This is a genomic window from Streptomyces sp. NPDC048442 (assembly GCF_040651475.1).
GTDB lineage: Bacteria > Actinomycetota > Actinomycetes > Streptomycetales > Streptomycetaceae > Streptomyces.
The window spans coordinates 1-57,671 of the sequence record NZ_JBEZKB010000020.1 but is presented as its reverse complement, the minus strand read 5'-3'; the positions used below and the strand labels follow the sequence as shown (position 1 = coordinate 57,671).

Annotated in this window: 37 protein-coding genes (1 of these 37 running past the window's edge); 25 read left to right on the top strand and 12 right to left on the bottom strand. The window is 72.5% G+C overall.

Features of this window, described 5'->3' with window-relative positions; genetic code table 11:
- The 5 genes in view from AB0D18_RS27040 to AB0D18_RS27020 are tightly spaced (at most 57 nt apart) and all read left to right on the top strand, a layout consistent with a single transcriptional unit that may run on beyond the window.
- Positions 1-295, top strand: partial view of a pyridoxal-phosphate dependent enzyme gene (locus AB0D18_RS27040; RefSeq protein ID WP_362423716.1) — the 3' portion only. It extends 848 nt beyond the left edge of the window; only the last 295 of its 1,143 coding nucleotides appear in the window; its start codon lies beyond the left edge, outside the window; its stop codon occupies positions 293-295.
- Positions 292-1,530, top strand: coding sequence for an ATP-grasp domain-containing protein (locus AB0D18_RS27035; RefSeq protein ID WP_362423713.1), 1,239 nt, complete (start codon positions 292-294; stop codon positions 1,528-1,530). The genes AB0D18_RS27040 and AB0D18_RS27035 overlap by 4 nt, the downstream gene beginning before the upstream one ends.
- Entirely contained in the window at positions 1,527-3,023 is a 1,497-nt protein-coding gene (locus AB0D18_RS27030; RefSeq protein ID WP_362423710.1) for an argininosuccinate lyase, read from the top strand. Before AB0D18_RS27035 ends, AB0D18_RS27030 begins: the two co-directional genes overlap by 4 nt.
- 57 nt (positions 3,024-3,080) lie before the next feature.
- Positions 3,081-4,151, top strand: coding sequence for a low-specificity L-threonine aldolase (gene ltaE / locus AB0D18_RS27025; RefSeq protein ID WP_362423707.1), 1,071 nt, complete (start codon positions 3,081-3,083; stop codon positions 4,149-4,151).
- The gene (locus AB0D18_RS27020; protein ID WP_362423704.1) at positions 4,145-5,434 is read left to right on the top strand and encodes an MFS transporter; all 1,290 of its coding nucleotides are present in this window, start codon (positions 4,145-4,147) and stop codon (positions 5,432-5,434) included. The genes ltaE and AB0D18_RS27020 overlap by 7 nt, the downstream gene beginning before the upstream one ends.
- 112 nt (positions 5,435-5,546) lie before the next feature.
- On the opposite strand, the gene AB0D18_RS27015 is transcribed toward AB0D18_RS27020, so the two are convergent.
- Both AB0D18_RS27015 and AB0D18_RS27010 read right to left on the bottom strand, forming a co-directional pair.
- On the bottom strand, positions 5,547-6,341 hold the full coding sequence (locus AB0D18_RS27015) for a ribosome-inactivating family protein (RefSeq protein ID WP_362423702.1): 795 nt from the start codon (positions 6,339-6,341) through the stop codon (positions 5,547-5,549).
- 217 nt (positions 6,342-6,558) lie between these two features.
- Positions 6,559-7,239 (bottom strand): NAD(P)H oxidoreductase, encoded by a 681-nt coding sequence (locus AB0D18_RS27010; RefSeq protein ID WP_362423700.1) that lies wholly within the window; start codon positions 7,237-7,239, stop codon positions 6,559-6,561.
- A 104-nt stretch (positions 7,240-7,343) separates the two neighbouring features.
- Here AB0D18_RS27010 and AB0D18_RS27005 point away from each other — a divergent pair, with 104 nt between their 5' ends.
- The 5 genes from AB0D18_RS27005 to AB0D18_RS26985 all read left to right on the top strand — a co-directional run bounded on the left by AB0D18_RS27005 (position 7,344) and on the right by AB0D18_RS26985 (position 16,248).
- A complete protein-coding gene (locus tag AB0D18_RS27005) occupies positions 7,344-8,282 on the top strand; it encodes an AraC family transcriptional regulator (RefSeq protein ID WP_362423697.1) in 939 nt (312 codons plus the stop codon).
- Between the two features lie 378 nt (positions 8,283-8,660).
- Positions 8,661-10,568, top strand: coding sequence for a hypothetical protein (locus tag AB0D18_RS27000; protein WP_362423694.1), 1,908 nt, complete (start codon positions 8,661-8,663; stop codon positions 10,566-10,568).
- 192 nt (positions 10,569-10,760) lie between these two features.
- Entirely contained in the window at positions 10,761-13,697 is a 2,937-nt protein-coding gene (locus AB0D18_RS26995) for a BTAD domain-containing putative transcriptional regulator (RefSeq protein ID WP_362423692.1), read from the top strand.
- Positions 13,698-13,866: 169 nt separating this feature from the next.
- Positions 13,867-14,016, top strand: a complete 150-nt coding sequence (locus AB0D18_RS26990) for a hypothetical protein (protein ID WP_362423689.1) — start codon at positions 13,867-13,869, stop codon at positions 14,014-14,016.
- Positions 14,017-14,094: 78 nt separating this feature from the next.
- A complete protein-coding gene (locus AB0D18_RS26985) occupies positions 14,095-16,248 on the top strand; it encodes a BTAD domain-containing putative transcriptional regulator (protein ID WP_362423686.1) in 2,154 nt (717 codons plus the stop codon).
- Between the two features lie 38 nt (positions 16,249-16,286).
- Here the strand turns inward: AB0D18_RS26985 and AB0D18_RS26980 are convergent, their stop codons facing one another.
- Positions 16,287-17,108, bottom strand: coding sequence for an ABC transporter permease (locus AB0D18_RS26980; protein ID WP_362423683.1), 822 nt, complete (start codon positions 17,106-17,108; stop codon positions 16,287-16,289).
- Between the two features lie 188 nt (positions 17,109-17,296).
- On the opposite strand from AB0D18_RS26980, the gene AB0D18_RS26975 reads away from it, so the two are divergent.
- A complete protein-coding gene (locus AB0D18_RS26975; RefSeq protein ID WP_362423680.1) occupies positions 17,297-18,529 on the top strand; it encodes a histidine kinase in 1,233 nt (410 codons plus the stop codon).
- 1 nt (position 18,530) lies between these two features.
- Positions 18,531-19,181, top strand: coding sequence for a response regulator transcription factor (locus tag AB0D18_RS26970; RefSeq protein ID WP_362423677.1), 651 nt, complete (start codon positions 18,531-18,533; stop codon positions 19,179-19,181).
- An 81-nt stretch (positions 19,182-19,262) separates the two neighbouring features.
- Here AB0D18_RS26970 and AB0D18_RS26965 read toward each other — a convergent pair whose 3' ends face one another.
- Both AB0D18_RS26965 and AB0D18_RS26960 read right to left on the bottom strand, forming a co-directional pair.
- Positions 19,263-20,306 carry an LLM class F420-dependent oxidoreductase gene (locus tag AB0D18_RS26965; protein ID WP_362423674.1) on the bottom strand — a complete coding sequence of 348 codons (1,044 nt, stop codon included), beginning with the start codon at positions 20,304-20,306 and terminating at the stop codon, positions 19,263-19,265.
- A gap of 115 nt (positions 20,307-20,421) precedes the next feature.
- Positions 20,422-22,191, bottom strand: coding sequence for an AMP-binding protein (locus AB0D18_RS26960; RefSeq protein ID WP_362423671.1), 1,770 nt, complete (start codon positions 22,189-22,191; stop codon positions 20,422-20,424).
- Between AB0D18_RS26960 and AB0D18_RS26955 the strand changes: the two genes are divergently transcribed.
- From AB0D18_RS26955 to AB0D18_RS26945, 3 genes are all read left to right on the top strand, one after another.
- On the top strand, positions 22,178-22,336 hold the full coding sequence (locus tag AB0D18_RS26955) for a hypothetical protein (protein WP_362423668.1): 159 nt from the start codon (positions 22,178-22,180) through the stop codon (positions 22,334-22,336). The two genes, AB0D18_RS26960 and AB0D18_RS26955, sit on opposite strands and share 14 nt — an antisense overlap.
- A gap of 191 nt (positions 22,337-22,527) precedes the next feature.
- The gene (locus tag AB0D18_RS26950) at positions 22,528-23,667 is read left to right on the top strand and encodes a CaiB/BaiF CoA-transferase family protein (RefSeq protein ID WP_362423969.1); all 1,140 of its coding nucleotides are present in this window, start codon (positions 22,528-22,530) and stop codon (positions 23,665-23,667) included.
- Complete coding sequence (locus AB0D18_RS26945) at positions 23,664-24,836, top strand: acyl-CoA dehydrogenase family protein (protein WP_362423666.1); 1,173 nt, start codon at positions 23,664-23,666, stop codon at positions 24,834-24,836. The genes AB0D18_RS26950 and AB0D18_RS26945 overlap by 4 nt, the downstream gene beginning before the upstream one ends.
- A gap of 101 nt (positions 24,837-24,937) precedes the next feature.
- Here the strand turns inward: AB0D18_RS26945 and AB0D18_RS26940 are convergent, their stop codons facing one another.
- The 5 genes from AB0D18_RS26940 to AB0D18_RS26920 all read right to left on the bottom strand — a co-directional run bounded on the left by AB0D18_RS26940 (position 24,938) and on the right by AB0D18_RS26920 (position 30,552).
- Positions 24,938-26,008 carry an ornithine cyclodeaminase gene (locus tag AB0D18_RS26940; RefSeq protein WP_362423663.1) on the bottom strand — a complete coding sequence of 357 codons (1,071 nt, stop codon included), beginning with the start codon at positions 26,006-26,008 and terminating at the stop codon, positions 24,938-24,940.
- Positions 26,005-27,033 (bottom strand): cysteine synthase family protein, encoded by a 1,029-nt coding sequence (locus AB0D18_RS26935; RefSeq protein ID WP_362423661.1) that lies wholly within the window; start codon positions 27,031-27,033, stop codon positions 26,005-26,007. The genes AB0D18_RS26940 and AB0D18_RS26935 overlap by 4 nt, the downstream gene beginning before the upstream one ends.
- Positions 27,034-27,038: 5 nt before the next feature.
- Positions 27,039-27,941, bottom strand: coding sequence for a DUF2236 domain-containing protein (locus tag AB0D18_RS26930; protein ID WP_362423659.1), 903 nt, complete (start codon positions 27,939-27,941; stop codon positions 27,039-27,041).
- Between the two features lie 28 nt (positions 27,942-27,969).
- Positions 27,970-29,016: a hypothetical protein gene (locus tag AB0D18_RS26925; protein ID WP_362423656.1), complete on the bottom strand. Its 1,047-nt coding sequence runs from the start codon at positions 29,014-29,016 to the stop codon at positions 27,970-27,972.
- A 105-nt stretch (positions 29,017-29,121) separates the two neighbouring features.
- Positions 29,122-30,552 (bottom strand): aldehyde dehydrogenase family protein, encoded by a 1,431-nt coding sequence (locus tag AB0D18_RS26920; protein ID WP_362423653.1) that lies wholly within the window; start codon positions 30,550-30,552, stop codon positions 29,122-29,124.
- A gap of 266 nt (positions 30,553-30,818) precedes the next feature.
- Between AB0D18_RS26920 and AB0D18_RS26915 the strand changes: the two genes are divergently transcribed.
- The 8 genes from AB0D18_RS26915 (at position 30,819) to AB0D18_RS26880 (ending at position 39,064) form a co-directional block, all read left to right on the top strand.
- Positions 30,819-31,592 (top strand): alpha/beta fold hydrolase, encoded by a 774-nt coding sequence (locus AB0D18_RS26915; protein ID WP_362423650.1) that lies wholly within the window; start codon positions 30,819-30,821, stop codon positions 31,590-31,592.
- Positions 31,593-31,779: 187 nt separating this feature from the next.
- Complete coding sequence (locus tag AB0D18_RS26910) at positions 31,780-32,064, top strand: phosphopantetheine-binding protein (RefSeq protein WP_362423647.1); 285 nt, start codon at positions 31,780-31,782, stop codon at positions 32,062-32,064.
- On the top strand, positions 32,061-33,449 hold the full coding sequence (locus AB0D18_RS26905; protein WP_362423645.1) for a TrpB-like pyridoxal phosphate-dependent enzyme: 1,389 nt from the start codon (positions 32,061-32,063) through the stop codon (positions 33,447-33,449). The genes AB0D18_RS26910 and AB0D18_RS26905 overlap by 4 nt, the downstream gene beginning before the upstream one ends.
- The gene (locus AB0D18_RS26900) at positions 33,446-34,693 is read left to right on the top strand and encodes an acyl-CoA dehydrogenase family protein (protein WP_362423642.1); all 1,248 of its coding nucleotides are present in this window, start codon (positions 33,446-33,448) and stop codon (positions 34,691-34,693) included. Before AB0D18_RS26905 ends, AB0D18_RS26900 begins: the two co-directional genes overlap by 4 nt.
- Positions 34,677-36,335 (top strand): amino acid adenylation domain-containing protein, encoded by a 1,659-nt coding sequence (locus AB0D18_RS26895; RefSeq protein ID WP_362423639.1) that lies wholly within the window; start codon positions 34,677-34,679, stop codon positions 36,333-36,335. The genes AB0D18_RS26900 and AB0D18_RS26895 overlap by 17 nt, the downstream gene beginning before the upstream one ends.
- The gene (locus AB0D18_RS26890) at positions 36,332-37,171 is read left to right on the top strand and encodes an alpha/beta hydrolase family protein (protein WP_362423636.1); all 840 of its coding nucleotides are present in this window, start codon (positions 36,332-36,334) and stop codon (positions 37,169-37,171) included. Before AB0D18_RS26895 ends, AB0D18_RS26890 begins: the two co-directional genes overlap by 4 nt.
- Positions 37,158-38,090: an enoyl-CoA hydratase-related protein gene (locus AB0D18_RS26885; RefSeq protein ID WP_362423633.1), complete on the top strand. Its 933-nt coding sequence runs from the start codon at positions 37,158-37,160 to the stop codon at positions 38,088-38,090. The genes AB0D18_RS26890 and AB0D18_RS26885 overlap by 14 nt, the downstream gene beginning before the upstream one ends.
- Positions 38,087-39,064, top strand: coding sequence for a TauD/TfdA family dioxygenase (locus AB0D18_RS26880; protein WP_362423630.1), 978 nt, complete (start codon positions 38,087-38,089; stop codon positions 39,062-39,064). Before AB0D18_RS26885 ends, AB0D18_RS26880 begins: the two co-directional genes overlap by 4 nt.
- Before the next feature lie 142 nt (positions 39,065-39,206).
- Here AB0D18_RS26880 and AB0D18_RS26875 read toward each other — a convergent pair whose 3' ends face one another.
- Positions 39,207-40,331 carry a hypothetical protein gene (locus AB0D18_RS26875; protein ID WP_362423627.1) on the bottom strand — a complete coding sequence of 375 codons (1,125 nt, stop codon included), beginning with the start codon at positions 40,329-40,331 and terminating at the stop codon, positions 39,207-39,209.
- Entirely contained in the window at positions 40,321-41,388 is a 1,068-nt protein-coding gene (locus tag AB0D18_RS26870; protein ID WP_362423624.1) for a polyprenyl synthetase family protein, read from the bottom strand. Before AB0D18_RS26870 ends, AB0D18_RS26875 begins: the two co-directional genes overlap by 11 nt.
- 232 nt (positions 41,389-41,620) lie before the next feature.
- On the opposite strand from AB0D18_RS26870, the gene AB0D18_RS26865 reads away from it, so the two are divergent.
- The gene (locus AB0D18_RS26865) at positions 41,621-56,164 is read left to right on the top strand and encodes an amino acid adenylation domain-containing protein (RefSeq protein WP_362423621.1); all 14,544 of its coding nucleotides are present in this window, start codon (positions 41,621-41,623) and stop codon (positions 56,162-56,164) included.
- The coding region (locus tag AB0D18_RS26860) for a condensation domain-containing protein (protein ID WP_362423619.1) at positions 56,161-57,671 on the top strand (1,511 nt) is incomplete at its 3' end. The genes AB0D18_RS26865 and AB0D18_RS26860, both read left to right, overlap by 4 nt.

Sequence of the window (57,671 nt, the reverse complement as noted above, 5' to 3'; positions counted from 1 at the left end):
CCTGCTCCCCGACGAAGGGCACCGCTACCAGGACTCGGTGTACCGGGACGAATGGCTGGCCGAGCAGGGCGTACTGGACACCCCGGCCGCCACCGCACCGCGCACGGTCACCGACCCCCGCGACGCCATAGGCGGCTGGGCCCGCATGGACTGGCACCGCCGCACCCTGGACGCGGCCCTGCGAGACACCGCCGCGGTGCGTGGCACCGACGCCCTGCGCGCCGTCGACGCCCCGCGCCACACCCACGTCCGACCCGCCACCACCCCCACCCCCATCCCCACGGAGAGCCGATGACCGAGCCGACGCTGGTCCTGGTCGAGTCCAACACCTCAGGAACCGGCCGCCTGTTCGTCCGCCGTGCTCGTGAACTCGGCACCCGGCCGGTCCTGTTGGCCGAAGACCCCGGTCGCTACGACTACGCCCGCGCCGAGGACGTCACCGTGGTCCGCGCCGACACCTCCAGCGTCGCGGGGGTACTCGAAGCGGTCGCCGCACTCGGCAACGGCACGCCGGCCGGCCTGACCACCAGCTCCGACTACTTCGTGCCCGTCGCCGCCGAGGCGGCAGCCGCGCTCGGACTGCCCGGCCCGGACCCGCGGGCCGTGACGCTCTGCCGCCACAAGGGCAGCCAGCACACGGCACTCGCCGCGGCGGGCGTCCCCGTCGCCGGTCACGCCAGGGTGAACAGCACCGACGCGGCCCTCGAGGCCGCCGACCGGATCGGCCTGCCGGTCGTCCTCAAGCCCGCCGACGGCTCGGGCAGCACCGGCGTCCGCCTGTGCCGCAGCCGCGAGGAGATCACCGCCCAGGCCGCCCGCCTGCTGGCCCGTACCCACAACGAACGCGGCATCCCCACCGCCCCCGGGTTCCTCGTCGAGAGTTACGTCGAAGGACCCGAGTTCTCGGTCGAGGTGTTCGAGCACACCGCCGTCACCGTCGTCGGCAAGCACCTCGGCTCCGCGCCCCACTTCGTGGAAATCGGCCACGACGTGCCCGCCCCCGTGCCGGCCGCCACGGCGGAGGCCCTCGCCGACACCGCCGTGGCGGCGGTCAAAGCACTCGGACTCGGCTTCGGGGCGGCCCACGTCGAACTGCGGCTGACTTCCCACGGCCCCGTGCTGATCGAGGTCAACCCGCGCCTCGGCGGCGGCATGATCCCCGAACTGATCCGCTCCGCCCTCTCCGTCGACCTGGTCCGCGCCCAGGTGGCCGCCGCGCTCGGCCGCCCGGCCGACCTCGAACCCCGTACCGCGCACCACGCCGCACTGCGCTTCCTCGTCGTGGAGGAGCCCGCGATCCTCGACGAGTCCGTCACCGCCCCTGCCGCGCTGCCGCTCCACGTCACCGCCATGACACTCACCGGCCGCGGTGGCGTCCCGCTCGCCCCGCAGCACGACCACCGCGACCGCGTCGGTCACGCCACCGCCACCGCGGCCACCGCCCGGGACGCGGCCCGTGCGGCCGACGGCGCACTGACACTGCTGCGTACCGCACTGCGCCCCCGGCCCACCGAGGAGAGCCAGGTATGACCACTACCCCCACCACTACCCCCACCCCCACCGGACGGCTGACCTCCGCCGTGGCCCCCGCCGCCGCGGAAATCCTCTTCGAGAAGCACCTGCGCGCCCCCGCGGACCCGGTCGCCGCCGAACTGCGGCCCACCAGCGACGTCGACCGCGCCCACGTCGTGATGCTCACCGAACAGGGCATCGTCCGGCGTGAGACCGCCGCCCGGCTGCTGACGGGCATCGACGCCCTGCGCTCCGCCGACTTCGCCCCGCTGCGCCGGCGGCCCGCCCCGCGCGGCCGCTACCTCGCCTACGAGGGACACCTCGTGGAGGTCCTGGGCGAGGAGACCGGGGGAGTACTGCACAGCGGCCGCTCCCGCAACGACCTCAACGCCACCGTCCTCAGGCTTCAGTTGCGGCGCCCCTACGACCGGCTGCTCACCGAGACCGACGCCCTGGGCCGCGCCCTCGTCGTCCAGGGCCGGCGCTGGCACACCACCGTCATGCCCGCCTACACCCACCACCAGCCGGCCGTCCCCACCACCTACGGCCACTACCTCGCCGGGGTCGCCGCCGCTCTCGTACGAGACCTGGACCAGCTCGAACACGCCGGGCGCGAGCTCGACGAGAACCCCCTGGGCGCCGGCGCGGTCGGCGGAACCACCCTGCCCATCGACCCGGCACGCACCACCGAACTGCTCGGATTCACCGTGCCCCTGGGCAACTCCCTGCACGCCGTCGCGTCGCGGGACGTCGTCCTGCGGCTGCTGTGCGCCGCCACCGTCCTCGGCGTGCTCCTCACCCGGACCGCGCACGACCTCCAGTCCTGGACCAGCACCGAGAACGCCCTGCTGCGACTGCCCGACGACCTGGTCGGCAGCAGCTCGATGATGCCTCAGAAGCGCAACGCCTTCCTGTTGGAGAACATCCAGGGCAAGGCGGCCGGCGCACTCGGAGCGCTCACCTCGGCGGCTGCCGCGATGTCGACGGCCCGCTTCACCAACGCCATCGCCGTGGGCACCGAGGCGGTCGGGCACCTGTGGTCCGCCCTGGAGACCACGACCGACGCCGTGGTCCTGCTGCGGCTGATGATCGAGGGCGCGGAACCGGACGCCGCGCTCATGGACCGACGCGCCGCGGACGGCCACACCGCCGCCACCGCCCTCGCCGAACGCCTCGTCGCCTCCGGAGTTCCCTTCCGTACGGCCCACCACCAGGTCGGGGACATCAGCAGAGTGGCCCACGCCACCGGCCGCCGCTTCGAGGACGTCGCCGCAGACCGGCTGGGTGAGCGCTCCGGCACACTCCTGGCCCACCTCGATCCGGCCTCGGTCGTCGAGGCCGCCGGAGCGGGCGGCGGCCCCGCCCCGGCCTCCGTGCTCGCCTCCCTCGACGGCAGCGCCGCCACCCTCGGCGAGCTGAGCGCCGCCGCCACCGTACGGCGGGAACGCTGGACAGCCGCGGAACAGAAGCTCACCGACGCCGTATCGGCCCTGACCCACCCCCCTGCCTGACCCCAGCGCCCACCCCCCACCCACACTCCGACCCACAACCGTGAGGAATCCCGGCCCGTGAACCACGTCATCGAACTGCGCAGCGACACCTTCACCCTGCCCACCCCCCGCATGCTCCGCGCCGCCGCCGAGGCTCCGCTCGGCGACGACGTCTACGGCGAGGACCCGACCGTCACCCAGCTGGAGGAGACGGCGGCCAAGATGCTGGGCAAGCCCGCCGCGGTCCTGATGCCCAGCGGCACCATGGCGAACCTGACGGCGCTGCTCACCCACAGCCCGCGCGGCGGCAAGGCCGTCGTCGGCGCCGAGTCCGACATCTACGTGTACGAGGCGGGCGGCGCCTCCGTCGTGGGTGGCATCGTCTACGAGCCCGTCAGCGCGGCCGAGGACGGGACCCTGCCCCTGGACGCGGTCGCCGCGGCCTGCACGGTCGACGCGGACGACCCGCAGTTCGCGCTGCCCGCCGTACTGAGCCTGGAGACGCCGCACAACCGCCGCGGCGGCATCCCCCTTTCCCCCGACTATCTGGCGGCCGCCGGAGCCCTCGCCCGCGAGCACAAGGTCGCCTTCCACCTGGACGGCGCCCGCATCTTCAACGCCGCCCTCGCGCTCGGCGTGCCGGCCGCCACCCTGGCCGCCCCGGCGGACACGGTCCAGTTCTGCCTGTCCAAGGGCCTGTCCGCCCCGATCGGATCGGTGCTCGCCGGTGACGAGGCGTCCATCGCCACCGCACGCCGCTACCGCAAGATGCTGGGCGGCGGCATGCGGCAGGCCGGCATCATCGCCGCCTGCGGCATCGTCGCCCTGGAGGAGATGGACGACCGCCTGGCCACCGACCACGCCCACGCCGCCCGGCTGGCCGAGGGCCTGGCGGGCGTGTCAGGACTGCGGCTCGACCCGGAGCCCCCGCGTACGAACATGGTCTTCTTCACCGTGGACACCGACGCCACCCGACACACCACCGAGTCCCTCATCGAAGGAGCCAGGTCCCGCGGCGTGCACCTCGCGGAACTGGGCCCCGGCCGGCTCCGCGCGGTCACCCACTCCGGTGTGACGGCCGACGACATCGACCGGGCCGTCGAGACCCTCGCTGCGGTCCTGGCCGCCGCACCCATCCCCGCATGGTGAGCAGAACGACCGAGGCCCGCACGCCACCACCCCCGTCCCTCTGGCACCACCGGGCGTTCCGGCTGTTCTGGGCCGCCGACTCCGTCAGCCAGTTCGGTACGTACATCGGCAACACCATCCTCCCGCTGGTGGCCGCCACGACACTGGCGGCCACCCCCTTCGAGATGGGCCTGCTCAGCGCCGCCGAGACGGCCGGCTACCTCCTGATCGGCCTGCCCGCCGGGGTGTGGGTCTCCCGCGTACGCCAGCGGCGCCTGATGAGGCACGCCAACACCGTGAGAGCACTCCTGCTCTGCACCGTTCCGGTGGCCTGGTGGTACGGCCTGCTGACCGCGCCGCAGATGATCGTCGTCGCCCTGCTGTGCAGCGTCTGCGCGGTCCTCTTCGACGTCGCCTACCAGTCCCACCTGCCCGTCCTGGTCGGCCGCGACCAGCTCCTCGAAGGCAACGCCCGCCTCCAGTCCAGCCAGTCCCTGGCCCAGATCACCGGACCCGGGGCGGGCGGCACCCTGGTCCAACTGGCCGGACCCGCCTACCCCGTGCTCGGCACCGCCCTCGGCTACCTCACGGCCGCGCTGCTGCTGCGCCGCATACGCGACCCGGACCCGCCGGCCCCGGCCGACAGCCCCCGCGTCCCCCTGCTCACCGAGATCCGCGAGGGCCTGCGGTACACGGCACGCACCCGCACCCTGCGGGCGATCACGGCCTGCACCGCCACCGCCAACTTCTTCAACGGCGTACTCAGTGCGGTGCAGGTGCTCTTCCTGACCTCCACGCTCGCCCTCACGGACGCCGCGGTCGGCGCCGTCCTGGGCGTCCTGGGCATGGGCGGCCTGGTGGGCGCGGTGTGCGCCCACCGGGTCGTACGGCGGCTGGGGCAGGCGCGGGCGGTGTGGCTGGTACCGCTGGCGACGTTCCCCTCCCTGCTGCTCGTCCCGCTCGCGGGCAGGGGGGTGCTGCTCGCCCCGGCCCTGGCCGGCCTGTTCATCACCGGCTTCGGCACCGTCGTCTACAACGTCGCCCAGGTGAGCTACCGACAGGTGATCTGCCCCGAGGCCATGCTGGCCCGGGTCAACGCGACCGTCCGCTTCCTCGGTTTCGGCGCGCTGACCCTGGGAGCACTCCTCGGCGGCGGGCTCGGCGAACTCGTCGGCATCCGGCCGACGTTGTGGATCGCGGCTGCCGGCACGTCCCTGGCGGCGCTGTGGGTCGTGGGCTCGCCGCTGCGCGGGATGCGGGACTTCGGGTGTAGGGCGGGGGGAGCCGACCGACCATGGTCGTGATCCGCCCCGCCCCCTGCGTCCGGCACGGTCACCGGGAACGCTCGACCTCCTTGTGCCGGCCGTTCTCAGCGGCAGCGGAGCTGCGCTTTACCCGCGCCCGCCCAGAAACAATTCAGCTTCTGCCTTTTGCCCACAGTACGGAGAGCCTGCGCTCGGGGGAATTGGTAGGTCCGTAACGGAAGTCGTTGAGGCTGTAATAAGTGGAACCGTCGACCTCGACCTCCTCCCCGGACCCGTTCTTCAGGAGGTCGTTGGCCAGCACGGAAAGTTTGCCCCATTCCTGCTCCAGAGCGGCTCCGAATGACCCGATGTAGTCAAAGCCGTTCTCCGAGCCGCCCCTGATGGTGTTGGATATCCGGTTCTGAATCCATCCGAAACGCACCGCTTCCGAAGTGGCTCCGATAATCTTCGCCATGTGCTTCCCGTACTTGTCGGAACTGGGCTTGGAGCTTCCGAGACCGGCCAGTGCGGCGAGGTGGCCGTTCAGCGTGGCCCCCTGGAAGTTCTGGTCCTTGTGGCCCCGCCAGGACTGACTCGCCTTCAGATCGCCGTACTGCCCGGTGTAGCCGAGGGTGGTGAACCCGCGGCCGCCATTACTGGGGTAGTGGGTCTGCACCACGGACTCGAGCTGCGTCGAAGTGGACTCGTTGAAGCGGTAGTTGTAGCCCTTCGACGTGAACCCGACCATGTAAAGATCATGCGCCGAGAAGTACAGCGTCAAGTCGTGCGTGGACCCCTTCCACACCTCGACGGCGATGAACTGATTCTTCGTCGTCGTCGTGGTTCCCACACCGTCGACGACCTTCTTCCCCGATATGTCGCGGAGCCGGTGAACCATCTGGTCATAGCTGCCCGCGGCAACCGGGTTCGGGGAGCTTTCAAGCCCTGAAATGTTCCACTGGAACATGGTGAAAGGACCCGTGGGAGTGGCGTGAGCGGCAGGCGACGAGGTGACCTGAGTGAGGCCGCAGACGGTCAGCACCGCACAAATCCACACCGCGACTCTGCGCCTCATCTGCCCGTGTCTCCATGTCATTCGATGCACCTTTCGGATAGAGCTGTCGGATGCCTATCATCGATGCAAGTCCTAACGTTCCACGTGCGTTTGACTAACGCGCCGCCGGTCAGGCCGCGAGGAGTTCCTCGGCGACGAACCCTGCCACGAACTCTTCCGTACGCCGGTCGAAGTCGGCGTACTGTGCCTCTCGTTCGGCGCCCGCGACCGCTTCGCCGACCAGGAGGTTGCCCTCGGCGTCGACATGCTGCGGGCGCTCCTCCGCGTCGGTGAGCAGGCCGACGGTGGACCGGGAGAAGCCGCAGTAGGAGGCGATGCCGTCGTTCAGGTTGGTTTCGAGGACGGTCTGCATCCCCTCCACGAGGGGATCCTCGGCAGTGGCGCCGGCCAGGCCCAGCCACAGCATGCGCTTGCCGGCGAGGCGGGGCTTGCTGCGGCCGTAGGCGAACCCGTAGTTCCATACGCGGTCGATCCAGCCCTTGAGCAGGGCGGGCACGCTCTGCCAGTAGACCGGGAAGACGGCGACGACGACATCGGCGTCGAGGATGCGCTGCATATGGGCCTGCACCTCGTCCGAGTACACCTTGTCCCTGTTGCCCCAGTCCGGCTCGTCCGACGTGTTCATCCCCGGGTCGAACCCCTCTGCGTGCAGGTCGAGCAGGTCGATGCGGTACCCGGCGGCTTCGAGCCGGGCGGCGGCACGGCGGGCCGTGTGCGCGGTGAGGGAATCGGTGCGGTGGTGTGCGACGACGACGAGGGCTGTCCTGGCATGGCTGTCGTGCTGTGTCACGGTGTCTCCCGGCTGGTCTCGGTCGGTTCGATGGATCCAGTACAGCCGCGGTGACGTAGATGATCCATGGGAGAAACGCTACGGAACATAGGAGATCGTCTACGATGCGTTCCGTGGATCCTTTGAGTTCGCTACTGAGTGGCATCCGGGCCGAGGGCTCGGTCGTCAGTCACGCCGTACTGACAGCGCCCTGGACCATCCGCTTCGCCGACGACGCACCCCTCATCATGATCAGCGTGCTGCGCGGCGGGGGCACCCTGCTGCTGCCCGACGGCACCGAGCGAGCGGTCGGCGTGGGTGACACGGCCCTCGTGCGCGGCCCTGCACCGTTCCACCTCGCGGACCGTCCCGCCACCGTCCACCGCTCCCATGTCGCGTACGAGATCGCCTGCTTCACCACGGACGCCGAGTGCACCGCCCAGGAACTCAGCGGTATCCGGTGGGGTACCGACTCGGAGGAGGCGACCGCGCTGATCGTGGGCGCCTACCGCGCCTCGGGCCACCGCCACGAGCGGCTTCTGCGTGCCCTGCCGCCCGTCCTGGTGGTCACGGAGGACGTAGAGGTCTGTGCCTGGCTGGAGCAGGCCGCCGCCGACGCCGCCCAACTCTCTGCCGGTTCCCAGGCGTTGATGGACCGGCTTCTCGACTGGGCCCTGGTGTGCACGTTGCGCAGCTGGTTCGACCAGGCCGGCGCCGACGCGCCGAGCTGGTACCGGGGCATGGCCGACGGAGTTCTCGCCCCCGCCCTGCAGGCCTTCCACGACCGGCCCGCCGACGCCTGGACAGTGGCTTCGCTGGCCGGCCGAGCCGGCGTCTCCCGAGCGCTTTTCGCCCGGCGCTTCACCGAGTTGATGGGCCGCCCGCCCCTCGCCTACCTCACGGAATGCCGTATGGACGAGGCCGAGACGCTGTTGACCGACACGGACCTCAGCATCGCCCAGATCGGCAGGTCCGTGGGCTATGCCGACGCTTTCGGCTTCAGCGCGGCGTTCAAACGCCACAAGGGCCTGAGCCCCCGTACGTTCCGCGCCGCGGCGGCCTGAGCTCCGCTCCGGCGATCGGGCCGAGCGGAGCGAATCCGCCGTATTTGTACGCGCGGGCGCACAGCAGTGGGGCCCCTGAGCGACCCGCCGGATGCAGAACGACACCGGTGCGGCGTCCTTGCGGACCCGCGTGCGCAGTGTCTCCCCGGTGATCCCGAGCTCTGCGGCTACAGCCGCGTACGTACGAAGGTTGGCGCCGCCCGCGCGAAACAGCGCGACGGCACCCCTCGGGAACTCCTCCGGGCAAGCAGCATCGGTGGGCACGTAGAGGCGCTCCCATACCGGACGTCGATCGGCCGACTATCTCCTCCTTCTTTCATGGGCACGGGAGGCTCGCTGAGCCTTCAGAAGCATGACTACAGGAGCAGGGGTCGGCACGTGCGTCGATGGGCGAATGGTGACTTCTGGGCGCACGACGCGCGGCTGTCGGCGGAGGCCGAGGACGAGGCCCGGAACGCCTACCTCGTGCCGGGGTGGCTCGGGCCCGAGGCAGGTGGGCACCTGACCGCCGACGTCCGGCGCGAGTACGCAGCCGAGATCGAAGCGCTCGCGTCCACAGGCGCCGCCGAACGGTGCTTCCAGCGCTACCGGGACGGCCGGCTGCTGCTCGTGGGTGCCGGCTCCGCCCTCTCGGACCTGGTGGGCGGAGCCCTTCGGACCGGCTGCCGCGACCTCCTGGTCGGCCACTCGAACCCGTCGGACGCCCCGGACGCAGCCGTCCTCTCCGGGCTCGTCGAGCGCTCCCGCCGGGACGATGAGCAGCGGGTACGCCTGGCGGACGACGACGGGGCGCTGACCACAACGGACATCGTGCTGCAGGCATCCCGTTCGGTCGCGGAACTCATCGCGACGGCCGACCGGTGCGCGGAGGCAGAAGTACTTCTCGGGCAAGTCCTTTTCAATGAAGAGGAGTTGTGGGCCGGCCCGGTGGGGCCCGCCCACCGCACGGCTGCCGCCTCCGGCTGGCGCAGGCTTCGGGGCAACTCGCCGGCCGGGCCCCAGAGCCGGCAGAACCCGCACGACGTGCCGCCGGACCTCGTCACCCACCAGCTGCTCCGCGCGTGGCTGCGGTGTGCGACCGCGACCGGTGTCGCCACGACCGGTGCGACCACGATGGGTGTCACCACGGCCAGTGCCACCACGACCGGTGTCGCCACGACCTCGGGGACCCACGGCAGCCCGTACCTGCTGCGAACCGATCTGCGGACGCGGATGACGAGCCGGCACCCCTACCGGCCCTTCTCCGCCGTCCCGGGCGTCCCCGCCGCTCCCGCCGCCCCCGCCGTCCCCGCCACGAAGGCGGTCAGCGAAGCCGAAGCCAGGTCGGCCTTCCTGGGGCGGCTCGGCGGAGCCGGCGTCGACGAGGGCGCGCTGCAGGAGGGGACCGCCTCCGTGGTCGATCCGTGGACCGGGCCGGTGCGGGCGGGGGAGGCGAGCGCGGTCGAAGTGGGGCCCTATTCCCTCTGGGAGTACGAAATGGGCGTGGCCGATCCGTTCGCGGTGCGTCCTGCCGGAACACCCGCCCTCATCGTGACGGGACACGGCCGCGCGCGCGAGACGGCGCACCTGGCGGCACTCCTCGCCGCTCTTGCGTCCTACGCCGCCCTCGTCGCCTGCGCGCTCGCCGAAGGAGCCGCCGACCCCTGGGGGCTCGACCTCGTCACGGGAGGCCTGCGCCGGGTTCCCGTACGGGACGCCCACCCCGCCCCGACGGCCGACGCCGGCGCACCCTTCCGGCCCCCGGTGGGCGCGGCCGCCGGGCTGACCTGGGCGCATGCGCTGGAAGCCGGACTGGCCCAGCACTGTGACGACCTGCTGGCGCGAAGGCTCGCCGAGCCAGGCACGCGCGTTCCCCGGCTCGTCCTTCCGATCCACGAAGCCGCGGAGACCGCCGGACTCACCGATGTCCTGGGGCCCCTCCATCTGCTGGGTGACCCGGTCGCCCACGATCTTTCCGCACTGCTGGGCGTGCCGGCCTGTGCGCTCAGATCCGGCCAGAACACGGTCCTCGCGAGCGGTGTCACCCCGGCCGAGGCCGTACGGAACGCGGCGGAGCGCGCCCTGGCCGCCCGCCGGTCCCGTGCGGGCACCGTCGCGGGGGTCGGGCCGCAGCAGGAGGAACAGCTCTCCCGGCCCGCCGGTGCTGGTACGACGCCCGGCCGGGCGCGGTTTGTCGAGGCGTTGCAGGCCTCGGGCCGAACTCCCGTCGCGGTACTGCTGGATCACGACCCGCAGGTCGTGGAGACCTTGCCGTTCGTCGTCCAGGTGGTGCTGATCGAGGAGTGACACACGCAATCCGATCGGCGATTTTCGGCCAGTGCGCGTGACCGGGAAGTCACAGGACGCTCACGCTGCGCCCATGTATCGTGCAGATTCGATCCTGGGGGGCGATCGTTGAACGGGGAGTCGGGGTTCGTGGGGGGAAGCGTTCAATTCAGCGTGCTAGGAGCGGTACGCGCACACCGTGACGGTCTTGCTGTGGCGTTGGGATCCCCGCAGCAGCAGGCCCTGCTCGTGGCCATGGTGCTCCGGCCCGACCGGGTGATCGCCACGCACGAACTCATTGCTTCCGTCTGGGGGGAAGAGCCGCCCAACTCGGCCATCGCGAGCCTGCGCACCTATGTCTGGCGGTTGCGGCACGCCCTGGAAGTGCACGCCGGTACACCCGAGTTGCTCGTCTCGCAGCGCGACGGGTACCGCCTGGTGATCCCGCCGCTCGCCGTCGACATCCACCGTGCGGAGCGGCTGGCGGCGGACGCCGCGCGGGCCCGTGCTCAGGGCGACGACGACGCGTGCGGCCGGCTGCTGACCGAGGCCGTGCAGCTCTGGCAGGGCGCCCCGCTGGCCGGCATCCCGGGACCGTTCGCACAGCAATACCGGGTCAGGTGCGAGGAGTTGCGGCTCGGTCTGCTGGAGGAACTCTTCGAATGCGACCTGCGTGCGGGCCGGTACTCGGTCCTCGTCCCGGATCTGACGGTCTATACGCACGAACAGCCGCTGCGGGAGAGACCCTACGGCTTTCTGATGCGGGCACTGGTGGCCGGCGGCCGTCAGGCGGACGCCCTCGCCGTCTTCACCCGGGCCCGTCAGGTCCTGGCCGAGGAACTGGGCATCGACCCCGGCGCCGAACTCTCCCTGCTGCACCAGCAGATACTCGACGGTGACCCCCGGCTCAGCCCGCCGCCCCAAGAGCGTGCGGTGGTCCCAAGGTCACCGAGTGCGCAGGTTCCGGTACCCGAGGACGCCGAGCCCGCCCCGGCCGACGATCCGGCCACCGCGCTCGCCCGGCCCGCCCAACTCCCCGCGGACACCTCCGACTTCATCGGACGCGCCGGGCACGTGGAGGACCTGTGCCGGGCACTCACCGATCCGGCGCGCGCCTCGCTTCCGGTGGCCCTGGTCAGTGGCATGGGAGGTATCGGCAAGACCACGCTGGCGCTGCGGGTCGCCCACAAGGTCAAAACGAGCTACCCGGACGGACAGCTCCACGCCGACCTGCGCGGCAGCGGACTGGACCCCGCCGACCCCGGGACGGTCCTCGGCAGCCTGCTGTGCGCGCTGGGTGTGACCGTCCACGCACTGCCCTCCACCACCGAGGACCGCGCACGGCTGTTCCGCACCATGCTCGACGGCCGGCGGATGCTGCTCCTGCTGGACGACGCCAGGGACACCGCCCAGGTCAGGCCCTTGCTGCCGGGCTCCGCCGACTGCGGTGTGATCGTCACCAGCCGCACCCGGGCGGTGGGCATTCCGACCCCCGCCGCGGTGGCCCTGGACGCCTTCGGCACAGCGGAGGCCACCGGCCTGCTCGCGGCGATCGTCGGCGTCGGCCGGGTCGCCGCCGAACCCGAATCGGCCGTCGAACTGGTCACCGCCTGCGGCCACTTGCCCCTGGCCGTACGGATCGTGGCCGCCCGGCTCGCCGCCAGGCCGCACTGGCAGATCGCGACCATGACCCGCCGCCTCACCGACGAGCGGCGCCGCATCGGCGAGCTGCGCGCCGGAGACATGGCGATGGCCGCCGTCTTCGAACTCGGCTACCACCAGCTGCCCGACGACCAGGCGCACGCCTTCCGGCTGCTCGCCCTCGTCGCCCGCCTCGGCATCGGGCTCGAAGCGGCCGCCGCGGCCCTCGGCCTCGACGAGTACGCCGCGGAGGACCTGCTGGAGTCGCTGGTGGACGCCGCGCTGCTGGAGGCCCCGCAGCCGGGCCGCTACCGCTACCACGACCTGGTCCGGGCGTACGCCCTCCAGCTCCAGGCAACCCCGGGCGAAGGCGGCTCCGAGAGCGGTCCTCCCGCCCTGGCCCCGCTCCTGGACCACCTGCTGGCCGGGGCCCGTGCGGCCTTCCAGCTCATGGTGCCGGGCGATCCGGCCGAGGCGTTCCTCACGGTCGGCCCCGGACCGGGGCCGGTCTTCGCCGACCTCGTCCAGGCCAGGGCCTGGGTGACGGCCGAATTCGAGTGCCTCACCAACGCGGTGACGCTGGCGGCCCAGAGCCCCGCCGCCGCAGGCACCCGGATCCTGCGGGTGGCCGCGGACGTGCTGGTGGCTCTCACTCCGTTCGGCAAGGACATCCCGTACGCGGAACTCGCAACGGCCGCAGCGCAGTTGGCCGAGACCGCCGCACGGCGCGGCGACGACCACGCCGCGGGCCGGGCCCTCTTCGTGTGCGGCAACGCCGCCCTGCAGAACGCGCAGCTGGAGGCGGCCGCGACGCTCACCCACCGTGCGGCGCAGGCGTGCGAGCGGGCCGGAGACCTGGTCATCCTCCGCCAGACCCTCAACGACCAGGGGCTGATCGCGCAGCTCCTGCACCGGTACGAGACCGCGGCCCGCTCCTACGACCAGGCCGTCGAACTGGCGCGCCGCCTCGGCCAGTTGTCCGGTGAACTCGTGAGTTCGCTGAACGCCGCACAGGCCAGACTCCGTACCGGCCGGGCCGAAGAAGCACTGCTCGCCTGCGAGAGCGCACTCGACGCACTGCACGCGGTCGGGGACCAGCACGGTGTCTCCTACGCGCTGTACGTGCGGGCGATGGCCCTGCACGAGCTGGGGCGGTACGCCGAGGCGGTCTCGGGTTACCAGCGGTGCGTGGACATCTGCGAGACCCGGCAGATCCGCGGCCAGGAGGCGCAGGCCCGGTTCCGGCTCGCGGAGACGCTGCGGGTCACGGGCCGCCACGCCGAGGCGGTACGGGAGGCCGGCCGCGCCCTGGACCTCAGCGAACTGCGCGGGGCCGAGCGCGACCAGGGGCTGTCGCTGCTCGTCCTGGCGCGGGCGCTGGCCGATCTGGGGAAGGGCGAGGAATCGCTGGTCCGGGCGAGCCAGGCGTACACGCTGTTCGCCCGGCTGGGGCTGCCCGACGCCGACCATGCGGCGGCGCTGGTCGCCTCGGTCGAATCGATGGCGTGAGGGCTTCATATACACGCTCGGAAAGTGCGCTGTTTTCGCAGGTCAGGGCGCATATCCAGCGTCTATGTGGCGTAGAGGGGAGCTTGGAAGTGTCGCACTCGACAGCAAGTACGACGAGTGAACGGCAGAACTTACGATGCGAACCGTCAGATCCCTTGCTCTGCGTCCCTTGCTCCTCGTCGCAGCGCTCGCCCTGCCCCTTACCGCTGCGGCCCTGGAGTGCGAACCGGCCGCCGTGCCGATGAACGTCCTCGCCGGCGATGTCGCCGGAGACCCCCCGCCCGAGGTCGTTCCGCTGGAGTGGAACAGCAGGGGCTGAACGAGCCGGAGCGGTCCGTCACCGGAGGCTTCCGGCGGCCCGCCGTGCCACAACAGGTCTGAAACCGGGGGGGAGTTCATGATGGGTGGCAGTTCGTCCGCGCCGAGACAGCCGGACGTCGCGGAAATGGTCCGCAGCGCGCGGACACGGTGCGGGGTGAGCCAGCGCGACCTTGCCGAAAGGTCCGGCATCGGTCTGCGCACGCTGCGCGAGATCGAGCGGGGCCGGGTTCTCGCCCCCCGGTCGGGCTCGCTGCACAGGCTTGCCGAGGCGCTGCACGACCCGGCGCTGGTCGCGCAGGTGGCAGAGGCGGCGGGCGGCGGAGGCGGCGCGTACCGGGAGAACGACCCGCTGGTCCTGCGCATCCTGGGCCGGTTCTCGGTGTCCCGGGGAACGGCGGCCGTGGCCGCGGGCACGCCCAAACAGCAGTACCTGCTGGGCCTGTTGGCGCTCCGGGCCAATGCGGCGGTCGAGCGGGAAGAGATCATCGAGGTGCTGTGGGGCGAGGAACCCCCCGACACCTTCGGGCAGTTGATCCACACCTATGTCTCGCGCATCCGGCTGCTGCTGGAGGCGCACCGGACTCCGGACGGGAACGGGAACGGGAACGGGACGGCCGTCGTGCGGCGAGGCGCCGCCTACACGCTCCGGATCGACGACGAGAGCCTGCTCGACCTCACGGAGTTCGGCCGCCTCACCCGCGAGGCGCAGCGCGCCCACGCCGGCAACGACCCCGTGGCCGAACGCGTCCTGCTGGGCGACTCGTTGCGGTTGTGGCGGGGACGGCTGCTGGAAGGAATGCCGGCGGCGCTCCAGGAGCACCCTGCGGCAGCCGAGTGGGCGCGGCGGCGGGTCGCCGCCGCCCTCCGGTTCGCCGATCTCACGCTCGCCGGGGAGCAGTGCGAGGAGGTGCTCGTCCAGCTGGGCCCCCTCGCGCTGCACGAGCCGCTGCACGAGGCGCTGCACGCCCGCCTCGTCACCGCGCTCGCAGGATCGGGGCGGCGGGCCGAGGCCCTCGCGCTGTTCGCCGCCGTCGACCGCCGCCTGCGCGAGGAGAGCGGCATCGGGCCGGGGGACGAACTGCGCGGCGCCCAGCTGGCCGTGCTGCGGGACGACGCCCGCGAAGGCCGGGTGCCGGTCGCCAGCCGGGCGCTCGCCCCCGCCGACGGCAGCCACCCCGTCGAACTTCCGCAGAGCGTAGGGGACTTCGTCGGCAGAGCCGAGCACTACCAGGTCAGGCAGTACCTGACCGGGCAGGGCCCGCAGGCCGTGTTCGGCGCGGCCCCGATCGCCGCGCTGCACGGACCCGCCGGAGTGGGCAAGAGCGTACTGACCACCCATGTCGCCGCCTCCGTCGCCCGGCACTTCCCCGACGGGATGCTGTACGCCAGGATGCGTACGGGCAGCGCGTCGGAGGTCCGCGACCTGCTGCACGGCTTCCTGCGGGCGCTGGGCGTACCGTCCGCGGAACTCCCCGACGACCCGGCGGAGGCCGGGCTCCGGTACCAGCAGCTGGTGGCGGGCCGCAAGGTCCTGGTGGTCGTCGACGACGCGGCAGGCGAGCGCGCTGTCCGGCCGCTGCTGCCGTCGGGCCCGGGTGGCGCCGCGCTGCTCAACAGCCGTGCACCGCTCCTCGGGCTGGAGGGAGCACAGCACTTCAGGGTGGAGCCGTTCACCGCCGACCAGTCCCTCTCGCTGCTCGTACGGATCGCGGGCGAGTCCCGGGTGCTCCCCGAACGCGAGGCGGCCGAGACCGTCGCCGGACTGTGCGGCGGAATTCCCCTGGCCGTACGGATCCTGGGCATGCGGCTGGCGGCGCGGCCGCACTGGACGCTCGCGCAGCTCGCCGACCGGCTGGCCGACGAGAGCCGGACGCTGGACGAGCTGGTGGCCGGCGACCTCACCGTTCGCGACCGGCTGGGAGCGGGCCACGACGGCCTGGCGCCGGCCCTGCGGGAGACACTGCACGCCCTGGCGCGGGACGTCACCAGCGGCTTCACCGTGCGTGAGGCGGCCGCGGTCCTGCACTGCGGTACCCGGGACGCCGAGGAGCAGCTGGAACAGCTGGTCGACCGGCAGCTGCTGGAGGCTCCGGCGCGGCCCGGCTCCGCGTACACCTTCCTGCCGCTCACCAGGCTCCACGCGCGGGAGCGGGAGGCGGCCATCGCACGGGGCACCGTACGAGACACCGCACAGGGCCCCGTACGAGACACCGCTCGGGGCACGGCATGAGGCGGCGCCGGAAGGCCGCGCCGTCCCCGCGTCCGGGCTCACGCGTCGCGTCCGCGGAGCACGAGCCAGCCACCCACCGCGGCGGCGGCCGCCCAGAGCGCCAGGATCAGCGAACCGGTCACCGGGCCGTACGGGGCCGCCGGGTCCAGGTGGATGCGCAGGGCGTACTGGCCGGCACGGTCCGGCAGGTACCAGGCCGGTTCCCGTATGCCCGGGATCACGGACAGGACGGGGGAGACGAGGTAGAGCGCCGGTACCAGGAGGCCCAGGGAGAGCGGCCGGCTGCGGAGCATCGAGGCGGCGCCCGTGCACATGACGGCCAGGAGCGGGAAGTACAGGGCGCCCGAGACGACCGCGCGGACCGTTCCTTCCTCGCCGAAGGAGATTCCGTGTGCGCCGAGCAGGTACTGCGAGAGGAAGAAGGTGCCGGCCGAGGCGACCGCTCCCGCAGCGAGCGCCAGGACGGCCACGGTGATCAGCCGGGCGCCGTAGCGCGGGCCGGCCCGGAGTGCCGGTTCCCGGGCCGCGGAGGAGGACGAGGAGGTCCGGCCGGCGAGGGAGGGACAGTCGTTGTCGGCCACCAGGACCGCGAAGGCGATCACGAGGACATGAGCGAAGCAGAGACCGTAGTAGCCGAGCCGGACCGGGTCGAAGTCCTCGGTGCCGGACGCGGCGGCGCCGACCGAGGCGCACACGCCCGCGCCGACGGCGACCAGGAGGACGGCGGAGAGGGGCAGGGCCCAGCGGACCGGACGAACCGAGCGGACGCGTGCCCACTCCGCGCGGAGAACGGCACGGAAGGACACGTCCACGGCGGGCGCGGCCCCCGTACCGTCCGCGCACTGCCTGTCGCTCTTCACGCCCTCGTTCCTCACGCCGTCGTTCCTCACGCCGTCGTTCCTCACGCGGTCGCTCTTCACGCTGTCGTTCTTCGAGAAGTGGGCGTTTCTCAAGGCGTCGTTCCTCATGTCCCAGAGCCAACCGTCTCCCCGCGCGCGGCGGATCCCCCGGTGGCGGGAACCTTCTCCCTCCGGGGAGGGAGGAACCGATGAGGGCTCTCAGGCCGTTGATCAAGATTGTTTCTGCCGTTGCCCAGGGGCGTACCTACACCCGCGGACTGCATCTGCTCCTCGGCGCGGCCGTGGGGCCGGTGTGTGTGCTGGTCTATCCCGGCATCTCGCCGTCCCTCCCGCGGACCCTCCTGTCCGCGGCGCTGGTCCCGGTGCCCTTCCTGCTGCTCCTGGGGATGCTGCCGGGCGTGCGGCGTGCCGAGGGGATCCAGGCCCGGTACCTGCTCGTGCCGGGCGACGAGGACGAGATCGGCCTGGCCGCCGCGAAGGGATTCGCGGAACGCGGGCGCACCGGTGTGTGGCTCGTCGCGCGGACGTGGTGGGGACTCCTCGTCGCGAGCCTCCTCGCCCAGCTGCTCTCCGTGACCGGGACCGTGGCGACCGCACCCGCGGTCGAGCAGTCCCGCCGGATCCTGGGCCTCGACATTCCCGGGGGCCACGCACACATCTGGTACCTGGCGTTCGTCCCGCTCCTGCTCCTGCTCGGGGTGGCCATCGTCGTCTACGCGGGAGAGCTTCAACTCGCCCTGGCCAAAAGGCTGCTGGGCCCTTCCGCGGCGGATCTGCTGGCGGCCGCCGAGCGCCGGGCGGACGACCTGCTGGCGCGCAACCGGTTCGCGGGCGAACTGCACGACTCCCTCGGACACGCCCTCACCGCGACCGTCCTCCAGGCCGGCGCCGCACGCGAACTGATCGACGTGGACAGGGACTTCGCGGTCCGCGCGCTGTGCGCCATCGAGGAAGCAGGCCGCCGCGCCCTGGAGGACCTGGAGCGGACCCTGGGCCACCTGAAGGGGGAGGAGGACGACGCGGCCAGGACGGCGCGTCCCACGCTGGCGGACGTCGGGCCGCTGCTGGAGGCGAGCCGGGCGGCGGGGGTGACCGTCAACTGCCGCACGGCCGCGAGCTTCGACGGGGTGCCGGGCGTGGTCACCCGTGAGGCGTACCGCATTCTCCAGGAGTCGCTGACCAACGTCATGAAGCACGCCCCCGGTGCGGCCGTGGACGTCGTACTGGAGATCAGGGAGGACCAGTTGGAACTCTCGGTGGTGAACACGCTGGTGAAAACGGCCGGCCGGACCTCCGGCACCGGCAAGGGGCTGCGGAGCATGCGGGAGCGGACCGCGCTCCTGGGCGGCCGGGCCACCGTCGGGCCCGATTCGGGACGCTGGACCGTCAGTGCCTCGCTGCCCCTACGACTGGGATCCTGACATGGACATATCCGTCCTGCTCGTCGACGACGAGGAACTCGTCCGGACCGGGATGGCCGCCATCCTCGGCAACAGCCCCGGAATCACCGTCGTCGGTGAGGCATCCGACGGCTCCGAGGTGGTCGCGAAGGTGCGGGAACTGCGCCCGGACGTGGTGATCATGGACGTCCGGATGCCCCGGGTCGACGGGATCACCGCCACGCGTGAACTGATGACGGCCCTGCCGGAACCGCCGCGCGTCCTGGTGATCACCACCTTCGAGCGCGACGACTACGTCTACGAAGCGCTGCGGGAGGGAGCTTCGGGGTTCCTGCTCAAGCGTTCCCGGCCGGCCGAGATCGTCCAGGCCGTGCGTACGGTCGCCACGGGGGACTCGGTGCTCTTTCCCACCGCCATCCGCGGGCTGGTCGCGGGACGGCTGAAGCAGGCCGCCGGCGGAGCGCTGTCCCATGTGCGGTTCACGGAACGGGAGGCGGAGGTGCTGCGCCTGATGGGGCGGGGAATGTCGAACGCGGAGATCGCGGAGGCCCTGTACCTGGGGGTGCAGACGGTCAAGACCCACGTCAGCAGCACCCTTGCCAAGCTGGGGGCCAGGGACCGCACCCAGGCCGTGGTGATCGCGTACGAGTCGGGCTTCATCGAGGTCGGCTGAGGCCGGGCGGCGACCGGGCAGCGACCGGCAGCGAGAGAAGGTCACAGGTGGTCGGGGAAGGTCACAGGTGGTCAGGGACGGTCACCCGACGAGGTCCCTGAGCCGGGCGACGACCGAGGCTTCGCTCTCACCGTCCTGGGGCACCGGGACGATCTGGAGGTGGGTGACCCCGGCCTCGCGGTAGGCGTCGACGCGGTCCTTCACATAGCTCTCCGTGCCGCAGATCGTGGTCGCCTCCAGCAGCGCGGACGGGATCGCGGCCGCCGCCGCGGCCCTGTTGCCCGACAGGAAGAGCCGCTGGACGGTCGCCGCCTCCTCGGCGAAGCCGTACCTGCTGACCAGGTTGTAGTAGTAGTTGTGGCCCGGCGCGCCCATGCCCCCGACGAACAGGGCGAGTTGTTCCCGGGCCAGCTCCCTCGCGCGGGCGGCGTCAGGACCGATGGCGAGCAGTCCGCCGGCGGAGATCTGCAGGGGTCCCAGCCGCGGGTCGCGGGCGGCCGCGCCCTCCCGCAGCGACTCGCCCCACGCGCGGTCGGCCCATTCGGGAGCGAAGAACATCGGCAGCCAGCCGTCGGCGGTCTCCGCGACCATGCGGACGTTCCTGGGCCCCAGTGCGGCGACCCACACGGGAACGGAGGGGCGGACGGGCGGAGTGAGCAGCTTCATGGGGATGCCGAGGCCGCTCCCCTCGCCCGCGGGCAGGGGCAGCCGCACGCTCCGGCCGCTGTACTGGACGGCCTTGTCCCGCCGCCAGAAGGCGCGCATCACCTCGATGGTCTCGCGGGTACGGGCGAGCGGGGCACCGTAGGGCACGCCGTGGAAGCCCTCGACGACCTGCGGTCCTGACGAGCCGAGCCCCAGGTGGCAGCGGCCGCCCGAGAGCGCGTCGACGCCGGCCGCGGTCATGGCGAGCAGGGCGGGCGTACGGCTGAAGACCGACAGGATGCCGGATCCGATGCCGATCCGCTCGGTGCGGGCGGCGAGGTAGCCCATGAAGCTGGGGGCGTCGTAGCCGTACGCCTCGGGAACCCAGATCAGGTCGAGCCCGGCCTGTTCGAGTGCGGCGACCTGACCGGCCGCGGCGACGATGTCGGTGTCGTACTTGAGCTGCATGGAGATCTTCATGGCGGGTGTGCTCCGATGTGTGAGGGGCCGCTGCCTGAGAGGGCCGATGTGTGAGGGGCCCATGTGCGAGGGGGCGATGTGTGAGGGGTGGGGCCGGCGGGGCGGAGGCCGGGAGTCAGCGGCGGTGGTCGCCCGCGGCGCCGTCGGGCGCGTCGAGGCGGCGCAGGGCGGACTCCGCCACCAGCTCGCGCACCCGGAACTTCTGGATCTTTCCGGACGCCGTCAGGGGCAGGTCGTCGGCCAGGTACCACTGGACGGGGATCTTGTACGGGGAGAGCCGCTCCCGGCAGCGCTCCACCAGGAGGTCCACGTCCGGGCCCGCCGGGCGGTCGGCCGCGGGTACCAGCACCGCGGCGATGCTCTCGCCCCACCGTGCGTCGGGAACGCCCAGGACGACCGCGTCGCGGACACCGGGCAGCGTGCTCAGAAAGGCCTCGATCTCACCCGGCGCGACGTTCTCCCCGCCGCGGATGATGAGGTCGCTCAGCCGGCCCTCGATGCGCAGGGCCCCGGTGGCGTCCATCGAGCCGAGGTCGCCGGTGCGGATCCAGCCCTCGGCGTCGGTCTTCGCCGCGGTGGCCCGCGGGTCTCCGTAGTAGCCGAGCAGCTGCTGGTAGCCGCGGGCACAGATCTCGCCGGTGACCCCGAGCGGCCGCACCTCACCGGTGTCCGGGTCGACGATCTTGCAGGCGACGTGCGGCAGCGGCCGTCCGACCGTGCTCGTCTTGGACTCGGCCGTGTCGTCGGGGCGGGTCAGGGTCACTACGGAGGCGAGCTCGGTCTGCCCGTACAGGTTGAAGACCGTGGTGGAGAAGAGCTCCTCGGTCTCCGTGATGAGCTGCGGGCGCACCGGCGCGGCCCCGGTGAGCACCGCGGACAGCCGCGCCGGTGCGTCGCCACAGACCCGTGCCACGTCGTTCAGCGCCGTCAGCACCGTCGGCACGCTCGTCAGTACCGCGCCGGGCGAGCGCCGCAGCTCGGTCAGCAGGACCTTGGGGTCGAAGCGCTCCAGCAGTACGAAGGTGCCCCTGCTCCACAGCGGTCCCAGGCAGGAGATGACGCAGCCGGCGGTGTGGAACATGGGGAGCGGCGAGACGACGGTCGCACCGTCCCGTACACCGAGCCCCTCGAAGGTGAGCCGGGCGACGTTGACGACGGACCGGTGGGACAGCAGCACGGCCTTCGGGGCCCCGGTGGTGCCGGAGGTGAACTGGATCTGAGCGGGGACACCGGCCTCGGTGATCTGCTCCGCCGAGGGCAGGGGCGCGACGCCGCGCAGCGAGTCCCAGTCCGAGAGGGACACGACGTGCCGCAGGTGCAGGAGGCCGGGCGCGACCGTACGGACGACCTCGGCCATGTCGTAGGCGCGGCTGCGGTCCGCGTGGATCAGCAACTCGGCCTCGGAGGTGTGCAGCGCGTGCGTCAACTCCTCGGCGCGCAGGGCCGGGTTGAGCGCCACCAGGGTGACGCCGGCGAGCGCCGCCGCGTACTCGGTGATCGGCCACTGGGGGGTGTTCGGTGCCCACAGGGCGACCCGGGCACCCTGGCCGACGCGCTCGCGGATGCCCGCGGCGATGCTCTCGGCCTCGTCGAGCAGCTCCGCGTACGTCCAGGTGCGCGGTGCGGAGCCGTCGTCGGGGACGGTCCTGAGCGCGACGGTCTCCGGGCGTTCCGCGGCGACCTCGCGCAGCAGGGAGCCGACGGTGTGCGGGGAGAGCGGGACGGCGGTGTCCGCCGGCCGGAAGGACCGGGTGAGCAGCGGGTCACCGGTGCGCTGCGAAGTGCTGCTTCCCGGGCGGCCGGTCGCCGCAGTACCGCTTCCGGTGCGGCCGGTGTCCGAAGTACCGCTCCCCGTGCGGCCGGTGTCCAGAATGCTGCTCTCCATGGTGCTGCTCTCCGTGGTGCTGCTCTCCATGGTGCTGCGCTCCAAGGTGGACGGTGCGGGACTGACCTGCATGGAAGCTCTCCTCGAAGATGCGCCGACGGGCTGCCGCGTTGCTGGGCTGCTGGGCTGCCTTGTGATGCCCTGAGCCAACCGTGGATCGCGCCCCGCCGGATCCCCCGGCGGCTGGAACGTGCTCCCTCGCAGGAGGGGGTCGGGCGAGGGAGGCAGCTCGCGTACAGAATCCGTCCAGCGCGCCGCCCCGAAGTCCCGTTAGCGTGCGGGCGCTTGTGCCCGCCCTCACCCGGAAGGCGGACCGGAGGGGGAGTGGTGACGCAGATGGATGCGACGGCCGGCTGGCCCGGACTCGGCGGAGTACGGATCCTCGATCTGTCCCGCCTGTTGCCCGGCGGATTCGCGACGGTCCTGATGGCCGACCTCGGCGCCGACGTCATCAAGGTGGAGAGCCCCGACGGGGGCGACTACGGCCGCCTGGTGGATCCCGAGACGTTCGCGGCGCTGAACCGCAACAAGCGGTCGGTCGTCCTGGACCTGCGGGAACCGGCGGGACGCGAGACGCTGCTGCGGCTGGTGGAGCGCAGTGACGTCGTCGTGGAGAGCTACCGGCCCGGCGTCCTGGACCGCATGGGGCTGGGTTACGAGCGGCTGCGGGAGGTCAACCCGCGGGTGGTGTTGTGCTCGATCACCGGCTTCGGCCAGAGCGGCCCCTACGCCTCCCGGCCGGGCCACGACCTCAACTTCCTCGCGCTCTCCGGGTTCTTCGCGGTGCCCCACCGCCCGGGGGAGAGGGTCGACCGGGTCGGGGTGCGGGTGGCCGATCTCGCCGGCGCGATGTACGCGGCCCTCTCCGTCGTCGTCGCGGTCGGCGCGGCCGCCGCCGGTGGCGAGGGCCAGCACCTGGACGTGTCGCTGCACGAGGCGGCCGCGGGCTGGGCCGGGCCACTCGCCCTGCCGTTGCTCGGCCTGGCGGTCCCGGCCGACAGCCCGCTCGTCACGGGGGACAACGACGTGTTCGTCCTGGCCGACGGCCACCGGATCGCGTTTGCCAGTTTCGAGGACAAGTTCTGGCTGGGCTTCCGCACGGCGTTCGCCGCGGAGTTTCCCGCACTCGACGACGACCGCTACGACCGGCGGGCCGACCGCACCCGGGCCCGGGAGGAGGTCAGGGCTCTGCTCACGGACGTCTTCGGGCGCCGCGACCTGGCCTGGTGGACCGCCGCGCTCTCCCCGCTGGACCTTCCCTGGGCCCCCGTCTACGAGACGCCCGGTGAGTTCCTCGCGGACGAGCACGTCGTCGACCGGGGCCTGGTGGGCACCCTGCCGGGGTCGCCGACGGCGCCGGCCCGTCGGCAGGTGCGTTTCCCCGTACGGTTCGGATCCGGCCTCGACTCGCTGCGCGGCCCCGCCCCCGGGCACGGCGAGCACACCGCGGAGATCCTCGCGGAGCTGGCCGGGTGAGCGCCCGAAGCCGGGAGGCAGGCGCCTTCGTGGAGAACGCGGAGCACCGGGCCCTGCGGGAGGCCGTCTCCGCATTCGCCCGCGGCCGGGGAGCAGGACAGGGCGGCCGGGAACCGCGTTCCCCAGCTCAACTCTGGGAAGAAGCAGGCAAGTTGGGCTACCTGGGCGTCAGCCTTCCCGAGGAGTACGGAGGCGGGGGCTGCGGCATCACCGAACTCTCCCTCGTCATCGAGGAGCTCGGCGCGGCCGGCAGTCCGCTGCTCATGCTCGTGGTGTCGCCCGCGATCTGCGGGACGGTCATCAGCCGCTTCGGTACGGGGGAGCAGAAGCGGCGGCTGCTGCCGGGGCTCGCCGACGGAAGCGCGCGGATGGCCTTCGGCATCACGGAACCCGACGCCGGATCGAACTCCCACCGGCTGACCACCACCGCACGCAGGGACGGCGACGACTGGCTGCTCAGCGGCCGCAAGGTGTTTGTCTCAGGAGTGGACGAGGCCGACTCCACCATGGTGGTCGGCCGGACGGCGGACGCGCGCAGCGGCAAGCTGAAACCGTGCCTGTTCGTCGTCCCGCGCGACACCCCCGGGTTCGTCTTCCATGAGATCGAGATGGAACTCAACGCCCCGGAGCGGCAGTTCCAGCTCTTCCTCGACGACGTGCGACTGCCGGCCGAAGCGCTGGTCGGCCACGAGGACGCCGGTCTGCAACAGCTGTTCGCCGGGCTGAACCCCGAGCGGATCATGATCGCCGCGTTCGCCGTGGGACTGGGACGGCACGCCCTGGACAAGGCGGTCGACTACGCCAGGACCCGTCAGGTGTGGTCGGCTCCGATCGGCGCGCACCAGGCGGTCGCCCACCCGCTCGCGCGGATCCACATCGAACTCGAACTGGCCCGGCTGATGACGCGCAAGGCGGCCGAACTCTACGACCACGGCGACGACATGGCCGCGGGCGAGGCCGCGAACATGGCGAAGTACGCCGCGGCCGAGGCGTGTGCCCGCGCAGTCGACCAGGCGATCCACACCCTGGGCGGCAACGGCCTGACCACCGAGTACGGTCTCGCCCCGCTGCTCACGCTCTCCCGGGTGCCCAGGATCGCCCCGGTGAGCCGGGAGATGATCCTCAACTTCGTGTCCCACTACACGCTGGGGCTGCCCAAGTCCTACTGAGCTGTCTCCTTTTCCCTGCGCTGCCGACCTCCTCCCCCCATGACTGAGGCCCCGCCGACGGCGGGGCCTCAGTCATGGGGGGAGGGAAGGGGAGAGAAGGGTCAGCGCTCCAACTGCAGGCCGACGCCCAGCGCGAGGGCCCGCTCGTGCACCGCGGCGGCCAGCGCGATGTCCTGGATGCCCATGCCGAACGGGTTGATCACCACCCGCTCGTCCGCGCCGACGGGCCGGTCGTAGTCGCCGGCGAACAGAGCGCTCAGGCCGGCGCCCACCGCCCGGCCGCCGGCCGGGGCGTGCGTACCCGGGCCGCTGATCCGGCCGGCCCGCGCCAGCGCCCCCAGCAGCCGGTGGTCGTCGTCGAGCACCAGGTCCCAGTCGTCGACGAACAGGTGGTCGCAGCCCAGCAGCAGGCTCTCCGCCGCGTCGTCCAGCGACACGTTGACGAAGGTCCCGCCCGCGGGGACCCAGTCCAGCTCGACGTACGGCTGGGTGGTGGTCGTCACCGCGATGGTCAGCTGGGCACGCTCGACCGCCTCCCGCGCGCCGCCGGTCACGGTCACCGCGGTCGCGGGCTCCGAAGCGCGCCACGCCGCGGCCAGTTCGTGTGCCCGCGCCGCGTCCTGGTCGAAGAGGAACAGCTCCTCGACGCCTGGGCAGACGGTGGCCAGCAGCTCGCGGTGGACCTCGGCCTGCCGGCCGCAGCCGAGGAATGCCACCCGGGTGATCCCCGCCGGGTCCCGGACGGCACGCACGGCGGCGAGCGAGACTCCGGCGGTCCGCAGGGCGCTGATCCGGCTGCCCTCCATGATGCAGACGGGCCGCGCGGTCTCCGGGTCGTTGAGCACGATCAGGCCCGCGGCGCGCGGCTGCCCCAGCAGGTGATTGCCCAGCGACGCATTGATGATCTTGCATCCGTAGCTGTCGCCGAACCAGCCCGGCAGGATGAGGCTCCGGGCGGCGGCGCCCGCGCGGGTGGTCCAGCGCAGTGCCGCCTCGGGAGTGAGCCCCGCCTCCTTGCGGCCGTATGCCAGCAGGGTCTCGTGGGCGCGGTCGACGACCGGCAGGTCCGCGCACAGCCGCTCCACATCGGCACCGTCTAGGTAAGTGATCGTCGGCGAAGGGGGCGCGGGCGGGGCGACCGGCGCGGAAGGTACGGGTGGTGGTGTGGTCATCGGGGAGCCTTCTCTTCGGAGTACAGGTGGTTCAGCAGGGCCAGGGCCGCACGGACCTCCGGGTCCGGATCCGGCACGGCGACCGCCGGTGTGCCGTACAGATGCGCGTACTTCTCTCCGCTGTCCGGGCAGACACAGGCGATCTCCCGCAGGGAGGGGTCCCGCAGGGCGCGGAGCACCGCCGCGAGCACGGCGGCGCCGCTGCTGCCCCCCAGCGAGATGCCGGTGCGCCGCAGGACCACGGTGCAGGCGGCGGCAGCGGCGGCGTCCCGCACCCGGACGGCATGGTCCCAGTGGTGCGGTTCCAGGAACCCGGACACCTGCCCGGAACCGAAGCCCATCAGTTTGAGCGGCCGGTCGGCGGGCGCCCCACCGAGCGCGCAGGAGCCCACCGCGTCCACTGCGACGATCTGCGTCCGAGGCAGGCTGCTCCGGAAGTACCTGGAGATTCCCGCCAGCGTGCCGCCCGTCGAGACGGCGACCGCGACGGCGTCGAACCGTCCTTCGGGAGCGGCCTTCACCAGCTCCGCGGCGGTCTGCCACTCATGGACCCCGGGGTTGGCCACACTCTCGTACTGATTGGTCCACACGGCCTGCGGGTCCGCCGCCAGAATCTCCTGTACGGCCTCCAGCCGCGCCGCGAGCGTCCGGCCGCCCGGCACCTCGCGCACGGTGACGACGTCCGCCCCGAAGCCCACCATCCGTTCGACACTGCTGCGGGGCGTGCTGGGTTCGACGATCAGCGTGCAGTCGTAGCCGCGGCGGGCGCAGAGACCGGCGAGGGCCACCCCCAGATTGCCGGAGGTCGACTCGACCACCCGCATCCCGGGGCGCAGCGCCCCGGTCATCTCCAGTGCGGACAGCAGCGCTTCGGCGGTACGTGCCTTGATCGAACCGAACGGATTCTCGGCCTCCAGTTTGAGCCAGATCCGGACGGACCGGTTGCCGACCGGCACCCGGACGGAGCGCAGGGGTGTGTCGCCGATGGCGGCCAGGGGTGGCGCGGCAGTGATGGATTCCGTCATGGTTCTCAGTCCTTGAGGCTGTCGGCGCGTACCGTCGGCCGCCGCTGCACGGGCGGGACACTCCGGTGGGGTCCGATGTCGGCGAGGTTGTAGCCGGCCGGGTAGCCGGGGTACGTCCGGGCGGTCGGCCGCGTCATGACCCGCGCCATCAACCGGGGGGCGACGCGCTCGGTACGGGCGTGTCCGCGCAGCGCGGCGTGGTTCAGGGCGCGGGCCCACAGCGGCGGCGTACGCATGCCCAGGGCGTCGAGCGCCGGGCGGTCCAGACGGCAGGGCAGGGTGGCGGCCACCAGGTCGCTGACCGGGCGCCGGTACCAGGACGCGTAGAGCTTGATGATGGACGTGCCGACCCGGTGGTTGCTCGCGGCCCGGCGGAAGCGTGCCTGTTCGTACTCCCGGTTGAACACCTCGAACGTGGCGTAGTCGGTGGGTATTTCACGGATGTTCATCCGTTTCCCGACCCCGGCGAAGAAGTAGAAGGCGGCCAGCCGCTCGGTCTCGCTGGTCGGGCGCCAGCCCCAGCGGTCGATCCAGCGCACGGGTTCGTAGATGAACGTCGACAGCACGTAGAGCATGTCTTCGTTGGCGATGTCGAACCTGCGGTGCGCGTTGTTGATCTGACGCACCGCAAGCCGGCCGCGTTCGGAGTCGTACCCGCTGCGGACCAGTTCGCCCAGGATGATGCGGGTGTCGTCGTAGCGCTTCTGGGCCCGCAGGGCGAACTCGCCGGTGCCGTCGAGGACGTCGGAGATGGCAGGAACGCAGCAGGTCCGCCAGATGGCGACCTCCAGTCCCCTCCCGTAGTCCCAGGGGAACTCGCGGTCGGAGGAAATGCGGTGGATCTCCTCGTGATCCGTCTTCGGATCGAGTGTCTCCAGATGTCTGAGTGTCGCGTAACGGTCTCGCATCCGTACCCCGTTCACGGTGAGCAGTCGGCTACAGCGGTGTGGACCCGGCGGCACTGATGACCTCGGGCCGGGTGGGATCAAAACGCAGCGTCTCGAAACGCCACTGCAACTGGCCGGTGAGCCAGCTGCGGAGGCCGGCGATGTGGCGCTCCAGCCGGTCGGCCGGGAACAGCAGGCGCAGTGCGGGCGACAGGCCGTCGGCGAAGGTGGCGCTGAGTTCGGTGAACCTGTCGAAGCGCGCCTGGATCATCGCGCCCACCGCGTCGGCCGACGTCTGCAGATCGGTGCCGTGCGCGTGCCGGTGGACCAGGACGAGGTTGTGGGGGTCGTTCAGCAGCGCCTCCTTCTCGCAGCTGAAGAGGTCGTTGGTCCACAGATCGGCGTCGGACAGTGCCGCGTTCAGTTCGGCGAACTCCGGGAGTTCGTAGATCTCCGCGGGCACCTCGGCGTGCAGGGTCAACTCGATGAGGTCGAGGTAGGGCATCAGCGCCCGGCCACGCATGCCGATGTACTCGTCCAGGGTGGGCACCCGCTCGGCGAGCCGGTTCTCCGACTCCCACACGCAGGTCTCGAAGAAGGCCCCGATGTGCCCGGCGAGCCGGGTGCGCCACGCCGCGGAGGTGAGGGGGACGGTACGGCGCCACAGGTCCGCGTACGCCGGCCGGAACGCCGCCACGGCCGAATGAACCGGAGTGCCGCAGGGCTGCCCGTCGGCGGAACCGTCGGCGGAATCGTCGATGGAACCGTCGGCGGTGAGCCAGCCGAGCACCTCGTCGCAGACCTGGCGCAGCAGGACGGGATCGGTGCCGAGCGCGGTCTCGTCGAACTGGTCGTCCAGCACCAGCATGCAGCTGATCCAGTCGGTCACCAGCTGGAGTTCGCAGGGGCCCGCGTGCGGATAGGCGCGGCCCATCAGGGTGCCGAGCAGGGAGCGCTCGTGGTGGTGGCGCGCCGCCTCGTCGGGGGCCAGGCCGAAGCGGGCCACGAAGGCGCGCGTGCCCGCCTCGGCCCGGTCGGCGTACGGGCTGAGTTCGGGAGGGAACTGGGCATGGATGTGCGGGATGTTCAGAGGCACGGTGTCACCCGTCGTTTCGTGAGGTGGGCAGGGAAAGGGGGGCGGCAGGGCAGGGGGGAAGGGGCGGCGGCAGGGCAGGGGGAGAGGGGGTGGCGGAGGGGCGCGTCACGCGGGCAGCTGGAGGGACTTGACCTCTTGGAACTCCTGGATGCCGTGGCGCCCCAGCTCACGCCCCAGCCCCGACTGCCGGTAGCCGCCGAAGGGTGCGGCGGCATTGAATCTGGCGTCGTTGATGTCGACCTGGCCCACCTGCAGACGGCGGGCCACGGACAGCGCCCGGTCGATGTCGGCGGACCAGACGGTGGCCGCCAGGCCGTACTCGGAGTGGTTGGCCAGGGACACGGCCTCCTCGTCGTCGTCGAACGCCATGACGGCCAGGACGGGGCCGAAAACCTCTTCCCTGGCCAGTGACGAGGAGGGGCTCACGTCCGTCCAGATGCTCGGGGCCACGTAGTGACCGAGGTGCGGCAGCCGGCCCGTTCCGGCCGGGCCCGCCACCTGACGCGCGCCGCCGCGGGCGGCCAGCTCCAGGTGGCCGAGGACCCGCTCCCGTTGCGCCGCCGAGGCCAGCGGGCCCAGGAGGCACGCCGGGTCCTCCGGATCCCCCGGCACGTACTCGGCGACGACGGCGCGGGCCACGTCCAGCGCCTCGTCCAGAAGCGGGCGCGGTACGAGCAGCCGGGTACGGGCCGAGCAGGTCTGGCCGGCGTTGAGCAGGGCACTTCTGACACCGTCCTCGACGGCGGTGGCCAGGTCGGCGTCGGACAGGACGACGGTCGCCGACTTCCCGCCGAGTTCCAGACAGGTCCGCCTGACCGACTGGGCCGCGGCCGCGCCGATCTTCCGGCCGGCCTCCAGCGAACCGGTGAACGACACGACGTCGACGCCGTCGTCGGAGGCGAGCGCGGCGCCCGTCGTACTTCCGCGGCCGGTGACGAGGTTGAAGACGCCGGGAGGCAGGCCGATGCCGTCGATGATTTCGGTGAGCGCGTAGGCGGACAGCGGGGCGAGTTCGCTCGGCTTGAGCACGAGGGTGCAGCCCGCGGCGAGTGCGGCGCCGATCTTGGCCACCGCCTGGTGCAGCGGGTAGTTCCAGGGGGTGATGGCGGCCGCGACACCGACGGGTTCGCGGACCACGAGCGAATGCCCGATGCGCTCCTGCGCGGCGGGGGCGGCGAGCTCGTCGATGAAGCCGTCGAGCACCTTGAGGGGAAGCCCCGTCTGGACGCGGCGGGCGAACGTGATCGGGGAGCCCATCTCCCGGGTGACCGTCCGGGCCAGTTCCTCCTGGTGCCCGGCGAGGGCGTCGCGCAGGGCGGTGAGGGCCGAGCCGCGTTCGGCCGGGCCGGTCGCGGACCAGACGGGCAGGGCCGAGCGGGCCGCGTCGACCGCGTGCCAGACGTCCTTGCTGCCGCAGTCGGGGACCTCGGCGACGAGCTGCTGGGTCGCGGGGTTCTCGACGGCGACGGTTCCCGTGGCGTGCGGCGCGGCCCACCGGCCGCCGATGTAGACCGACCGGAGAGGCAGCGAATTCATGGTGTGACAGATCTCTTTCAGCAGTACGGGCAGAATTCGGACGTATCCGCAAATCTCTGGGAGAGTGCTGGAAGTGAGCGGGCGCAGCGAATTGATTGCGTATGACTCTAGGGATCGCCGAGGGAAATGCCTGGATGAATTCTGTACGCGAAACTGCCTCCCGCGACGGTGGTGACGAGCCACTGGAAAGGGGTTACAGTGCGGAACTTGAAATACCGGGCGCAAGAGGTCCGGCCGCAGGGAAAGTCAGAGGGAGAAGACCGACCGTGATCCCCGCAACCCCACCCGCCCTGAAGTCGGCGGACCGCTGGCTCCGCCGGCCCCGGCCGGTGGCGAACCCCAGGCTCCGTCTGGTCTGCCTTCCGCACGCGGGCGGCACGGCGGGCGCCTTCCACCGCTGGGAGGCCTCGCTCCCCAGGGACGTGGAGCTGGTCGCCGTGCAGTACCCCGGGCGGCAGGACCGGTTCGCCGAAGCGTGCGTCAGTGACATGGCCGAGCTCGCCGACAGCGTCGCGCAGGCCCTGTTGCCGCTGCTGGGCCGTCCCTTCGCCCTGTTCGGGCACAGCATGGGCGCGGCTCTTGCGTACGAGGTCGCCCTGCGCCTGGAGACGCTGTACCGGGCCAGGCCGCAGCAGCTGTTCGTCTCGGCCCAGGTGGCGCCCGGTTCCCCGCGGCGTTCCAGGGACCTGCACCTGCAGGACGACGAGACGATGGTCGCGGGCCTGCTGAAGCTGGGCGGCATGGACGAGGCCCTCACCGCGGACCCCGACCTGCTGGCGCTGGTGCTGCCCTCGTTCCGGGCCGATCTGACGCTGATCGAGACCTACCGGCCCGTCGGCGCACGGCCGGTGACGACGTCGGTGACGGCCTACGCCGGAGATGCGGATGCCGGCGTTCCGATGGCGGACGTCGCCGCGTGGAGCGCGCTCAGCACCGGCGATTTCGACCTGCGGGTATTTCCCGGCGGGCACTTCTATCTGGTGGAAAGAGAATCCGAAGTCATCGAGGACATTGCTCGGCGCCTTGAATTTGTGCGCTGAACTGATATCTTCCCGGCAGAGGGCGTCCGGCCGGTCGTACAAATAATTCCTTTCCGAACCCCCGGCCCTGTGGCGATGCTTCCGTGGCCGCCCCGACCAAATTTGCCGCCCTGGTCCCGGCATGCTGCTGTCGGCCGGCGACGCCCCGGCATCCGGACAATTCGAAATGTGTCAGAGGAGTCCCAGAATGGTGAATGACGATGAAGTGGCGAACCGTGTCCGCGAGCTCATGGTGGAGGCCCTGGACCTCCGGGTGGGTCCCGAGGCCATCGGGAGCGAGATGTCGCTCTACTCACCGGTGATCCAGCTCGACTCGCTGAACCTGCTCCAGCTGCTGCTGGCCGTGGAGAGCGAGTTCGGCGGCCAGATCGAGGACGAGGACGTGATGGAGGCCGACCTGGAGAACGTGGGCGACTTCATCGGCCTCGTACGCCGGCACGTCGAAACACTCCGGACGGAGGCCGCCGCATGAGGACCTCACGCAACCAGTTCCTGCTGGACGAGGAGGACGTCCCGACCCACTGGTACAACATCCTCGCCGACCTGGACGTACCGACCTCCGACGTACGCCGCGCCCGGCCCGCCGCCGCGGACGCACCGGACCGACGGGCCGCCTCGCCCAACCTGCCGCTCTCGATGTACCGCTCCAGCGTCGGCACCGAACGTCACGTGAAGATCCCCGACCCGGTGCGCGAGCAGTACCAGCGCTGGCGTCCCACGCCCCTCGTCCGGGCCCACCGCCTGGAGCAGGCGCTGGAGACCCCCGCGCACATCTACTACAAGTACGAGGGCGCGAACGCCTCGGGCAGCCACAAGCTCAACTCCGCGCTGGCCCAGGCCCACTACTACAAGCAGGCCGGCGTTCAGGAGATCACCACCGGCACCGGGGCCGGTCAGTGGGGCACCGCCCTGTCGATGGCCTGCCACGCACTCGACCTGGCCTGCACGGTGTTCATGGTGCGCGTCAGCCACGAGCAGAAGCCGTACCGCAGGGTGCTGATGGAACTGAACGGCGCCCGCGTCATCCCCAGCCCCAGCGGTACGACCGAGGCCGGCCGGGCCCTGCTCGCCGCCTCACCCGACAGCGACGGCAGCGTGGCGATAGCCAACGCCGAGGCTCTCGAACACGCCAGGTCGGTGCACCGCGGCGCCTTCGCGGTCGGCAGCGGGGAGAACCACGTCCTGCTGCACCAGACGGTCATCGGCGAAGAGGCCCTGCTCCAGATGGAACTCGCCGGCGAGTTCCCCGACGTCGTCATCGGCGCCATGGGCGCCGGCAGCAACTTCGCCGGTCTGGCCTTCCCCTTCCACCGCGAGAAGCTCCGCAACGGGACCGCGACGCGGCTCGTGGCCGTGGAGCCCGAGGCGTGCCCCAAAATGACCCGGGGCCGCTACGCCTGGGACTACAACGACTTCTCCGGTACGACGCCGTTGACGAAGATGTACACGCTGGGCCACACCTTCGTCGCTCCCGGGGTGCACGCCGGAGGCCTGCGCTACCACGGCGCCGCTCCCCTGGTCAGCGCCCTGTACGAACAGGGCCTGATGGAGGCCGTCGCCTACGGACAGACCGAGGTGTTCGAGGCCGGGACCCTCTTCGCGCGTACCGAGAACCTCGTCCCCGCCCCCGAATCCGCGCACGCCGTCAAATGCGCCGTCGACGAGGCCGTCCGCGCCCGGGAGGAGAACCGCCCGCGCGTCATCCTCCTCAACGTCAGCGGCCACGGCCTCCTCGACCTCTCCGCCTACGACCAGTACCTGTCCGGCGGACTCCAGGACCACCGCATCTCCGACAGCGCCATCGCCGCCTCGCTGGCCGCCCTGCCGGACGCCGAACCCGCCGGAAGCCGCTCATGAACCTCGCCCCGACCGAGGAACAGACGGCGCTCGCCGACCGGCTGCACACCCTCGGCGCCACCGCCCTGGGCGCCGACATCGAGACCCGCGAGGGGACGCAGCAGCTCCAGAGCGGCGACTGGCAGCGCTGCGCACAGGCCGGCGTGCTGGGACTTCCGGTGCCCCAGGAGTACGGCGGGCTCGGGCTGGACGCCCTGACCTGCGCGATCGCCCTGGAAGGCTTGGGCGGTGGCTGCCGGGACAACGGCCTGATGATCGCCGTCGGCGCGCACATCTGGGCCGTGGAGATGCCGCTCGTCGCCTTCGGCTCCGCGGAACAGAAGCAGCGCTACCTGCCCGCGCTCTGCGACGGCAGCAAGACCGGCGCCCACGCGATCACCGAGGCCCAGGCGGGATCCGACGCCCTGTCGCTGACGGCCACCGCCCGCCGGGAAGGCGACCACTACGTCCTGGACGGCGTCAAGCGCTTCGTCACCAACGCCCCGATCGCTGACGTCTTCCTCGTCTACGCCACCGTCAACCCCGCCCTGGGATTCACGGGGGTCACCGCCTTCCTGGTCGAACGGGGCCAGGAAGGAGTGACGGTGGAGAGCCGGTACGAGAAGACCGGGCTGCGCACCGCCCCCTGGGGCGAGATCACCCTGAGCGGCTGCCGCGTCCCGGTCTCCGCGCGGCTGGGCGCCGAGAAGCAGGGCTCGCGGATCCTCGGCTTCACCATGGGCTGGGAGCGGGCGCTGATCCTGGCACCCCTGCTGGGGACCATGCGCCGCCAGATCGACGACTGCGTCCGCTTCGCACGCGAGCGGGCCCAGTTCGGGCGCGGCATCGGCCGCTTCCAGTCGGTGGCGAACCGGATCGTGGAGATGCAGATCCGGCTGGACGAGGCCAGGCTGCTGACCCACCGTGCCGCCTGGGACCTGGTGCAGGGCGCCCCGTCGTACTTCGCGGAGGCGGCGCAGCTGCGCACCAGCGAATCCGCCGTCGAGACCTTCCTCGACGCCATGCAGGTGTACGGCGGCCTCGGCTACACCACGGAGACGGACGTCGAACGCAACCTGCGCGACGCGCTCGGCACCCGGATCTCGTCGGGGACCTCCGACATGCAGCGGCTCGTGATGGCCGAGAAGCTCGGCCTCACCTCCCGTGCGCCCATCCGCACACCGTCCCGGGCGGACGACGGCGCCGGCAGGCGCGTGCCGAGCCCTCCGGCCACCGCAGGAGGCCTCCGTGCGCACGCTCGATGAACTGCTGACCAGGGCCGCCGCCACCCGGCCCGCCGCCGAGGCGGTCCGCCATCGCGGCCGGACGACGGACTACGCCGAACTGGACCGGGCCGCGAGCGCCCTCGCCGTCACGCTGCGCGAGGCCGGCGTGGGCCCCGGCGACCGGGTCGGCCTGTGGATGCCCAAGTCGACCGAGGCGGTCGTGGCCGTCCACGCCGTGCTCAAGTGCGGGGCGGCCTACGTACCGGTCGACCCGGCCGTACCCGCGGCCCGCGCGGCCTTCATCCTGGCGGACTGCGCCGTGGCCGCCCTGGTGACCGACACGCCCCGGCTCACGCTCCTCCAGGCCCCCGGCGCACCGGCCGCCCCGCCCACGGTCGTGGTCCTCGCCGCCACACCCACACCGCAGGCCACCGCGGACACGCCCGGCTCCGCCGACGCATCCGGTGCCTCGGACCCCGTGGGCCTTCCCGGCCCGTCCGGCACCCCCGGCGACGTCCGGCAGATCTCCTGGGACGAGGCCGTTGGGCGTGTGGTGCCGTCCGGGTTCGCCCCTGTTGCCGTACAGCCCGACGACCTGGCCTACATCCTCTACACCTCGGGCTCGACCGGGACGCCCAAGGGCGTGATGCTCTCCCACCGCAACGCGCTGGCCTTCGTCGACTGGGCCGTGGGCGAATTCGGCCTGGAGCCGCAGGACCGCCTGTCGGGCCACGCCCCGCTCCACTTCGACCTCTCCGTCTTCGACGTCTTCGCCGCGGTGAGTGCCGGAGCCTGTCTCGTTCTGGTCCCCGAACACCACAAGGCCCTCGGCCCGGCACTGAACCGGCTGGTCGCCGAGGAGGGGATCACCGTCTGGTACTCGGTGCCCGGCGCCCTGATCCGGATGCTCGACGCGAAGAACCGCGAACTGCTCAAAGGCTCGCGGCTGCGGACGGTGCTCTTCGCGGGCGAACCCTTCGCCCTCAAGCACCTGAGGCGGCTGCGCGCGGCGCTGCCCGCGGCGGGTCTGCACAACCTCTACGGGCCGACCGAGACCAATGTGTGTACCCACCACCGGGTCACCGAGGCGGATCTCGCACCCGACCGCAGCGGTCCGCCGCCGATCGGCAGGCCCTGCCCGTACGCCCGGACGTTCCTCCTCGACGCCGACGGCCGGCCGGTTCCCGACGGGCCGGGCGCCGAGGGCGAACTGTGCGTCACCGGGGACTCGGTGATGCTCGGTTACTGGGGGCGCCCCACGGCCGACGCCGGGACGGCCCCCTCCCGTACCCACCGCACGGGCGACATCGTCGTCTCGCACGGCTCCGCGGGCTACCTCTACGTCGGCCGGCGCGACCACATGGTCAAGATCCGCGGCTACCGCGTCGAGCCCGAGGAGATCGAGGCCGTCCTGATGCGGCTGCCCTCGGTGCACGAGGCCGTCTGCGTGCCGGTCCCCGACGGTGACGGCGGCACGGCGCTGCACGCGTACGCGGCGCCGGCCGAGGGAGCCCGGCCACCCGTCGCCGAGCTGCGCGGACACTGCCTGGACGCGCTGCCCCGCTACATGGTCCCCGCGGAGTTCCACCTGGTCGACGCCTTCCCCCGGACCTCGACCGGCAAGACCGACCGGCGGGCACTGGCCACCGGCCGGTTCCGTACCGCCCTGGAGGCCGTATGACCGCCCACGTGCGGACGCTCCGCCTGCCGAGCCGGCTGCTGGGCCGGGACAAGGGCGTCAACGTCGTCCTGCCCGGCGGCTACTCCGAGCACGGCGCCGCGCACCGCGTCCTGTACCTGCTGCACGGCTACGGGGGAGGCAAGGACACCTGGCTGGTCAACACCCGCCTCCTCGACCTGCTCTGCGACAGCCGGACCCTCGTGGTCCTGCCCCAGAGCGGCCGCCGCTGGTTCGTCAACGACCACGCCGGTCTGCGGTACGAGGACCACTTCGTCCAGGAACTCGTGCCCGCGGTCGACGAACGGTTCCACACCCTCGCGCACCGGTCCGGCCGCGCCGTGGGCGGCTTCTCGATGGGCGGCGCCACCGCGCTGTTCCTCGGGCTGCGCCACCCCGGGCTGTTCGGCGCGGTGGCCTCGCTCGCCGGGGCCTTCGAAGCTCCGCGCAGGATCGGCGACCCGTACGCGGCCTTCCGGGGCGAGCCCGGGTTCGCCATGCCCACCGTGGACTCGCACGAACGGGTCTGGGGCCCGCCGGGCAGTGAGACCCGGCACCGCTACGACCCCTACCGGCTGATCGGCAGGACCGGCGCGCACCCGCCGCCCGCCCTGCACCTCGACATCGGGACGGCGGACCACGACCGGATGCTGGCCATGAACCACCGGGTGCGCGACGCCCTGCGCGAGCGGGGCCACGACGTGGAGTACCACGAGCGGCCGGGCGGTCACGACTGGAGTTACGTGGACCGCGCGCTGCCCGCGGCGCTGGACTTCGTCGAACGCCGCCTGTCGGGCCGGCCGTCGGAGAGGACGGCCGCCGCCCATGAACGAGTCTGAGCCGGACGGCCCGTCCCTGCTGGTGAACCGGCCGGCGCCGGGCGTGGTGACCGCCACCCTGAACCGGCCGGCCCGCAGGAACGCTCTCGACGAGGACCTCTTCGCGCGGCTGACGGCACTGTGCGCGCGGCTGCGGTCCGACCCCTCGGCACGCGTCCTGGTCATCGACGGGGCAGGCGGCTCGTTCTGCGCGGGCTACGACATCGACGAAGTGGGCCGGATCGCAGCTCTGCCGCCCCTGGAACTGCTGGCCCTGCTCCAGCGCCAGGCGGCGGCCGTCACCGGACTGCGCGGCCTCCCGCAGGCCGTGATCGCCGCAGTCGACGGCACCGCGACAGGGGCCGGCCTCTCCCTCGCCCTGGCCGCCGACATCCGCCTGGCGGATCCCGGGGCACGCTTCTGCGCCCCGTTCGCCAAGATGGGCCTGTCCGGCGGCGACATGGGCGCGTCGTGGCTGCTGCCACGGCTCACCGGCCTGGGCTTCGCCTCCGACATGATGCTCAGCGGCCGTTTCGTGGGAGCCGCCGAGGCCGTCGAGCGCGGCCTGGCGAGCCGGCTGACAGCCGCAGGCGAGCTGCGGGCGGAGGCCCTCGCCCTGGCGGTGGAGATCGCGGCCAACAGCCCTGTCTCGGTGGCCCTCACCAAGCAGGTGCTCCAGAGCAACGCCGACGCCCCCTCGCTGGCCGTGGCACTCGAACGCGAAGGCCCCGCGCAGGTCGTCGCCGCCCACTCGCCGGACGTGCACGAGGCGGTGGCGGCCTTCCGGGCCCGCCGGCCGCCACACTTCGGCACCCCCTCACCCGGCACCCCTGCGCCCGGCACCCCTTCGCCCGGCACTTCCTCGCCCGGCACTCCCTCACCCGGCGTACGCGAACGTCCCGAAGAACTCCTCACCGCTTCACCGGAAGGAACCTCATGACCACCACGAACATCACCAACACCCACAACACCACGGACCTCGTGGGCACCGAAGCCGCCTGGGGCCCCCGGATCGTCCGGCCCGCCGAAGCCGGTGTGTCCGCGAGCGCCGAGGGCCTGCGGGAGTACTTGCTGGGCACCGACCCCGGCGGCCTCCTCGTCGAGTCGCGCGCGGTGGTCTTCCGCGGCTTCGGCGTCTCCACCGAGACTTACGACGCCGTGGCGGACCTCCTGCTGCCCGACCGGCTGGCGTACGTCCACGGCAACTCGCCGCGCACCAAGGTCGGCCGCAACCTCTACACCTCCACCGAGTACCCGGCGGAGTTCGAGATCTCCATGCACAACGAGATGTCGTACGCCCACGCGTGGCCCTCGCGGATCCTCTTCTTCTGCGACATCGCGGCGGCCACGGGCGGAGCGACCCCGGTGGTCGACGGCAAGCTGTGGCTCGACTCCATCGACCCAAAGGTCCGTGCGGCCTTCGCACCCGGCGTCCGGTACACGCAGAACCTGCACGACGGCATGGGGTTCGGCAAGAGCTGGCAGTCGACGTTCGAAACCGACGACCGCGCCGAGGTCGAGGCGTTCCTCGACGGCGCCGAGGCCGAGTGGAACTGGCAGCCGGACGGCACGCTCCGGGTGACCCAGGTCCGCCGGGCCACCCTCAGCCACCCGGTCACCGGTACGGAGGTGTGGTTCAACCAGGCGGACCAGTGGCACACCGCGGGGCTCGGCGAGGACGCGGCCGCCCTGGCGGAGATCGTGCCCGAGGACGAGCTGCCGCAGAACGCCTACTTCGCGGACGGCAGCCCGATCCCGGCCGAGTACATCACCCATGTGCAGGAGGTCGGCATGAAGGTGGCCGTGAACGTCGACTGGGAGGCCGGCGACCTCTTGTTCGTCGACAACGTCGCGGTGGCGCACGGCCGCCGGGCCTTCACCGGGCAGCGCCGGATCCTGGTGGCGATGTCCTAGCGGCCGCCGGCGGACCGGCGGCGCTCCGCACCGCGCGCACGACCGCACACACGGGAAATCACGACCGCACACACGGGAAATGCCGCGGTGGACCAGGCGGGAGAGCCTGGTCCACCGCGGCATTCCGCGTCCCCGCGGGCCCTCAGCCGACGGTCCGGGCCCACCGGTCGACGGACGACAGGAACGCGGGTACGTCCTCCTCGGGACGGCCGGAGGCCATGAACCGCCGCGAGGGCAGCTCGCCGACCAGGGCACGCGAGATCCGGTCGGCCTCCCGCACCACAGGAGCGAAGTCCAGCCGCAGCAGCTTCGCCACGGCGCCGAGCGTGCTTCCCGGCCCGGCCCCCAGCACCTGTCCGGCCCGCCCGTCGCCGGTCACCGAGGCGCCCTGGGACCGGTCGACGTAGACCACCAGGTCGATGGGCAGGACGCGGTCGGGCAGCGCTCCGCCCCGCGCACGCACGGGAAAGAAGTACTCCCGGCCCCGGTGGTCCGGGGGCAGGTCCGAGGCGTTCCCGTGCAGTTCGGTGCCGGTGATCCGGGAGATCAGCGCACGGTCGTCCGGCTGCACCCGGTTCTCCCAGGCCCCGCCGAGGAACAGCGGGACGACCGACAGGTCCGAGGTGACGAACACGAGGTCCTCGGCCACCACTTGCCAGCCGTCGGCGAAGGCCGCCAGCCCCAGGGTGCTCTTCCCCGACCCCGAATTCCCGGCGAGCAGCACCGTGACTTTGTCCCGGGTGATCGCCACGCCGTGGACGAGGCCGACGCCCCCGCCCAGCATCAGAGGGGCGATCAGCGACATCCGGAACAGCTTCCGCCGGAAGGCCTCATTGCTCGCCGAGACCTCGACGACGGTAGGGGAACCGCCGTCCGGGCCCGTCCCGGTGCCGTCGGCCGCCTCACCGGTTCTCGCCCGTACCAGCCCCGCGGTCCCCGACGGCCCCCGGGCCGGCCAGTGGATCCAACGCGCCGTCCCGGTCTCGGTGTACGAGGCCCACGGGCCGCCGGGAGCGGGGGGCGGCTCGCCCTCCGGCGCGCGGTAGCCGTCCACGGCCCGGACGTCGAGCCGGTCGGCCGGGGCCCGCGCACCGCGTGGCGACAGCGCCTTCGCGTACGTCTCCAGCCCGGCCGCCGGCGGGACGGCGTCCCAGAACGAGGGGGCGGCGCCCGGCAGCGGGGCGAACCGCCACGCCACGGGACCTCGTGCGCAGGGCAGGGTTCCGGACGCCGCCGGGGCGACCTCCGCGGCCGGACTACTTGTCACGGTAGGCCGCCTGCCTCGCCATGTCGCGCAGCACGGTCGACCAGGCGGGACCGAGCACCCCGTCGACGGCGGCGCACGCCGTCGCGATCCGCTCCGCGACGACCCCCTCGACGCGGTCGCGCACTCCGGTCCGTACGAGTACCTCGTGCAGGCTGTCGGGGTCGGCGCCCGCGAGGTTCTCGCCGACCAGCTCCCTGACCTCGCTCTCGTGCCGCAGCGCGATCGACATCAGCAGCGTCATCTTGTGCTGCTTGAAGTCGAGCCCGGCCGGCTTCCCGGTGACCTCCTGGCTCCCGAAGGCGTCCAGCAGGTCGTCCCTGAGCTGGAACGCCTCCCCGAGCGCGAGGCCGTACTCCTCGAACACCGGGCCCAGCTCCTGCGCCCCGGCGAGTTCGGCGCCCATCGCCAGCGGCCGGTAGACCGTGTAGCGCCCCGACTTGAACAGGGCGATCCAGCTGGAGAGTTCGGGGTCCGGGTCGAACCGGGCCGCCGCCCGGACGTCCAGGAACTGACCGATCATCAGCTCGGTGCACAGATCGCCCCAGATGCGCCGGGCGTGCGCAGGACAGTCGGCGAGCAACCGTTCCGCGTACACCAGGGCGAGGTCGCCCGCGAGGACGGCCACGCTCTCGCCGTACCTGCGGGGCTCACCGCGCCAGTCGCGCTCCTCGTGCAGCGAGGAGTGCAGCACGTGCGCGGTCGGCTCGTTCCTGCGCAGCCCCGAGTCGTCCATGACGTCGTCGTGGAGCAGCGCGAAGGTGTGGAGCAGTTCCAGGGCCGCCGCGACGTCGACGATGACCTGGGCGTCCGGATCGCCGCCGCCGGCGAGATAGCCGGTGATGCAGAAAGCGGGACGCAGCCGCTTGCCGCCGCTCCCCACCATCCGGGCCACGCAGTCGATCAACTCCGCCGAATCGGAATTGAGCGCCGACCATTCTCGGCGCTCCTCGGAAATGAACTCCTGGATACGTTTCTCCGCTCGGGCCAATATGCGATTTCGGGCCTCGTGGGCGGTGACACCGGAGAGCGGGTGACTCACCGGGAGGGTTGCGGGCATGGTCATTCTCCTGGTTCCGGGGCGACGTCAACTCGCCATTTCTCGCACAGCCAAGCGCCCCTGGATAGGGGCAGGTTGACGTACAGCCGCTGTCCAGAGCGGTGGAGCGGCTCCGGACTAACCTCCGCCCAAGTGCCTGGACACTGCCCGTCCGAGAACCACATAACTGTCTTTTGCTCCGCACGGAAAAGAAGTCGACTTCCGTGCGATCGAAGGTGGATGGCGAGGAATCATGGATCTGTCTCAGTCTTTTGCCGGTGACGAAGAGCTGCTTGAGCTGACCGGCGCGCAGGCAGGCGTGTGGTTCGCGCAGGCGGTGGAGCCCGACAGCCCCATCTTCCGGGCGGCCGAGTACCTGGAGATCCACGGGCCCGTGGACACCGTCCTCTTCGAGCGGGCACTGCGGCGTACGACCGCGGAGGCGGACGCCCTGCACATCAGGTTCTTCGACACCGAGAACGGACCCCGCCAGAGCGTCGGCGCCGAACCCGACTGGCGGCTGCGGATCCTCGACGTCCGCGGCGAGGACGACCCCCGGCGCGCCGCCGAGGAGTGGATGGGACGGGACCTGCGCCGGCGCATCGACCTGACCTCCGCCCCGCTGTTCACCTACGCGCTCTTCCGCGTCGCCGAGGACCGCTGGTTCTGGTACCACGCCTACCACCACATCCTGATGGACGGCGTGGGCGCCGCACTCCTGGTGCGCCGGGTCGCGGACCTCTACACCGCGCTCGCCGCGGGCGCGGAGCTCCCGCCCACCCCGTTCACCTCCGTACGCACCCTCCTCACCGAGGACGCCGCGTACCGTGCCTCCGCGGAGTTCACCGCCGACCGGGACTTCTGGCGCGAGGAGTTCGCCGGCCTGCCGGAGCCGATCGCCCTGTCTGCCCGGCCGCTGGTGGCCTCGGCGGACTTCGTGCGGCGCACCGCGCACCTGCCCAAGGACGCCCAGGACGACCTGGTGCGAGTGGCGGAACAGGCCGGCACCGCACGGTCGCGCATCGTCATCGCCGCCACGGTCGCCTACCTGCACCGGATGACCGGACTCACCGACATCGTGGTCGGCCTCCCGGTGACCGCCCGCCCGGGTCCTGCCTCGCGCACCGCCCCGGGCATGGCCGCGAACGTGGTCCCGCTGCGGGTGGCCGTCGACGACACCACCACCGTGGGCGAACTCCTCGAACGCACCCGCGTCGCCCTGCGCGGCCTCGTCGCCCACCAGCGCTACCGCGGCGAGGACCTGCGCCGGGACCTGGGCCTGGCCAACGACCACCGGCGGTTCTTCGGGCCGCTGCTCAACGTCGTCCCCTTCAACTACGACCTCAGCTTCGCGGGCAGCCGCGCCGACGCCCACAACATGTCGCTGCGGCTCGTCGAGGACCTCGCCGTCTCGGTCTACGACCGGGGCAACGGCCGCGAGATCCGGGTGGACTTCGACGCCCACCGCGAGCTGTACGGTCCCGCCGACCTCGCCGCCCACCAGGACCGGTACCTCGCCTTCGTCGGCCGGGTGGCCAGGGCGCTCGAAGAGCCCGCGACGCCGGTCGGCCGGCTCGGTCTGCTCGGCGACGACGAACTCGCGGCGCTCACCGCCGCCGAACCGGCGGTCCGTCCCGCCGCGGGACCCACCCTTCCCGACCTGTTCGAGCGCCGGGTCCGGGCGACACCGGACGCCCCGGCCGTCGAGTTCGAGGGCGAGGTCCTCAGCTACGCGGAGCTGAACCGGCGGGCCAACCGGCTCGCCCGGCTGCTTGTCGCGCGGGGCATCGGACCGGAGGACCGGGTGGCCCTGCTGCTGCCCCGCTCGGCCGAGTTCGTGGTCGGCGTCCTCGCCGTGGTCAAGGCGGGCGCCGCGTACGTCCCCGTCGACCCTGCCTACCCCGCGGCGCGCATCGACCACATCCTCGGCGACGCCGCTCCCGCGTGCGTCCTGGCCACCTCCGCCACGGTCACCGCCGCACACGCCGCCGGCCGTCCCGCGCTCCTGCTCGACGGACAGGACGTGCGCGACGCGCTGCCGGCACTGGCGGACACCGACCCGACGGACGCGGAACGCACCACCGCCCTGACCGCCGCCCACCCCGCCTACGTCATCTACACCTCGGGATCGACCGGCCGCCCCAAGGGCGTGCTGGTCACCCACGCGGGCATACCGGGCCTCGCCGAGACCTTCATCGACCGGCTGGGCGTGCACCCCGGAAGCAGGGTCCTGCAGTTCGCCTCGACGGGCTTCGACGCGATGGTCCCCGAACTGTGCATGGGCCTGCTCTCCGGTGCGACCTTCGTCCTGGCCCCGGCCGAGCGGCTGCTCCCCGGGGACCCGCTGGCCTCGTTCACCCGGCAGGCCGGCATCACCCACGCGATCCTGCCGCCCTCGTCACTCGCCGTGCTGAACCCGCAGAGCGACCTGCCGCCCGGGATGACCATCCTGGTGGCCGGCGAGGCGAGCTCGCCGGAACTGGTGTCCCGCTGGGCTCCGGGCCGGGTGTTCGTCAACGGCTACGGACCCACCGAGACCACCGTGTGCGCCACGATGAGCGAGGCGCTCGACGGCGCGGGCGCCGGCACACCGCCCATCGGCGACCCCATCGCCGACACCCGGGTGTACGTCCTCGACAGCGCCCTGCTCCCCGTACCGCCCGGTGTCACGGGTGAGCTGTACGTGGCAGGACCCAGCCTGGCCCGCGGCTACCTGGGCCGCTCCGCACTGACCGCCGAACGCTTCGTCGCCCACCCCTTCGGGCTGCCGGGCGAGCGCATGTACCGGACCGGCGACCTGGTCAGGCAACTCCCGGACCGCTCGCTGGAGTTCGTCGGACGCGCCGACGAGCAGGTCAAGATCCGCGGCTACCGCGTCGAGCCCGCCGAGGCGGAAGCCGCCCTGCTGCGGCTGCCCGCGGTGGGCCGGGCGGCGGTGACGGTACGCCACGACGCCACCGGCGCCCCCGCCCTGGCCGGCTACGTGGTCCCCGCCGAACCCGGCGCACCCCTGCGCCTGGACGCCGTACGCGACGCACTGGCCGCGGAACTGCCCGGCTACCTGGTGCCCGCCACCCTCACCGTCCTGGACACGATCCCGGTCACCCCGAACGGGAAGGTCGACCACAAGGCGCTGCCCGACCCGGGCACCGCGGCCAGGACCCGGGTCCGCCGCGCACCGGCCACGGCCCTGGAACACACCCTGTGCACGCTGTTCGCCCAGGCGCTCGGTCTCGACGACGTCGGCGCCGACGACGACTTCTTCACGCTCGGCGGCCACTCCCTGATGGCCGCCCGGCTGGCCCGGCGCGTCACCGCCGAAACCGGCGTGGACTGCGGCGTCGAAGCCGTCTTCGCCGCCCCCTCCCCCGGCCTGCTGGCCGAGCGGCTCGGCAGCCCCGCAGCCGCCAGGCCCGCCCTGGTCCCGACGCCCCGCGACGGAGACCTCGCACTGTCCCACGCCCAGCAGCGCCTGTGGATCCTGGACCAGATCGAGGGCCCCGGCGCCGCCTACAACATCCCGCTCGTCCTCACCCTGTCCGGCGGACTCGACCAAGAGGCCCTGGAGTCGGCGATCGGCGACCTCGTCGCCCGGCACGAGATCCTGCGCACGCTCTACCGCCAGAACGACGGAGTGGCGGCGCAACACATCCTGCCCGCCGGGACCCCCGTCGAGTGCGCCGTGGCCACCGCGAGCGACGACACCCTCGCCGAGCAGCTCGCCGTCGCCGTCACCCACCGCTTCGACCTCGGCGGCGAACCCCCGCTGCGGGCCACCCTGTTCACGCTCGCCCCCGAACGCCACGTACTGCTGCTCCTGCTGCACCACATCGCGGCCGACGCCGGCTCGCTCGGCCCGCTCCTGCGCGATCTCACCGAGAGCTACCGGGCGCGGCGCGCGGGAGCACAGCCGCAGCGCGAACCGCTCGCCGTGCAGTACGCCGACTACGCCGCCTGGCAGCGCCTGTGCCTGGGCGGCGAGCAGGACCCCGACAGCGTCGCCGCCCGCCAGATCGCCTTCTGGCAGCAGCACCTCGAAGGCCTGCCCGACCATCTGGAACTGCCCGCCGACCACGCCAGGAAGGCCCTGGCGGCAGCCCCCGCCGACCTGGTCACCCTGGACCTGGACGCGCGGCTCCACCAGCGGCTCGGCGCACTGGCCCGGACGACCGGCACCAGCACCTTCATGGTCGTCCAGGCCCTGGTGGCCGCGGTGGTGACCCGGCTGGGCGGCGGCACCGACATCGCCGTCGGCACCCCCGTGACCGGCCGCCCCGACGACGCCCTCGACGACCTCGTCGGCTTCTTCACCAACACCCTCGTCCTGCGCACCGACACCTCGGGCGACCCCACCTTCGAGGAACTGCTCGCCCGGATCCGGCCCGCCAACCTCAGCGCCTACGAACACCAGGAACTGCCCTTCGAGCGGCTCGTCGAGGTGCTCAACCCGGTGCGCTCGCCCTTCTGGCACCCGCTGTTCCAGATCATGATCTCGATGGACAGCTCCCAGCGCGTCCTGCCGGCCGTCGACGGCCTGGAACTCGGCATGCTCGACGTGCCGACCGGCACCGCCAAGTTCGACCTGTCGTTCAACGTCCGCGAGCACCGCACCCCCGGCGGCGACGAGGACGGCATCCTCGTCGCCCTGGAGTTCCGTACCGATCTGTTCGAACGGTCCACCGCGCAGGCCTTCCTGGAGCGCTTCGCCCGGCTCGCCGAGACCGCCGCGCACGACCCCGGCAGCAGGATCGGCAGCGCCCCGATCCTCTCCGCGCAGGAGACCCACCGGCTGCTGGTGGATTACAACGACACCGCCGCACCGGAGTCCATGACCGACGTCGTGGGCCGCCTCCGCGAGATCGCCGCGGCACACCCCGGCGCCGTCGCCGTCACGGACGACGACGGGGACGTCACCTACGCCGGCCTCATGGACCGGGTGGAAGCCCTGGCCGCCCGGCTGCGCGCCCAAGGGGCGGGCCCGGACTCGGTGGTCGCCGTCCTCGCCGACCGCGGCAGCGCCGCCGTCACCGCTCTCCTCGGCATCCTGGCGGCCGGCGCCGCCTACCTGCCCCTCGACACCAGGGCACCCGTGGAGCGGGCGGCGACCCTGCTCGCCGACGCGCGGGCGGCCCTGCTGCTCGCCGGACCGGGGCACGCGGACACCGCCGCCGCGGTGACCGGGGCCACCGGCGGCGCCGTCACCCTGCTGCCCCTGGGCACCGCCGGCTCCGCGGAGGCCGAGCTCCGCGCCGACTCCGCCGCCGCGAACAGCGCGCACGCTCCGGCCTTCACCGCAGAGCCGGCCGGCGGCCAACTCGCCTACGTCATCTTCACCTCGGGCTCCACCGGCCGCCCCAAGGGGGCGATGGTCCACCACCGGGGCATGAACAACCACCTGCTGGCGAAGATCGACGACCTCACCCTGACCGCCGCCGACACGGTGGTCCAGAACGCGCCGCTCACCTTCGACGTCTCGGTCTGGCAGATGATCGCCCCGCTCCTCAGGGGCGGCCGGGTGCTCGCCGTGGGCCAGTCCCTGGCGGCCGACCCGCTGGGCCTGTTCCGCCTCACCGCACACGACGCGGTCACCGTCCTGGAGGTCGTGCCCTCGCTCCTGCGCGCGGCCCTCGACACCTGGGACGAGGGCGCGGAGGTCCCGGACCTGTCCGCACTGCGGTGGCTCGTCGTCACCGGCGAGGAACTGCCCGCCGAGCTGTGCCGGCGCTGGTTCGCACGCTTCCCCGCCATCGCGATGATGAACGCCTACGGGCCCACCGAATGCTCCGACGACGTCACCCACGCCGTCCTCACGGCGGACACCCTGGACGAGGAGCGGATCACCGCCCCGATCGGCCGGGCGGTCCGCAACACCCGGCTGTACGTCCTCAGCGACGAACTCCAGCCGGTCCCCGCGGGCACCCCCGGCGACCTGTACGTCGCCGGCGCCGGCGTCGGCCGGGGCTACCTCGGCGACCCCGGCCGCACCGCGGCCACCTTCGTCGCCGACCCGTTCGCCGCCGACGACAGCCTCATGTACCGCACCGGCGACCGGGTCCGCCACCGCCCCGACGGACAGCTGGAGTTCATCGGCCGCCGCGACGCACAGGTGAAGATCCGCGGCCAGCGCGTCGAACTGGGCGAGGTGGAGGCGCACCTCAGGGCCCAGCACGGGGTGAGCGACGCGGTCGCCGCCGTGGTCCCGGGACCGGGCGGGCACCAGCAGCTCGTCGGCTACGTCGTGGGTACGCAGGACGTCCGCGCCGTACGCGAGAGCCTCGCCGCCGCCCTGCCGGAGCACCTGGTGCCGTCCGTGCTCGTCCCGCTCGACACCATGCCGCTGACCGCGAACGGCAAGACCGACCGCAAGGCCCTGCCCGCGCCGGACTTCTCCACCACCGTGCGCCGCGCACCGCGCACCCCCGAGGAGGAGATCCTCTGCGGCACCTTCGCGGAACTCCTGGGACTCGACCGGGTCGGCGTCGACGACGACTTCTTCGCGCTGGGCGGTCACTCCCTCCTCGCCACCCGTCTGGTGGCCAGGATCCGCGCCGCCCTCTCGGTGGACCTTCAGGTCGCCGCCCTGTTCGAGGCACCCACCGTGGCCGGCCTCGCCGCCCGGATCGAGGCCGCGGGTCCCGCCCGCAGCCGCCCGGTGCGCCGCGAGAGGCCCGCGGTGCTGCCACTGTCGTACGCCCAGCGCGGCCTGTGGTTCCTCAACCGGACGGACCCGGCGGACAGCTCGTACAACATCCCGCTGGTCCTGCGGCTGTCCGGCAGCCTCGACACCGCCGCCCTGGAACACGCCCTGGCCGAGGTCGTCGGCCGGCACGCGAGCCTGCGCACCGTCTTTCCCGAGAGCGACGGCGTACCCCGCCAGGAGGTCCTCGACCCCTCCCGGGCACGTCCCGGGCTGGAGGTCGTGGACGCCGCGGGCCGGGACGCCGACGCGCTGACCGCCGAGGTGGTCGGCCGCGGCTTCGACCTAGCCCGCGAGATCCCGTTGCGCGCCCGGCTGCTCGTACTCGGCCCGCAGACGCACCTCCTCGTCGTCGTCGTCCACCACATCGCGAGCGACGGCTGGTCGACCGCGCCTCTGGCGCGCGACCTCAGCGTCGCGTACGGGGCCGCCCTCGGCGGGCAGGCACCCACCTGGACCCCGCTCCCCGTCCAGTACGCCGACCACGCCCTGTGGCAGCGCGACCAGCTCGGCGACGAGAGCGACCCCGGCAGTGTGATCTCCGGTCAGATCGCCTACTGGAAGCAGGCACTGGCCGGACTGCCCGAGGAGCTCGCCCTGCCGGCCGACCGGCCGCGGCCCGCACTCCCCAGCCGCCGGGGCGGACTCGTCCCCTTCGGCCTCGGCCCCGAGACGCACCGCCGCCTGCTGCGGTTGGCCCGCACCCACGGCGTCACCACCTTCATGGCCCTGCACGCGGCCCTCGCGGCGCTGCTGACCCGGCTCGGCGCCGGCACCGACATCCCCATCGGCGGCTCCGTGGCGGGCCGCACCGACGAGTCCCTCGACGACCTGGTCGGCTTCTTCGTCAACTCCCTGGTGCTGCGCGTCGACACGTCGGGCGACCCGACCTTCGGCGAGCTGGTGCAGCGCACCCGCACGGCGGACCTCGCCGCCTTCGCCCACCAGGACCTGCCCTTCGAGCGCCTGGTGGAGGCCGTCAACCCGCGCCGCTCGCTGACCCGCCACCCCCTGTTCCAGATCAAGCTGGTGCTGCAGAACCTCCAGCGCCCCGAGCTGGACTTCCCCCATCTGCGCGCCGAAGTCGCCCAGCTCGACCCGGACATGGCCAAGTTCGACCTGCTGTTCAGCGTGGCCGAGCAGTACGACGAACAGGGCGAGCCGCAGGGCCTGGTGGCGGCGGCCGGCTACTCGGCCGACCTGTTCGACCGCTCCACCGTCGAGGCACTCGTCGGCCGGTTCGTCCGCCTGCTGGAGTCCGCCCTGGACCGACCCGACCGGCGCATCGGCAGCCTCGCCGTCATGGACGGAACGGAACGGCACGACCTGCTCGTCACCCGCAACGACACCGCGCACGACACCCCGGACACGACCCTCACCCAGCTCTTCGAGGCACAGGCGGCCCGCACCCCTGACGCGCCTGCCGTCGTCTGCGGACCGCAACGGCTCGGCTACGGGCAGCTCAACGGCCGGGCGAACCGGCTCGCCCGCCTCCTGCTGGAGCACGGGACGGCGCCCGGCACCCTCGTCGCCCTCGCCCTGCCGCGCTCCGCCACGGCGGTCGAAGCGATGCTCGCCGTCGGCAAGGCCGGCGCCGCCTACCTGCCCCTGGACCCCGAGCACCCGGGGCAGCGCGTCGCGCAACTGCTCGCCGACGCCCGCCCCACCCTCCTGCTGACCACCGCGGACACCCTGCGGGCGGCCCCGCACCTGGCCGAGGGGCCGGCCGAGGTACTCGTACTGGACGCCCCGGAGGTGACGGACGCGCTCGCCCGCCGGGCGGCGGGCGACCTCGGCGACAGCGACCGGACCGTGCCCCCGGGCCCCGGCGACGCCGCGTACGTCGTCTACACCTCCGGCTCCACAGGCACCCCCAAGGGCGTCGTGGTCGACCAACGGGCCCTGGTGGACTACGTGGTGCGCTGCGCCGCCGAGTACCCCGGACTGAGCGGCCGGACCCTGCTGCACTCGCCGCTCTCCTTCGACCTCGGACTGACCACCCTCTACGGCACCCTGCTCGCGGGCGGCTGCCTGTACGTCGCCGACCTCGACGAGGAACTCGACGTACCCGGCGGCCTGACCTTCCTCAAGATCACCCCCAGTCACCTGCCCCTCCTCGACACCCTCCCCGACGACTGCTCCCCGTCCCTCGAACTGATGACGGGCGGCGAGGCGCTGCACTCCGAGCAGCTCGCGGCCTGGCGCGCCAGGCACCCGCAGGCCACGGTGGTCAACCACTACGGGCCGACCGAGACCACCGTCGGTGTCCTCGACCGCCGGATCCCGGCCGGCGCCGCCCTGCCGGCCGGACCGGTCCCGCTCGGCCGCCCGATGTGGAACACCCGCGCCTATGTCCTGGACGCGGCCCTGATCCCGGTGCCCGACGGCGTCGCGGGCGAGCTGTACATCGCGGGCTCCGGCCTCGCCCGCGGCTACCTCGGCCGGCCGGCGGGCACCGCGGAGCGGTTCGTCGCCGACCCGTTCGGGGCGCCGGGAGCCAGGATGTACCGCACCGGTGACCGCGTCCGGTGGAACTCCGCCGGAGTCCTGGAGTACATCGGCCGCGTGGACGACCAGGTCAAGGTGCGCGGTTTCCGGATCGAGCCGGGCGAGGTGGAGTCCGCCCTGCTGTCCGCTCCCGGAGTACGGCAGGCGCTCGCCCTCGTACGGGAGGACGAGCGGGACGACAAGCGGCTCACCGCGTACGTCGTCCCCGCCCCCGGCGCGCGGGTCGACGCCGACCACCTCAGGGCCCACGTCGCCGGCAGACTCCCCGAGTACCTGACACCCACCGCCGTCGTCGTCCTGGACACGCTCCCGCTCACCGCCAACGGCAAGGTCGACAGGGCGGCCCTGCCGGCCCCGGAGGCGGCCGGCGGCGGCACGCGGAGCCGCGACGCCCGTACCCCGGAGGAGGAGATCCTCTGCGGTCTCTTCGCCGACGTGCTGGGCGTGCGACGGGTCGGGATCGACGACGACTTCTTCGCACTGGGCGGCCACTCGCTGCTGGCCATGCGGCTGCTCAGCCGGATCTTCGGCGCGCTCGGCGTCCGGGTCGGCGTCAAGGCGCTGTTCGACGCTCCGACCGTCGCAGGCGTGGCCGCCCGGCTCACCGCACCCGGCGAGAACCGGCCCGCCCTGGTACCGGCCGACCGCGGCGACCGCGTGCCGTTGTCCTTCGCCCAGACCCGGCTGTGGTTCCTCAACCGGCTCGAAGGGCCAGGCGCCACGTACAACGTGCCGCTGGTGCTGCGCCTCGGCGGCGAGATCGACCGGCCCGCTCTGCGGGACGCACTGCGGGACGTCGCGGGCCGCCACGAGAGCCTGCGGACGGTGTTCCCCGAGACCGGCGGCGTCCCCTGCCAGCACGTCCTGGGACCCGTCGAGGGTGCCCCCGTGCTGGAGGAGAGCGCACTCGCCCCCGGCGAACTGGAGCAGGCCGTCACCGAGACCGTCGTACGCGGCTTCGATCTGGCCGTCCAGCCGCCGTTCCGGGCCCGGCTGCTCACCACGCGCGCCGAAGCCGAAGGGGCGGAGGCCGCCGAAGACAGCGACGGCGCGCAGGACGGCGCGCAGGACGGCGCGCAGGACGGTGCCCAGGACGCGGTGCTGGTCCTGGTCACCCACCACATCGCCAGCGACGGCTGGTCGCTCGTACCGCTGCTCGGCGACCTCTCCCGTGCGTACGCGGCGCGCTGCCGCGGCACTGCGCCGGCCTGGCAGCCACTGCCCGTCCAGTACGCCGACTACACCCTGTGGCAGCGCCGGGTCATGGGCGACGAGAGCGACCCCGAGAGCGGGCTGAACCGTCAGCTCGACCACTGGAGGGCAGCCCTGGACGGACTGCCGGAGGAGCTGGACCTGCCCACCGACCGGCCGCGCCCGGAGGTGGCCAGCTACCGCGGCGACAACGTACCGGTGGAGGTGGGCGCCGAGGCACATGCCGGCCTGGCGGCCCTGGCCCGCGCCAACGGCGTCAGTCTCTTCATGGTCCTGCAGGCCGGACTGGCCGCCCTGCTGACCCGGCTGGGCGCCGGCACCGACATCCCGCTCGGCACCCCGATCGCGGGCCGGACCGACGACGCCCTGGACGACCTCGTCGGGTTCTTCGTCAACACCCTGGTGCTGCGCACCGACACCGGGGGAGACCCCACCTTCCGCGAACTGCTCGCCCGGGTCCGGGAGAGCGACCTCGCCGCGTTCACCCACCAGGAGCTGCCGTTCGAGCGGCTGGTGGAGGAACTCAACCCGGTGCGCTCCCTCGCCCGCCACCCGCTCTTCCAGACCATGCTGATCCTGCACAACACGGAGCGGCCCGAGATCGACCTTCCCGGTCTGCGCGTCGAGGTCGAGGGCGCCGACGCCCCCGTGGCCAAGTTCGACCTGTCGGTCAGCCTGTGGGAACGCCGCACCGCGAGCGGCGCCGCCGACGGCATCCTCGGCTCGCTCGAATACGCGCTGGATCTGTTCGACCGTCCCACCGTCGAGGCCGTCGCCACCCGCCTGGTGCGGCTGCTGACCGCCGCCGCGGCCGACCCCGACCGGCCGATCGGCTCCCTGCCCGTGCTGTCGGACGAGGAACTGCACGAACTCCTCGTGGTCCGCAACGACACCGCCCTGGAGCGGCCCGAAGCGTCACTGCCGGAGCTGTTCCGCAGGCAGGCCGCCCGTACCCCGCAGGCCGTCGCCCTGGTCCAGGGCGACCTGGAACTCAGCTACGCGCAACTCGACGACCGTTCCGACTCGCTGGCCCGCCTCCTGCTGTCCCGCGGCGTCCGCCCGGAGGACCGGGTGGCCCTGCTGCTCGGGAACCGGGCCCACCACGTGGTGGCCACCCTCGCGGTGAGCAAGGCCGGTGCCGTCTACGTACCGCTGGACACCCGCAGCCCCGAGGCGCGCACGCGGCAGATCCTGGAAGGCACCGCGACGGTCGTGGTGCTGGCGGACCGCACGACCGCCGCGCAGGTGCCGCGGAGCACGGCCGACATCGTCCTCGTGGACCTCGCGGATCTCCCGGACCTCACAGACCGCACGGACCTCGCGGAACTCCCGGACCTCGCGGACGGACTCGGCGCGGACGGACTCGGCGCGGACGGACTCGGCGCGGACGGACTCGGCGCGGAAGGCGAAAGCCCCTGGCCGCTGCCGCACCCCGACCAACTGGCGTACGTCATCTACACCTCCGGATCGACCGGCGAGCCGAAGGGCGTCGCGGTCACCCACCGCAATGTCGCGGGCCTGGTCCGCGACCGCTACTGGGGGCACGGCCCGGACGACCGCTCGCTGATGCACTCGCCGCCCTCCTTCGACGCCTCCACGTACGAACTGTGGGGGCCGCTCCTGACCGGCGCGCGCGTCATCGCCTCGGACGGGGACGCGACCGACATCGCCTCCCTGGCCGCAGTCATGACCCGCCACCGCGTCACCGTCGGCCTGTTCAGCGAGGGCGTGTTCCGGCTGCTCGCGGAGAACCACGCCGAGAGCTTCCGCGACCTGCGCGACGTCTACGTCGGCGGCGACACGGCCTCGGCGGCCGCGGTCCGCAAGGTCCTGGAGCAGACCGCCGGCGCCCGGATCACCAACAGCTACGGCCCCACCGAGACGACCCTGTGCGTGGTCCACCACGCGCTCACCGAGGAGGACATCGCCGCCCGTACCTTCCCCATCGGCCGTCCCCTCGACAACACCCGCCTCTACGTCCTGGACACCCGCATGCGACCGGTGGCGCCCGGCGTCACCGGGGAGCTCTACGTGGCGGGCGAGGGCCTGGCCCGCGGTTACCTCGGCCGGCCGTCCCTGACCGCGGAACGGTTCGTGGCCGACCCCTTCGCCGCCGCCCCGGCCCGCATGTACCGTACGGGCGACCGGGTCCGCTGGCGCGCGGACGGGACCCTGGAGTTCGCGGGCCGCGCCGACGCCCAGGTCAAGGTGCGGGGCTTCCGCATCGAACTCGGCGAGGTGGAGGCCGCGGTGGCCTCCCACCCGGGCACCGCGCAGACCGTCGTCGTCGTACGCGAGGACCGTCCGGGGGACAAGCGCCTGGTCGCCTACGTGGTCCCCGCGACCGGCAGCGGACCCCACTCCGACGCACGCCCCGACTCCGACACGCGCCCCGACTCCGACACGCGCCCCGGCTCCGACACGCATCCCGACTCCGACGCGCGGCTCGACCACGAGGCCCTGCGCGCCCACGTCGGCGCGCTGCTGCCGGACTACATGGTGCCCGCCGTGTTCGTACCGCTGAAGCAACTGCCGCTGACCCGCACCGGCAAGGTGGACCGCGGCACGCTGCCCGCGCCCGTCTACGCGGGCGGCGGCGGGCGCACCCCGCGCAACGAACGGGAGAAGCTGCTGTGCGGCCTCTTCACCGACCTGCTCGGCGTTCCCGAGGTGGCGATCGACGACAACTTCTTCGCCATGGGCGGGGACAGCATCGTCTCCATCCAACTGGTCAGCCGGGCCCGGCAGGAGGGCCTGGTGCTCACCCCGCGCGACATCTTCCAGCACCAGACCGTCGAGGCCCTCGCCCTGGCGGCGACCGCGCCGGGCGCGGACGCCGACCGGGAGCCCGACGACGGGACCGGCACCGTCACCCCGACCCCGATCATGGAGTGGCTGCGCGAACTGGGCGGTCCCGTCGAGGGCTTCAACCAGTCCGTGCTCCTGCGCACCCCCTTGGGGCTGGGCGAGGAGTCCCTGCTCAGCGCCGTCCGGACAGTGCTCGACCGGCACGACCTGCTGCGGGCCCGCCTGGAGAGGACCGCGCGGGACGGGTGGCGCCTGGAGGTGCCGAAGGCGGGCAAGGCCGACGCCGCAGACTGCCTGCGCAGGGTCGACATCAGCGCCGTCCCGGACGACGCCCTCACCGAACTCCTCACCGCCGAGGCCGAGACGGCCCGCCGCCGCCTCGACCCCGACACCGGCGCCGTGCTGCGCGTCGTCTGGTTCGACGCGGGCCCCGGCCGTCCGGGCAGGCTCCTGCTCATGGCGCACCACCTCGTCGTCGACGGAGTGTCCTGGCGCATCGTCGTCCCCGACCTGATGACCTGCTGGACCGACGCGGAAGCGGGCCGGCCGCAGAGCACAGGACCCGGCGGCACGTCGTTCCGCACCTGGGCGCGGCTGCTGGCCGCGCGCGCCCTGACCGACGCCACCGAAGCGGAACTTCCCCTCTGGGAACGCATGACGGCGGAGGCCGACCCACAGCTCGGCGCGCGTCCGCTCGACCCCGCCGTGGACACCCGGGCCACCGTCAGGCAGTACACCCGGACCCTCCCCGCGGACCGTACGGAACCGCTGCTGACGACCGTGCCCGCCGCGACGGGCAGCTCCGTCGACGCGGTCCTGCTGACGGGCTTCGCGCTGGCCCTCGCCGAATGGCGGCGCACCCGGCGGCGCGGTGCGGGCGCGGGCGGGCCGGTCCTGCTGAACCTGGAGGGCCACGGTCGCGCCGAGGACGGCGAGGCCGAACTCTCCTCCACGGTCGGCTGGTTCACCGCGATGCACCCCCTGCGTCTCGACCCCGGAGTCATGTGGCACGAGACCAGGGACGGCGCACCGGCCGTCGGCGTCGCGCTGGGCCGGGTCCAGGACCAGCTCGGGGCCGTGCCCGACAAGGGCATCGGCTACGGCCTGCTGCGCTACCTGAACCCCCGTACCGCCGCCCTCCTCGCCGGCGGAGCGCGGCCGCAGGTCGGCTTCAACTACCTGGGCCGCGTCCGTACGGAGCACACGGGCCCCGCCGACTGGGGCGCGGCACCGGAGGACGTCCGTATCGCCCCCGCCGACCCGGACCTGCCGTTCGCCCACTGCCTGGAGGTCAACGCCGTCACGCACGACGGACCCGCGGGGCCCGAACTGGGCGTGACCTTCTCCTGGCCCGGCGGCCTCTTCGGCGAAGAGGACATCGAGTCCCTGACCGCCCTGTGGTTCGAGGCGCTCGACGCCCTCACGCGGTACAGCACCGACCACGCCGCCCCGGACGGCGGCACCCATGACCTGAAGACGTCCGACCTCGCTCTGGCGGACCTCCGCCAGGACGAACTCGACGAGCTCGAAGCCGACTTGGCCGACCTGGCCGACCTGGAGGACCTGGCGTGACGCACAACAGCCGACCGGTGAAGAAGACGTCCGGCCTCGAGGGCGTCCTGCCCCTCTCGCCGCTGCAGGAAGGCCTGTTCTTCCACTCCCTGCTGGACGACGGGCAGGGCCCCGACGTCTACGCGGTGCAGCTCGCGGCCGACCTCGAAGGGCCGCTCGACGCGGCCCGCCTCAAGGAGGCCGCGGCGGCTCTGCTGCGGCGCCACGCCAACCTCAGAGCCGGCTTCCGCCCGGTCCGCTCCGGGAAGCCGGTGCAGTTCATCCTCCGTGACGTCGAACTGCCCTGGCGCGAGGCCGACCTGAGCGCGCTGACCGCGGCCGACCAGGACGCCGAGCTGGCCCGGCTCGCCGACGAGGACCGCGCCGAGCGCTTCGATCTGGCCCGCCCGCCGCTGATCCGCGCCCTGCTGATCCGCCGCGGTGCGGAGCTGCACCGGCTGGTGATCACCAACCACCACATCCTGCTCGACGGCTGGTCCATGCCCGTCGTGCTGCGCGAGCTGTTCACCGTGTACGAGCGCGGCGAGAGCGCGCTGCCCCCGGTCACCCCGTACAAGAACTACCTGCAATGGCTCACCGCCCAGGACCGCACCGCGACCGAGGACGTCTGGCGCCACACCCTCGCCGGTGTCGAGGAGGCCACCCGCCTCGCCCCGGCCGACGCGCACCGCGAGGCCCGGATGCCGGAGCGCGTCGAGACCCTGCTCCCGGCCGAAACGGGCGACGCCATAGGCGAGTTGGCGGCCTCCCATTCGGTGACCCTCAACACCGTCGTGCAACTCGCCTGGGCGGTCGTCCTGGGACGCCTCACCGGCCGGGACGACGTCGTGTTCGGGACGACCGTGGCAGGACGGCCGGCCGAGGTGCCGGGCATCGAGTCCATGGTCGGCCTCTTCATCAACACGGTCCCGGTACGCGTCACCCTCCAGCACGACGAGCCCTGGTCCAAGGCACTCGTCCGGGTCCAGAACGAGCAGTCCGACCTCGGGCCCCACCAGCACCTCGGCCTCGCGGAGATCCAGGCGCTGGCCGGCATCGGCGAACTCTTCGACACGACCGTCCTGGTGGAGAACTATCCCGTCGACCCGGCCACCGCCTCCCGGCTGGAGTCCGGACTGCGCCTGGTCGGCGCGACCGGCCGCGACGCCACGCACTACCCGATGACCCTCGTCGTCTCCCGTACGGCGGCCGGACTGAACCTGCGCATCGACTACCGCGCCGAGCTCTTCTCCCGCGAGGAGGCCGCACTCGTTCTGGAACGTCTGGAGCGTGTGTTGCGTGCGGTGGTGGTGGATGTGGGTGTGTTGGTGGGTGGGGTGGATGTGTTGGGTGGTGGTGAGCGTGAGTTGTTGTTGAGTGGGTGGAATGGTGTGGGTGTGGAGGTGCCGGTGGGTGTGTTGCCGGTGTGGTTTGGGGAGCAGGTGGCGCGGACGCCTGATGGGGTTGCGGTGGTGTGTGGTGGTGTGTCGTTGACGTATGCGCAGGTGTGGGCGCGTGCGGTGGGTGT

Bases quoted from the DNA above. Each gene is read 5' to 3' on its own strand.
- AB0D18_RS26870 (WP_362423624.1), bottom strand. From the start codon at position 41,388: ATGCCCGCAACCCTCCCGGTGAGTCACCCGCTCTCCGGTGTCACCGCC.
- AB0D18_RS26905 (WP_362423645.1), top strand. From the start codon at position 32,061: ATGAGGACCTCACGCAACCAGTTCCTGCTGGACGAGGAGGACGTCCCG.
- AB0D18_RS26955 (WP_362423668.1), top strand. From the start codon at position 22,178: ATGCTGCTCTCCATGGTGCTGCTCTCCGTGGTGCTGCTCTCCATGGTG.
- AB0D18_RS26865 (WP_362423621.1), top strand. From the start codon at position 41,621: ATGGATCTGTCTCAGTCTTTTGCCGGTGACGAAGAGCTGCTTGAGCTG.
- AB0D18_RS26950 (WP_362423969.1), top strand. From the start codon at position 22,528: ATGGATGCGACGGCCGGCTGGCCCGGACTCGGCGGAGTACGGATCCTC.
- AB0D18_RS26880 (WP_362423630.1), top strand. From the start codon at position 38,087: ATGACCACCACGAACATCACCAACACCCACAACACCACGGACCTCGTG.
- AB0D18_RS26985 (WP_362423686.1), top strand. From the start codon at position 14,095: ATGATGGGTGGCAGTTCGTCCGCGCCGAGACAGCCGGACGTCGCGGAA.
- AB0D18_RS26960 (WP_362423671.1), bottom strand. From the start codon at position 22,191: ATGGAGAGCAGCATTCTGGACACCGGCCGCACGGGGAGCGGTACTTCG.
- AB0D18_RS26940 (WP_362423663.1), bottom strand. From the start codon at position 26,008: ATGACCACACCACCACCCGTACCTTCCGCGCCGGTCGCCCCGCCCGCG.
- AB0D18_RS26970 (WP_362423677.1), top strand. From the start codon at position 18,531: ATGGACATATCCGTCCTGCTCGTCGACGACGAGGAACTCGTCCGGACC.
- AB0D18_RS26885 (WP_362423633.1), top strand. From the start codon at position 37,158: ATGAACGAGTCTGAGCCGGACGGCCCGTCCCTGCTGGTGAACCGGCCG.
- AB0D18_RS26910 (WP_362423647.1), top strand. From the start codon at position 31,780: ATGGTGAATGACGATGAAGTGGCGAACCGTGTCCGCGAGCTCATGGTG.
- AB0D18_RS27030 (WP_362423710.1), top strand. From the start codon at position 1,527: ATGACCACTACCCCCACCACTACCCCCACCCCCACCGGACGGCTGACC.
- AB0D18_RS27005 (WP_362423697.1), top strand. From the start codon at position 7,344: ATGCGTTCCGTGGATCCTTTGAGTTCGCTACTGAGTGGCATCCGGGCC.
- AB0D18_RS26900 (WP_362423642.1), top strand. From the start codon at position 33,446: ATGAACCTCGCCCCGACCGAGGAACAGACGGCGCTCGCCGACCGGCTG.
- AB0D18_RS27015 (WP_362423702.1), bottom strand. From the start codon at position 6,341: ATGTTCCAGTGGAACATTTCAGGGCTTGAAAGCTCCCCGAACCCGGTT.
- AB0D18_RS26935 (WP_362423661.1), bottom strand. From the start codon at position 27,033: ATGACGGAATCCATCACTGCCGCGCCACCCCTGGCCGCCATCGGCGAC.
- AB0D18_RS26965 (WP_362423674.1), bottom strand. From the start codon at position 20,306: ATGAAGATCTCCATGCAGCTCAAGTACGACACCGACATCGTCGCCGCG.
- AB0D18_RS26975 (WP_362423680.1), top strand. From the start codon at position 17,297: ATGAGGGCTCTCAGGCCGTTGATCAAGATTGTTTCTGCCGTTGCCCAG.
- AB0D18_RS27020 (WP_362423704.1), top strand. From the start codon at position 4,145: ATGGTGAGCAGAACGACCGAGGCCCGCACGCCACCACCCCCGTCCCTC.
- AB0D18_RS27035 (WP_362423713.1), top strand. From the start codon at position 292: ATGACCGAGCCGACGCTGGTCCTGGTCGAGTCCAACACCTCAGGAACC.
- AB0D18_RS26920 (WP_362423653.1), bottom strand. From the start codon at position 30,552: ATGAATTCGCTGCCTCTCCGGTCGGTCTACATCGGCGGCCGGTGGGCC.
- AB0D18_RS26890 (WP_362423636.1), top strand. From the start codon at position 36,332: ATGACCGCCCACGTGCGGACGCTCCGCCTGCCGAGCCGGCTGCTGGGC.
- AB0D18_RS26930 (WP_362423659.1), bottom strand. From the start codon at position 27,941: ATGCGAGACCGTTACGCGACACTCAGACATCTGGAGACACTCGATCCG.